Origin of the sequence: Streptococcus sp. HMSC061D10, from assembly GCF_001808865.1 — a bacterium.
Taxonomy (GTDB): Bacteria; Bacillota; Bacilli; order Lactobacillales; family Streptococcaceae; genus Streptococcus.
Genome location: NZ_KV794988.1, coordinates 1 through 55,356, shown reverse-complemented (window position 1 = coordinate 55,356; position 55,356 = coordinate 1). Strand labels below are relative to the sequence as shown.

70 protein-coding genes are annotated in these 55,356 nt (G+C 40.4%); 65 read left to right on the top strand and 5 right to left on the bottom strand.

The features are described 5' to 3' along the window. Nucleotides 1–72 precede the first annotated feature (72 nt). Genes HMPREF2728_RS00550 through sdaAB form a run of 3 tightly spaced genes read right to left on the bottom strand, consistent with a single transcriptional unit; the run spans nucleotide 73 to nucleotide 2,290 of the window. Nucleotides 73–714, bottom strand: a complete 642-nt coding sequence (locus HMPREF2728_RS00550; RefSeq protein ID WP_075226749.1) for an HAD hydrolase-like protein — start codon at nucleotides 712–714, stop codon at nucleotides 73–75. 23 nt (nucleotides 715–737) lie between these two features. After that, entirely contained in the window at nucleotides 738–1,610 is an 873-nt protein-coding gene (sdaAA, locus tag HMPREF2728_RS00545; protein ID WP_075226748.1) for an L-serine ammonia-lyase, iron-sulfur-dependent, subunit alpha, read from the bottom strand. A gap of 8 nt (nucleotides 1,611–1,618) precedes the next feature. Then, nucleotides 1,619–2,290 carry an L-serine ammonia-lyase, iron-sulfur-dependent subunit beta gene (sdaAB, locus tag HMPREF2728_RS00540; RefSeq protein ID WP_001191178.1) on the bottom strand — a complete coding sequence of 224 codons (672 nt, stop codon included), beginning with the start codon at nucleotides 2,288–2,290 and terminating at the stop codon, nucleotides 1,619–1,621. Between the two features lie 241 nt (nucleotides 2,291–2,531). Between sdaAB and HMPREF2728_RS00535 the strand changes: the two genes are divergently transcribed. Further along, nucleotides 2,532–3,158: an aggregation-promoting factor gene (locus HMPREF2728_RS00535; RefSeq protein WP_075226747.1), complete on the top strand. Its 627-nt coding sequence runs from the start codon at nucleotides 2,532–2,534 to the stop codon at nucleotides 3,156–3,158. A 51-nt stretch (nucleotides 3,159–3,209) separates the two neighbouring features. Here the strand turns inward: HMPREF2728_RS00535 and HMPREF2728_RS00530 are convergent, their stop codons facing one another. Beyond that, on the bottom strand, nucleotides 3,210–4,073 hold the full coding sequence (locus HMPREF2728_RS00530) for a helix-turn-helix domain-containing protein (RefSeq protein ID WP_075226746.1): 864 nt from the start codon (nucleotides 4,071–4,073) through the stop codon (nucleotides 3,210–3,212). A 562-nt stretch (nucleotides 4,074–4,635) separates the two neighbouring features. Here HMPREF2728_RS00530 and HMPREF2728_RS10895 point away from each other — a divergent pair. From HMPREF2728_RS10895 to gap, 62 genes are all read left to right on the top strand, one after another. Beyond that, entirely contained in the window at nucleotides 4,636–4,851 is a 216-nt protein-coding gene (locus HMPREF2728_RS10895) for a hypothetical protein (protein ID WP_070458855.1), read from the top strand. Nucleotides 4,852–5,274: 423 nt separating this feature from the next. Then, on the top strand, nucleotides 5,275–6,396 hold the full coding sequence (mnmA, locus tag HMPREF2728_RS00520) for a tRNA 2-thiouridine(34) synthase MnmA (protein WP_075226745.1): 1,122 nt from the start codon (nucleotides 5,275–5,277) through the stop codon (nucleotides 6,394–6,396). A gap of 19 nt (nucleotides 6,397–6,415) precedes the next feature. Then, on the top strand, nucleotides 6,416–7,027 hold the full coding sequence (locus HMPREF2728_RS00515; RefSeq protein ID WP_049526536.1) for a MarC family protein: 612 nt from the start codon (nucleotides 6,416–6,418) through the stop codon (nucleotides 7,025–7,027). A 147-nt stretch (nucleotides 7,028–7,174) separates the two neighbouring features. Further along, nucleotides 7,175–7,630 carry an NUDIX hydrolase gene (locus HMPREF2728_RS00510; RefSeq protein WP_075226744.1) on the top strand — a complete coding sequence of 152 codons (456 nt, stop codon included), beginning with the start codon at nucleotides 7,175–7,177 and terminating at the stop codon, nucleotides 7,628–7,630. Nucleotides 7,631–7,638: 8 nt separating this feature from the next. Beyond that, nucleotides 7,639–8,070, top strand: a complete 432-nt coding sequence (locus HMPREF2728_RS00505; RefSeq protein ID WP_075226743.1) for an NUDIX hydrolase — start codon at nucleotides 7,639–7,641, stop codon at nucleotides 8,068–8,070. After that, a complete protein-coding gene (gene mnmG, locus HMPREF2728_RS00500) occupies nucleotides 8,060–9,976 on the top strand; it encodes a tRNA uridine-5-carboxymethylaminomethyl(34) synthesis enzyme MnmG (RefSeq protein ID WP_075226742.1) in 1,917 nt (638 codons plus the stop codon). The genes HMPREF2728_RS00505 and mnmG overlap by 11 nt, the downstream gene beginning before the upstream one ends. 89 nt (nucleotides 9,977–10,065) lie before the next feature. Further along, a complete protein-coding gene (locus HMPREF2728_RS10890; protein ID WP_261674094.1) occupies nucleotides 10,066–10,200 on the top strand; it encodes a hypothetical protein in 135 nt (44 codons plus the stop codon). A gap of 44 nt (nucleotides 10,201–10,244) precedes the next feature. After that, on the top strand, nucleotides 10,245–11,798 hold the full coding sequence (locus tag HMPREF2728_RS00495) for a damage-inducible protein CinA (RefSeq protein WP_075226741.1): 1,554 nt from the start codon (nucleotides 10,245–10,247) through the stop codon (nucleotides 11,796–11,798). A gap of 119 nt (nucleotides 11,799–11,917) precedes the next feature. Further along, nucleotides 11,918–14,125 (top strand): anaerobic ribonucleoside-triphosphate reductase, encoded by a 2,208-nt coding sequence (gene nrdD, locus HMPREF2728_RS00490; RefSeq protein ID WP_075226740.1) that lies wholly within the window; start codon nucleotides 11,918–11,920, stop codon nucleotides 14,123–14,125. Nucleotides 14,126–14,136: 11 nt separating this feature from the next. After that, a complete protein-coding gene (locus tag HMPREF2728_RS10470; RefSeq protein ID WP_000521609.1) occupies nucleotides 14,137–14,277 on the top strand; it encodes a hypothetical protein in 141 nt (46 codons plus the stop codon). Nucleotides 14,278–14,314: 37 nt separating this feature from the next. Continuing rightward, entirely contained in the window at nucleotides 14,315–14,815 is a 501-nt protein-coding gene (locus HMPREF2728_RS00485; RefSeq protein ID WP_075226739.1) for a GNAT family N-acetyltransferase, read from the top strand. Nucleotides 14,816–14,819: 4 nt separating this feature from the next. Then, complete coding sequence (gene nrdG / locus HMPREF2728_RS00480; protein WP_075226738.1) at nucleotides 14,820–15,416, top strand: anaerobic ribonucleoside-triphosphate reductase activating protein; 597 nt, start codon at nucleotides 14,820–14,822, stop codon at nucleotides 15,414–15,416. Next, nucleotides 15,413–16,036: a uridine kinase family protein gene (locus HMPREF2728_RS00475; RefSeq protein ID WP_075226737.1), complete on the top strand. Its 624-nt coding sequence runs from the start codon at nucleotides 15,413–15,415 to the stop codon at nucleotides 16,034–16,036. The genes nrdG and HMPREF2728_RS00475 overlap by 4 nt, the downstream gene beginning before the upstream one ends. A 264-nt stretch (nucleotides 16,037–16,300) precedes the next feature. Continuing rightward, complete coding sequence (gene rpsJ / locus HMPREF2728_RS00470) at nucleotides 16,301–16,609, top strand: 30S ribosomal protein S10 (protein ID WP_001284513.1); 309 nt, start codon at nucleotides 16,301–16,303, stop codon at nucleotides 16,607–16,609. Between the two features lie 82 nt (nucleotides 16,610–16,691). Continuing rightward, nucleotides 16,692–17,318 carry a 50S ribosomal protein L3 gene (rplC, locus tag HMPREF2728_RS00465; RefSeq protein ID WP_000160197.1) on the top strand — a complete coding sequence of 209 codons (627 nt, stop codon included), beginning with the start codon at nucleotides 16,692–16,694 and terminating at the stop codon, nucleotides 17,316–17,318. Nucleotides 17,319–17,342: 24 nt separating this feature from the next. Beyond that, nucleotides 17,343–17,966 carry a 50S ribosomal protein L4 gene (rplD, locus tag HMPREF2728_RS00460; protein ID WP_000024549.1) on the top strand — a complete coding sequence of 208 codons (624 nt, stop codon included), beginning with the start codon at nucleotides 17,343–17,345 and terminating at the stop codon, nucleotides 17,964–17,966. Beyond that, nucleotides 17,966–18,262 (top strand): 50S ribosomal protein L23, encoded by a 297-nt coding sequence (locus HMPREF2728_RS00455; RefSeq protein ID WP_001055347.1) that lies wholly within the window; start codon nucleotides 17,966–17,968, stop codon nucleotides 18,260–18,262. Before rplD ends, HMPREF2728_RS00455 begins: the two co-directional genes overlap by 1 nt. A gap of 17 nt (nucleotides 18,263–18,279) precedes the next feature. After that, complete coding sequence (rplB, locus tag HMPREF2728_RS00450; protein WP_000512914.1) at nucleotides 18,280–19,113, top strand: 50S ribosomal protein L2; 834 nt, start codon at nucleotides 18,280–18,282, stop codon at nucleotides 19,111–19,113. 104 nt (nucleotides 19,114–19,217) lie between these two features. Then, nucleotides 19,218–19,499, top strand: a complete 282-nt coding sequence (gene rpsS / locus HMPREF2728_RS00445) for a 30S ribosomal protein S19 (RefSeq protein ID WP_000533766.1) — start codon at nucleotides 19,218–19,220, stop codon at nucleotides 19,497–19,499. A gap of 11 nt (nucleotides 19,500–19,510) precedes the next feature. Further along, entirely contained in the window at nucleotides 19,511–19,855 is a 345-nt protein-coding gene (gene rplV, locus HMPREF2728_RS00440; RefSeq protein ID WP_000818137.1) for a 50S ribosomal protein L22, read from the top strand. A 12-nt stretch (nucleotides 19,856–19,867) separates the two neighbouring features. Then, nucleotides 19,868–20,521: a 30S ribosomal protein S3 gene (rpsC, locus tag HMPREF2728_RS00435; protein ID WP_000529936.1), complete on the top strand. Its 654-nt coding sequence runs from the start codon at nucleotides 19,868–19,870 to the stop codon at nucleotides 20,519–20,521. 3 nt (nucleotides 20,522–20,524) lie between these two features. Then, a complete protein-coding gene (rplP, locus tag HMPREF2728_RS00430) occupies nucleotides 20,525–20,938 on the top strand; it encodes a 50S ribosomal protein L16 (protein WP_000960948.1) in 414 nt (137 codons plus the stop codon). 9 nt (nucleotides 20,939–20,947) lie between these two features. After that, complete coding sequence (rpmC, locus tag HMPREF2728_RS00425; RefSeq protein WP_000772918.1) at nucleotides 20,948–21,154, top strand: 50S ribosomal protein L29; 207 nt, start codon at nucleotides 20,948–20,950, stop codon at nucleotides 21,152–21,154. A 24-nt stretch (nucleotides 21,155–21,178) separates the two neighbouring features. Continuing rightward, the gene (gene rpsQ, locus HMPREF2728_RS00420) at nucleotides 21,179–21,439 is read left to right on the top strand and encodes a 30S ribosomal protein S17 (protein WP_000440801.1); all 261 of its coding nucleotides are present in this window, start codon (nucleotides 21,179–21,181) and stop codon (nucleotides 21,437–21,439) included. Between the two features lie 25 nt (nucleotides 21,440–21,464). Next, nucleotides 21,465–21,833 (top strand): 50S ribosomal protein L14, encoded by a 369-nt coding sequence (rplN, locus tag HMPREF2728_RS00415; protein ID WP_000616548.1) that lies wholly within the window; start codon nucleotides 21,465–21,467, stop codon nucleotides 21,831–21,833. 83 nt (nucleotides 21,834–21,916) lie between these two features. Continuing rightward, nucleotides 21,917–22,222, top strand: a complete 306-nt coding sequence (gene rplX / locus HMPREF2728_RS00410; protein WP_000497691.1) for a 50S ribosomal protein L24 — start codon at nucleotides 21,917–21,919, stop codon at nucleotides 22,220–22,222. Nucleotides 22,223–22,245: 23 nt separating this feature from the next. After that, nucleotides 22,246–22,788, top strand: coding sequence for a 50S ribosomal protein L5 (gene rplE / locus HMPREF2728_RS00405; RefSeq protein ID WP_000013542.1), 543 nt, complete (start codon nucleotides 22,246–22,248; stop codon nucleotides 22,786–22,788). 17 nt (nucleotides 22,789–22,805) lie between these two features. Further along, a complete protein-coding gene (locus tag HMPREF2728_RS00400; protein ID WP_001085699.1) occupies nucleotides 22,806–22,991 on the top strand; it encodes a type Z 30S ribosomal protein S14 in 186 nt (61 codons plus the stop codon). Between the two features lie 211 nt (nucleotides 22,992–23,202). Then, entirely contained in the window at nucleotides 23,203–23,601 is a 399-nt protein-coding gene (gene rpsH / locus HMPREF2728_RS00395) for a 30S ribosomal protein S8 (protein ID WP_000245504.1), read from the top strand. A 188-nt stretch (nucleotides 23,602–23,789) separates the two neighbouring features. Beyond that, the gene (gene rplF, locus HMPREF2728_RS00390; RefSeq protein WP_000086625.1) at nucleotides 23,790–24,326 is read left to right on the top strand and encodes a 50S ribosomal protein L6; all 537 of its coding nucleotides are present in this window, start codon (nucleotides 23,790–23,792) and stop codon (nucleotides 24,324–24,326) included. An 83-nt stretch (nucleotides 24,327–24,409) separates the two neighbouring features. Continuing rightward, nucleotides 24,410–24,766, top strand: a complete 357-nt coding sequence (gene rplR / locus HMPREF2728_RS00385; RefSeq protein ID WP_000624044.1) for a 50S ribosomal protein L18 — start codon at nucleotides 24,410–24,412, stop codon at nucleotides 24,764–24,766. Between the two features lie 17 nt (nucleotides 24,767–24,783). Continuing rightward, nucleotides 24,784–25,278 (top strand): 30S ribosomal protein S5, encoded by a 495-nt coding sequence (gene rpsE / locus HMPREF2728_RS00380; RefSeq protein WP_000874203.1) that lies wholly within the window; start codon nucleotides 24,784–24,786, stop codon nucleotides 25,276–25,278. Between the two features lie 13 nt (nucleotides 25,279–25,291). Further along, on the top strand, nucleotides 25,292–25,474 hold the full coding sequence (gene rpmD / locus HMPREF2728_RS00375) for a 50S ribosomal protein L30 (RefSeq protein WP_000057241.1): 183 nt from the start codon (nucleotides 25,292–25,294) through the stop codon (nucleotides 25,472–25,474). Nucleotides 25,475–25,620: 146 nt separating this feature from the next. Further along, the gene (gene rplO, locus HMPREF2728_RS00370; protein ID WP_000766079.1) at nucleotides 25,621–26,061 is read left to right on the top strand and encodes a 50S ribosomal protein L15; all 441 of its coding nucleotides are present in this window, start codon (nucleotides 25,621–25,623) and stop codon (nucleotides 26,059–26,061) included. A gap of 12 nt (nucleotides 26,062–26,073) precedes the next feature. Continuing rightward, entirely contained in the window at nucleotides 26,074–27,384 is a 1,311-nt protein-coding gene (secY, locus tag HMPREF2728_RS00365; protein ID WP_000465391.1) for a preprotein translocase subunit SecY, read from the top strand. A gap of 155 nt (nucleotides 27,385–27,539) precedes the next feature. Then, entirely contained in the window at nucleotides 27,540–28,178 is a 639-nt protein-coding gene (locus tag HMPREF2728_RS00360; RefSeq protein ID WP_075226736.1) for an adenylate kinase, read from the top strand. Between the two features lie 117 nt (nucleotides 28,179–28,295). Beyond that, nucleotides 28,296–28,514 (top strand): translation initiation factor IF-1, encoded by a 219-nt coding sequence (gene infA / locus HMPREF2728_RS00355; RefSeq protein ID WP_001029883.1) that lies wholly within the window; start codon nucleotides 28,296–28,298, stop codon nucleotides 28,512–28,514. A gap of 24 nt (nucleotides 28,515–28,538) precedes the next feature. Then, nucleotides 28,539–28,655, top strand: a complete 117-nt coding sequence (rpmJ, locus tag HMPREF2728_RS10180) for a 50S ribosomal protein L36 (RefSeq protein WP_001808836.1) — start codon at nucleotides 28,539–28,541, stop codon at nucleotides 28,653–28,655. A 17-nt stretch (nucleotides 28,656–28,672) separates the two neighbouring features. After that, nucleotides 28,673–29,038: a 30S ribosomal protein S13 gene (gene rpsM, locus HMPREF2728_RS00350; protein ID WP_000090783.1), complete on the top strand. Its 366-nt coding sequence runs from the start codon at nucleotides 28,673–28,675 to the stop codon at nucleotides 29,036–29,038. 17 nt (nucleotides 29,039–29,055) lie between these two features. Then, nucleotides 29,056–29,439, top strand: coding sequence for a 30S ribosomal protein S11 (rpsK, locus tag HMPREF2728_RS00345; RefSeq protein WP_001118385.1), 384 nt, complete (start codon nucleotides 29,056–29,058; stop codon nucleotides 29,437–29,439). Between the two features lie 42 nt (nucleotides 29,440–29,481). Continuing rightward, nucleotides 29,482–30,417 (top strand): DNA-directed RNA polymerase subunit alpha, encoded by a 936-nt coding sequence (locus HMPREF2728_RS00340; protein ID WP_000568996.1) that lies wholly within the window; start codon nucleotides 29,482–29,484, stop codon nucleotides 30,415–30,417. Nucleotides 30,418–30,428: 11 nt separating this feature from the next. Continuing rightward, complete coding sequence (gene rplQ / locus HMPREF2728_RS00335; protein ID WP_000331493.1) at nucleotides 30,429–30,815, top strand: 50S ribosomal protein L17; 387 nt, start codon at nucleotides 30,429–30,431, stop codon at nucleotides 30,813–30,815. Nucleotides 30,816–31,279: 464 nt separating this feature from the next. After that, the gene (locus tag HMPREF2728_RS00330) at nucleotides 31,280–31,546 is read left to right on the top strand and encodes an ACT domain-containing protein (protein WP_000644115.1); all 267 of its coding nucleotides are present in this window, start codon (nucleotides 31,280–31,282) and stop codon (nucleotides 31,544–31,546) included. A gap of 9 nt (nucleotides 31,547–31,555) precedes the next feature. Further along, nucleotides 31,556–32,893 (top strand): PFL family protein, encoded by a 1,338-nt coding sequence (locus tag HMPREF2728_RS00325; RefSeq protein WP_075226735.1) that lies wholly within the window; start codon nucleotides 31,556–31,558, stop codon nucleotides 32,891–32,893. 320 nt (nucleotides 32,894–33,213) lie between these two features. Continuing rightward, complete coding sequence (gene rnpA / locus HMPREF2728_RS00320) at nucleotides 33,214–33,585, top strand: ribonuclease P protein component (protein ID WP_000745628.1); 372 nt, start codon at nucleotides 33,214–33,216, stop codon at nucleotides 33,583–33,585. Beyond that, the gene (locus HMPREF2728_RS00315) at nucleotides 33,560–34,387 is read left to right on the top strand and encodes a YidC/Oxa1 family membrane protein insertase (RefSeq protein ID WP_186822177.1); all 828 of its coding nucleotides are present in this window, start codon (nucleotides 33,560–33,562) and stop codon (nucleotides 34,385–34,387) included. Before rnpA ends, HMPREF2728_RS00315 begins: the two co-directional genes overlap by 26 nt. Before the next feature lie 14 nt (nucleotides 34,388–34,401). Further along, a complete protein-coding gene (gene jag, locus HMPREF2728_RS00310; protein ID WP_049548843.1) occupies nucleotides 34,402–35,367 on the top strand; it encodes an RNA-binding cell elongation regulator Jag/EloR in 966 nt (321 codons plus the stop codon). A gap of 53 nt (nucleotides 35,368–35,420) precedes the next feature. Continuing rightward, entirely contained in the window at nucleotides 35,421–36,044 is a 624-nt protein-coding gene (locus HMPREF2728_RS00305; RefSeq protein ID WP_075226733.1) for a ribonuclease P, read from the top strand. A 130-nt stretch (nucleotides 36,045–36,174) separates the two neighbouring features. Continuing rightward, nucleotides 36,175–37,632, top strand: a complete 1,458-nt coding sequence (locus tag HMPREF2728_RS00300) for a PTS ascorbate transporter subunit IIC (RefSeq protein WP_075226732.1) — start codon at nucleotides 36,175–36,177, stop codon at nucleotides 37,630–37,632. Nucleotides 37,633–37,655: 23 nt separating this feature from the next. Continuing rightward, nucleotides 37,656–37,937: a PTS sugar transporter subunit IIB gene (locus HMPREF2728_RS00295; RefSeq protein ID WP_000241466.1), complete on the top strand. Its 282-nt coding sequence runs from the start codon at nucleotides 37,656–37,658 to the stop codon at nucleotides 37,935–37,937. A 76-nt stretch (nucleotides 37,938–38,013) separates the two neighbouring features. Continuing rightward, nucleotides 38,014–38,499, top strand: a complete 486-nt coding sequence (locus tag HMPREF2728_RS00290; protein WP_061863925.1) for a PTS sugar transporter subunit IIA — start codon at nucleotides 38,014–38,016, stop codon at nucleotides 38,497–38,499. 16 nt (nucleotides 38,500–38,515) lie between these two features. Continuing rightward, nucleotides 38,516–39,181 carry a 3-keto-L-gulonate-6-phosphate decarboxylase UlaD gene (locus HMPREF2728_RS00285; protein WP_075226731.1) on the top strand — a complete coding sequence of 222 codons (666 nt, stop codon included), beginning with the start codon at nucleotides 38,516–38,518 and terminating at the stop codon, nucleotides 39,179–39,181. Nucleotides 39,182–39,184: 3 nt separating this feature from the next. Beyond that, on the top strand, nucleotides 39,185–40,048 hold the full coding sequence (locus tag HMPREF2728_RS00280) for an L-ribulose-5-phosphate 3-epimerase (RefSeq protein WP_075226730.1): 864 nt from the start codon (nucleotides 39,185–39,187) through the stop codon (nucleotides 40,046–40,048). Between the two features lies 1 nt (nucleotide 40,049). Next, nucleotides 40,050–40,757, top strand: a complete 708-nt coding sequence (locus HMPREF2728_RS00275; RefSeq protein WP_075226729.1) for an L-ribulose-5-phosphate 4-epimerase — start codon at nucleotides 40,050–40,052, stop codon at nucleotides 40,755–40,757. Between the two features lie 166 nt (nucleotides 40,758–40,923). Continuing rightward, nucleotides 40,924–42,597 carry a BglG family transcription antiterminator gene (locus tag HMPREF2728_RS00270; protein ID WP_075226728.1) on the top strand — a complete coding sequence of 558 codons (1,674 nt, stop codon included), beginning with the start codon at nucleotides 40,924–40,926 and terminating at the stop codon, nucleotides 42,595–42,597. A gap of 116 nt (nucleotides 42,598–42,713) precedes the next feature. Then, complete coding sequence (ulaG, locus tag HMPREF2728_RS00265; RefSeq protein WP_006153413.1) at nucleotides 42,714–43,805, top strand: L-ascorbate 6-phosphate lactonase; 1,092 nt, start codon at nucleotides 42,714–42,716, stop codon at nucleotides 43,803–43,805. Between the two features lie 114 nt (nucleotides 43,806–43,919). After that, entirely contained in the window at nucleotides 43,920–45,896 is a 1,977-nt protein-coding gene (gene tkt / locus HMPREF2728_RS00260; RefSeq protein WP_075226727.1) for a transketolase, read from the top strand. A gap of 142 nt (nucleotides 45,897–46,038) precedes the next feature. After that, entirely contained in the window at nucleotides 46,039–46,359 is a 321-nt protein-coding gene (gene yajC, locus HMPREF2728_RS00255; RefSeq protein WP_000509386.1) for a preprotein translocase subunit YajC, read from the top strand. A gap of 48 nt (nucleotides 46,360–46,407) precedes the next feature. After that, nucleotides 46,408–46,863: a low molecular weight protein-tyrosine-phosphatase gene (locus tag HMPREF2728_RS00250; RefSeq protein WP_025171293.1), complete on the top strand. Its 456-nt coding sequence runs from the start codon at nucleotides 46,408–46,410 to the stop codon at nucleotides 46,861–46,863. After that, complete coding sequence (locus HMPREF2728_RS00245) at nucleotides 46,838–47,251, top strand: MORN repeat-containing protein (protein ID WP_075226726.1); 414 nt, start codon at nucleotides 46,838–46,840, stop codon at nucleotides 47,249–47,251. The genes HMPREF2728_RS00250 and HMPREF2728_RS00245 overlap by 26 nt, the downstream gene beginning before the upstream one ends. Nucleotides 47,252–47,551: 300 nt before the next feature. After that, the gene (gene adhE / locus HMPREF2728_RS00240; protein WP_075226725.1) at nucleotides 47,552–50,203 is read left to right on the top strand and encodes a bifunctional acetaldehyde-CoA/alcohol dehydrogenase; all 2,652 of its coding nucleotides are present in this window, start codon (nucleotides 47,552–47,554) and stop codon (nucleotides 50,201–50,203) included. 268 nt (nucleotides 50,204–50,471) lie between these two features. After that, nucleotides 50,472–51,482, top strand: a complete 1,011-nt coding sequence (gene gap / locus HMPREF2728_RS00235) for a type I glyceraldehyde-3-phosphate dehydrogenase (RefSeq protein ID WP_045762475.1) — start codon at nucleotides 50,472–50,474, stop codon at nucleotides 51,480–51,482. Nucleotides 51,483–51,556: 74 nt separating this feature from the next. On the opposite strand, the gene HMPREF2728_RS00230 is transcribed toward gap, so the two are convergent. Further along, a complete protein-coding gene (locus tag HMPREF2728_RS00230) occupies nucleotides 51,557–52,432 on the bottom strand; it encodes an RluA family pseudouridine synthase (RefSeq protein ID WP_148130234.1) in 876 nt (291 codons plus the stop codon). A gap of 88 nt (nucleotides 52,433–52,520) precedes the next feature. Here HMPREF2728_RS00230 and pbp2a point away from each other — a divergent pair, with 88 nt between their 5' ends. Then, the gene (gene pbp2a / locus HMPREF2728_RS00225; RefSeq protein WP_075226724.1) at nucleotides 52,521–54,746 is read left to right on the top strand and encodes a penicillin-binding protein PBP2A; all 2,226 of its coding nucleotides are present in this window, start codon (nucleotides 52,521–52,523) and stop codon (nucleotides 54,744–54,746) included. 172 nt (nucleotides 54,747–54,918) lie between these two features. After that, on the top strand, nucleotides 54,919–55,356 hold a 438-nt coding region (locus tag HMPREF2728_RS00220; protein WP_075226723.1), incomplete at its 3' end, for a sigma-70 RNA polymerase sigma factor region 4 domain-containing protein.

Here is a 55,356-nt window from a genome sequence, read left to right as displayed (position 1 = left end):
GAATGTCATTCTCCTCATTAAAGATCAGACAAAAAGCTCCCAAACCTAACTTTTAGGCTGGGAGTCTTTTGTTTAACGTTTTAATTGTAGATGGTGTAAAATGTCTGTTGGGTGGTGAGCAATCCAGTCAGGATTATAGCCCATGAGGTCTCTCTCCTCACCAAATCCCCAGGTTACCGCTAGTTTTTTAATGCCAGTTTCTTGGGCACCAATCATATCAAACTTGGTATCTCCGATAATAACAACCGTTTCGGACGCTAGATGATGAGTTTCCAGAGCCTGACGAATAACATCTGCCTTGTGTAGGGCCTGAGGGCTTGAACCATAAATGCCATCAAAAAAGTGGTCAATCCCAAAATTGCTAGTCATGTCAACTGCGGTTGGTGTATTCTTCGTAGTAGTGATATAAAGAGGATAATGTTCAGCTAGTTCTACGAGTAAATCTTTGATATGTGGAAAGAGTTGGGCTTCGTACACACCTTTTTCCTTATAATAAGAACGATAGAGCTGGATTGCTTCCTCTATCTGCTCAGCCGGCAAACAACTAGCAAAGCTGGTTTCTAGTGGGGGTCCCATAAAACCTCGAATGGTTTTTGCACCAGGACTAGAAACTCCAAGTTGGTCAAAGGTATAGGTGAAACCATTGTGAATTCCGATAGAACTATCCACAAGTGTTCCATCTAAATCGAAAAAAATAGCGGAAATTGATGACATATACTCTCCTAGTTATTTTGAAATTATTCGCCGAAGATTTCTTTTTGAAGGCGACGACCTGTAGGTGTGGCAGCGAGCCCCCCTTCAGCAGTTTCACGAAAGGCAGTTGGGAGGCTAGATCCTACTTGATACATGGCGTCAATGACCTCATCAACTGGAATTTTTGATTCGATACCAGCCAGAGCCATATCGGCTGCGATGAAGGCGAAGCTTGCTCCCATGGCATTCCGCTTGACACAAGGAACTTCAACCAAACCTGCAACGGGGTCACAGATTAGGCCGAGCATATTTTTGATAACGAAGGCGATAGCCTGGCTCGCTTGATAAGGCGTTCCGCCTGCAGCTAGAGTTAGGGCAGCGGCACTCATGGCTGAAGCTGAACCGACTTCGGCCTGGCAGCCACCTTCGGCTCCCGAGATAGAAGCGTTGTTAGCAATCACGAGTCCAAAAGCACCTGCAGCGAATAAGAAGTCTAGTTGTTGTTCATGAGTTAAATCCAACTTTTCAATAGCAGCAGTGAGAACTGCGGGAAGACAACCTGCGCTACCTGCGGTCGGTGTCGCACAAACAAGACCCATCTTGGCATTGTGCTCATTAACGGCAATGGCGTTACGGGCGGCAGACAAGACAGTGATGTCTGATAGGGTCTTTCCTTTTTTGATGTAGTGGTCAAGCTTGGCAGCATCTCCACCTGTTAAGCCACTACGAGATTTCTTCTCGCTAAGTCCGAGTTCTACAGAAGCCTTCATGACTTCAAGGTTGCGCTCCATGAGAAGGATGACTTCTTCGCGCTCGCGTCCAGTCAATTCAAACTCAGTCCTAATCATGAGTTCAGCAACATTGCTTTGAAAATCAAGTTCGGCTTGTTTGACTAATTCTTTGATAGAGTAAAACATATTTTCTCCTATTGAAAGAAATTGACATTGTGCAGATGAGGAATTTTGCGAATTTCTTCGATAGATTCATCACAGTTGCGACTATCAACTTCGATAATCATAATGGCTTTCTCGCCAGCTTTTTCGCGAGTTACATTCATCTGAGCGATATTGATGTCAAAGCGAGAGAGGGCCTCTGTTACGTGAGCAATCATACCTGGAACATCCTGATGAACGATGATGATGGTAGGAGTGTTCATGTTGAGGGATACCGCAAAACCATTGAGCTCTGTCACTTGGATATTACCACCTCCGATTGAAATTCCTGTTACACTGATGGTCTTGTGCTCATTCTTAACAGTGATTTTCGTAGTGTTTGGGTGAGGGGCATTACTGTCTTTCTGGATAGTCCAGACTATTTTGATGCCACGCTTGTGGGCGATTTCTAAACTATTTGGAATTTCTGGATCATCTGTGTCCATTCCCAGAATTCCAGCGACAAGGGCTAGGTCAGTTCCGTGTCCTCGATAGGTTTTTGCAAAAGAATTAAAAAGCTGGAACTCAACCTCGGTTGGAGTATCGTCAAAGATAGAAGAGACGATTTTACCGATACGAACAGCTCCTGCCGTGTGACTACTAGATGGGCCAATCATGACTGGTCCAATGATATCAAAGACAGATTGAAAACGAAGTGATTGCATCTGTTTCCCCTTAAAAAGATTCTTAACTCTATTATATCAAAGATTAGATGCAAGCGCTCAATTCCATGATAAAATATCTAAAATCCCCATAAAGCCTCTAAAATCAAGCCTTTTGTAACAAAAAGAGGCTAATTAAGTGAAATAAAACATCGTCTTGTAACATTTCTACATAAAACCGTCAAGAAACAGTAATAATAGTAGGGTATGATGGAAATATAAGAAAGAAGGAGAATCTTTTAATATGAAATCAACAACTAACAAAATTAAAACAGGACTTGTAGGAGTAGCAGCAGCGCTTGCTTTCCTTGCACCATCACTTGCTTTTGCACAAGAAACAACAACTTACACAGTAAAATCAGGTGACACTCTATCAGGAATCGCTGAAAAATACAATACAACTGTTGAAAAATTGGCAGAAAAAAATAAGATTAAAGATATTCATTTGATCTATGTAGACCAAGTATTGGTTATTGATGGTGAAGCACCAGCAACTTCAACTACTTCAGCTGCGACAGCAGAAGCTCCAGTAGCAGCACCTGTAGCTTCTGAAGCAACAACTTATGAAGCGCCAGCAGCAAGTGTAACTGTTGCAGAAGAAACCGTTGCTACAACAGAAACTTCAGCATCAACTTCAACCGTCAGCGGATCTGAAGCAGAAGCTAAAGAATGGATCGCTCAAAAAGAATCAGGCGGTAGCTACACAGCTACAAACGGACGTTACATCGGACGTTACCAATTGACAGATTCATACTTGAACGGTGACTACTCAGCGGAAAACCAAGAACGTGTAGCAGATGCTTACGTTGCAGGACGTTACGGTTCATGGGCAGCTGCTAAGAACTTCTGGCTTAACAACGGTTGGTACTAAGAACTAACTAGCAGAATAAGATGCAAAAGTCGAGGGATTTCCTCGACTTTTTTATATTTCCTTTGCTTGATAACAGGTCTCTACTTCCTTTCTGAGGTGAGATAGCATTGAGGTTTCATCAGTTAACTCCAGAAGGGAGAAGCCCTTTTGAATCAGATGATCATTACTAGTACAAATACCTATTCGAACATGGGCAATAGCCAAAATATCGTATCTTTTCTTTTTCTTAGCATCCTCTAGTAAGGTGTAGCAGATTTGTTGACAGGTATTTTTATCTTGATTGTACAAGTAAATGGTGGACAGATTGAGTAGGATTGCCATTCGTAATTCATATAAATGCCGATAGTTTTTATATTCTTCCAAGCGCTGCAAGATTTGTTCAGTGATCAGATGGAGGTGTTCAATGGGAAAGCTGAAAAGGATGGTATTGAGGATTTTTAGGTCACTTTCATACCATGTATCTTGTTTTTCAATTTTTTCCCAAAGCTTTTTGACCGTTTGTTCCACTTGGATTGAAAGCTGTCCTGTTCCATGTTGACGGATATAAATAACAACTTCCAGCATATCTCTGATTTCCTCTATAGGGAGATCGTGATGGACCTTGAGATAGTCTTGGCATGTTTCAAATAAGTTGACTAGACTACTGGTACCAAAGATGGAACTCGTATTGAGATAGGTTTGCATGATTTCTGTCCGCTGGCTCGGTTTATAGAGATGGCAGATGTATTCAAACTCTTCAAAACTCATATTGATTTGACGGAGAAGAAACTCCATGTTTTCATATTTGGGAGTTGCCTTGCCACTTTCAAACTTGGAAAGGCTGGTTCTTGAAAGGACATTTCCACAGACCTCTTCTTGTGTCAATCCTTTTGACTCACGTATTTCTTTATATACTTTCCCGAAATCATAGCGCATGATTTCCTCCTTTTCGTGAAAAAAGTTAACAATAAATAGAATTCTATTAAACATATTGTATCATAAGAATATAGAAAACAAAGTGGATATCATGAGAAGAAAATAAGAAAGGCGATTTTTCCCATAGTAGGTAGAATCTAAAAAATAAATTATGACTCATTTAAAATTTTATATCAAATCCGTTCTTTGTTCATTGGTATTTTTTATCCTTTTAATTCTTTTTATTAAAAATATATATTACCCTGCTCTAAAGATAACTATTGAAGTTATTCTGACGTTTTCGATAGGTAGTCTTTGTTATGCCATTTTTTGTAAAACAAATCGTGCTGCTTTTCTGCCAATTTCGGTTGTTTTATTTTTGTTGACTCTCTATTTGCTGGGTGTATAGTGTTTTAGTAGGAACTTTGTCAGTTTGCATTTTTCTCTTGGAGAAATTATAACGATTGAAATTTTAGTGGCATTAAGTGTAGTAAATTTGCTGTCAAGATTTTTTTAAAAAAAGAGAAGTCAATAGATTTGCTAGTGGATTATTAAAATGAAAGGTAAAATTGGGATATTTAAAATGAAACATTTTTTTGCAGGAATTGGTGAAGGTCATTTTTTGTTATTTTTATTATATCTAAGCATGTCTACTAGTCCAATTATTGGACTAGTGATTGGACATACTAAAATAAATCTAATAAATTCTATTATTATAGCTCTTAGTACGATATGGGCATTAATTTTGGTATTATCAAGAGTGTATAGAAAATATTTTTATAGAGACGATGATGACTAAAGTTTTTATCAATAAAACCAGAGGTTGGTAGATTATCAGCCTCTTTCTTGTCTTCTCCAACCAAGCATGTTATAATGAAAACTGCTCAAACGACCTTCAATCGTGAAGCACACACGACCTTCAATCGTGAACTAGTCATTTCGTTTATCTTTTATTACGTCGTTAACTCGAAATGAGATGCAAGCTGAGCTTGTCTGATTTATAACCTCAATCAGTCTCCCAGACTGATTGAGCGAACTCAAGTTATGCCTGCGACTCGTTGCCTATCATATTTTCATTTTAAGATGATAGGCTAAAATGGTCTCCCAGACCATTTTACTACTAAAAGCAAACGAAATGACTATACTCAAAGAAATTCTGTTGAAAGTCATAGTAAATAGAATTTTGAGGGGTATAAATAAACGAATAGATGGGAGAACTACCATGAGTGATAACTCTAAAACACGTGTTGTCGTGGGGATGAGTGGTGGTGTTGATTCGTCGGTGACGGCTCTTTTGCTCAAAGAGCAGGGTTACGATGTGATCGGTATCTTCATGAAGAACTGGGATGACACAGATGAAAACGGCGTCTGTACGGCGACCGAAGATTACAAGGATGTGGCTGCGGTGGCAGACCAGATTGGCATTCCTTACTACTCTGTCAATTTTGAAAAAGAGTACTGGGACCGCGTTTTTGAGTATTTCCTAGCGGAATACAGAGCAGGACGCACGCCAAATCCAGACGTTATGTGTAACAAGGAAATCAAGTTTAAGGCCTTTTTGGACTATGCCATGACCTTGGGAGCAGACTATGTAGCGACTGGGCACTATGCCCGTGTGGCGCGTGATGAGGATGGCATCGTTCACATGCTTCGTGGCGTGGACAATGGCAAGGATCAGACCTATTTCCTCAGCCAACTTTCACAAGAACAACTCCAAAAGACTATGTTCCCTTTGGGACATTTGGAAAAACCTGAAGTTCGCAGACTAGCAGAAGAAGCAGGCCTTGCAACTGCTAAGAAGAAAGACTCAACAGGGATTTGCTTTATCGGAGAAAAGAACTTTAAAGAATTTCTCAGCAACTACTTACCAGCTCAGCCTGGTCGAATGATGACTGTGGATGGTCGCGATATGGGTGAGCATGCTGGTCTGATGTACTATACGATCGGTCAGCGTGGTGGGCTGGGTATCGGTGGGCAACACGGTGGTGACAATGCACCTTGGTTTGTTGTCGGCAAAGATTTGAGCCAGAACATTCTCTATGTAGGCCAAGGATTCTACCATGACTCGCTTATGTCAACTAGCTTAGAAGCCAGTCAAGTCCACTTTACTCGTGAGATGCCAGAGGAGTTTACGCTAGAATGTACGGCTAAATTCCGCTACCGTCAGCCTGATTCTAAGGTGACCGTCCATGTCAAAGGAGATAAGGCTGAAGTCATCTTTGCAGAACCTCAGCGCGCCATTACACCAGGACAAGCCGTTGTTTTCTATGATGGTCAGGAATGTTTGGGCGGCGGTATTATTGACCAAGCGTATAAAGACGGAAAAGTTTGTCAGTATGTCTAACTGGAGTTAAGTAAAAATGATGAGTTCTCAATTTTTTTATGCATTTATGGCATTTTTCGCTATAATGAACCCAATTTCAAATCTTCCTGCTTACATGGCTTTAGTAGCAGATGATAGTCAAAAAATTTCACGAAAAATTGCTTTTAGGAGTCTTTTGATTGCCTTTGTTATTGTAACTGTTTTTATCTTTTCAGGAGATTTCATTTTTAAAGTATTTGGAATTACAATTGTTTCTTTCAGAATTGCTGGTGGAATATTAGTGGCCGTTATCGGTTATCATATGATTAATGGTAATCATTCACCCAGCTATAAAGGAATGGAGCAGCAAGCAGTAAATTCAGATCCAATGTCTATTGCTATTTCTCCTCTTGCAATGCCACTTTTTGCAGGACCAGGTACAATTACAACTGCTTTAAGTCTGGCTAATGGAGGTTTGCAGAATCAACTGATGACCGTAGTTGCTTTTGCTCTACTATGTGTCATCACTTATCTCCTGTTAAGAAGTGCAAAACAAATTGCAGGCTTCTTGGGAGAAAATTTGATGAAAATTATAACAAAAATGATGGGACTTTTACTATTCTCGATAGGAATACAGATGATTATCGTCAGTGTGCAGACCTTGCTCAAATAGTGATTTGCATTGACAAAACGATTTGATTTGATAAAATAACTTTAACAATAGTCATGATGGTCAAAGCTCATGGATATTGCAGGCTTTTTGTTCTGCACTTCTTACGAGTTTTGACTGTTTTTGTGTCGTTTAAAGGAAAGGGCAAAAATGACTCAACAAGACTTTCGGACAAAGGTGGGAAACACTGTTTTTGGTGTTCGGGCTACAGCCTTGATTGTCCAAAATCACAAGCTTCTAGTTACCAAAGATAAGGACAAGTATTACACTATTGGTGGTGCGATTCAAGTCAATGAGAGAACGGAAGATGCGGTAGTCCGTGAAGTGAGGGAAGAACTGGGTGTCAAAGCTCAAGCTGGACAACTAGCTTTCGTGGTTGAAAATCGTTTTGAAGAAGACGACGTTAATTACCACAATATCGAGTTTCATTATTTGGTGAACTTGCTTGAGGATGCCCCATTGACCATGCAGGAAGATGAGAAAACACAACCCTGCGCGTGGATTGACTTGGATCAGCTCCAGAATATTCAGCTAGTTCCGGCATTTTTAAAAACCGCCTTACCAGATTGGGACGGGCAACTAAGACACATTCATCTTGAGGAATAGGAGAGAAAATGATGGTTAAGCTTATTGCCCATGTGCTTGTTCATAGTGGTGGTGATTATTTGCTCATTCAGCGTTCGGAAATTAAAAGAGGACAACCCAACGTTTATCCAACTTACTGGGATATTCCTGGTGGTGGGGTTGAAAAGGGAGAACTTCCACGAGATGGAGCTCTTAGAGAATGTGTTGAAGAAGCGGGAGTTAGGCTAGACAGCGGTTCGCTCAAACTTCTTCACGAAGATAGTCAACTGGATACCTCTAAGAATACTGTCTTTACTCGCTTAGTTTATAAAGCAGAGTGGGTTGGGGAGAAGCCAATTATCAGATTGGATCCTGAAGAGCATACGCACTTTAAATGGGTTACTATGGCTCAAGCTCTAGAGGAGGAGAAGATAGTTCCTTATTTGCGAGAAATTTTTGAAAGGTTAAGAAATGACTTATAATTTTATAGAAGATTACGATATTATAGTTATCGGTGCGGGACACGCTGGGGTGGAGGCATCTCTAGCTGCCAGCCGTATGGGCTGCAAGGTCTTGCTTGCGACCATCAACATTGAAATGTTGGCTTTCATGCCATGTAATCCCTCTATCGGTGGTTCTGCCAAGGGAATTGTTGTGCGTGAAGTCGACGCCCTCGGTGGAGAAATGGCTAAGACCATTGACAAGACTTACATCCAGATGAAGATGCTTAACACTGGGAAAGGTCCAGCAGTTCGAGCTCTTCGTGCGCAGGCTGACAAGGAGCTTTACTCTAAGGAAATGCGCAAAACGGTTGAAAATCAAGAAAATCTAACCCTTCGTCAGACCATGATTGATGAGATTTTAGTTGAAGACGGCAAAGTTGTCGGTGTGCGTACAGCGACCCATCAAGAGTATGCTGCCAAGGCTGTTATTGTGACCACAGGGACAGCCCTCCGTGGGGAAATCATCATCGGAGACCTCAAGTACTCGTCAGGTCCTAACCACAGCCTAGCTTCTATTAACCTTGCTGACAATCTCAAGGAACTTGGACTTGAAATCGGTCGTTTCAAGACAGGGACGCCTCCACGTGTCAAGGCTTCCTCTATCAACTACGATGTGACAGAGATTCAGCCAGGAGACGAAGCGCCTAATCACTTCTCATATACTTCACGTGACGAAGATTATGTCAAGGACCAAGTTCCATGCTGGTTGACCTACACAAATGGTACTAGTCATGAGATTATCCAAAACAACCTCCACCGTGCGCCTATGTTTACAGGTGTGGTCAAGGGAGTGGGGCCTCGTTACTGTCCATCGATTGAGGATAAAATTGTGCGTTTTGCGGACAAGGAACGCCACCAACTCTTCCTTGAACCAGAAGGGCGTAATACAGAAGAAGTATATGTCCAAGGTCTCTCAACCAGCCTTCCTGAGGATGTGCAACGTGACTTGGTACATTCCATCAAAGGTTTGGAAAATGCAGAGATGATGCGAACTGGTTATGCTATCGAGTACGACATGGTCTTGCCTCATCAATTGCGTGCAACTCTGGAAACCAAGAAAATCTCAGGACTTTTCACAGCTGGTCAAACAAATGGTACATCAGGATATGAAGAAGCTGCTGGTCAAGGGATTATTGCTGGTATCAATGCGGCTCTGAAAATCCAAGGCAAGCCTGAATTGATTTTGAAACGAAGCGATGGTTATATCGGGGTGATGATTGACGACTTGGTAACAAAGGGTACCATTGAACCCTACCGTCTCTTGACCAGTCGTGCTGAGTACCGTCTCATCCTCCGTCATGACAATGCGGATATGCGTTTAACTGAGATGGGGCGCGAGATTGGGCTTGTTGACGATGAACGCTGGGCTCGCTTTGAAATCAAGAAAAATCAATTTGACAATGAGATGAAGCGCCTAGACAGCATCAAACTCAAGCCGGTCAAGGAAACTAACGCCAAGGTCGAAGCGATGGGATTCAAACCATTGACTGATGCAGTCACTGCCAAGGAGTTCCTCCGTCGTCCAGAAGTCTCTTACCAAGATGTGGTTGCCTTCATCGGACCTGCTGCTGAAGAATTGGATGACAAAATTATCGAATTGATTGAAACGGAAATCAAGTACGAAGGATACATCTCAAAAGCCATGGATCAGGTTGCTAAGATGAAACGCATGGAAGAAAAACGGATTCCAGCCAACATCGACTGGGATGATATTGACTCCATTGCGACAGAGGCTCGCCAGAAGTTCAAACTCATTAATCCAGAAACCATCGGTCAAGCCAGCCGTATTTCTGGAGTTAACCCAGCAGATATCTCCATTCTGATGGTGTATCTGGAAGGTAAAAATCGAAGTATTTCAAAAAATTTAGAAAAAAAGGCTGACTAAAGACAAAGTGCTGAATTCTCTTTTGGGAATTCAGCTTTTTTGATAGAATCGTCCTCTATTTTCGAATAAAGAGAAAAGGAGGAATGATTATGCTGACGGTAGAAGAAAAAATTTTTTTAGACCACTATAAAAATGCTTCCTATCATCGTTTTTATGAGATTGAGCGCTTCACTAGTCTCTGTCAAAAGTTAGACAAATGGCCACCACAGGCTGACAAGTTCTAGACTTTTTGATATACTAGAACAAATTAAAACATAGGAGAGAATGAATGAACGTATATGGCAGATTAGAAGAGGAACCAACTCCATCTTGGACGGGAATTCAGGATGATTTAGTTGGGAGAGAGGAGCGCTTCGAGGATGAACCAAGTTCATTTGCTCCCTTACCATTATTTAAGATCCTAATCTGGAGCACTCTAGTTGTACTTGTATCTGTAGTTCTTCCTTTTTTGCTAGGACTAACTAGCCCAGAGCAGGCACAAGATTTTTATATGGGATGGGCGATGCACCAGGGTGGAGATATATACACAGACTATTTTGGAACGAGTGGTCTTCTCTATTACTTTTTACAGTATCTAAGCAAGGGTAGTATTTTGTTTGCAGCCTTTACTTGGCTTGCTCTAGTGGGTGCTGGGATTTTTCTTTTCCGTTCAACTTATACATTGACGGAGGAGAACAAGCAGTCGCAACAAGTATTGACTATCTTTTATCTTCTTGCTGGAGGACTTAGCTTTGGCGGTGGTTATGCCACCATTTTGGCCCTTCCATTCCTGTTTTACGCTCTCAGTTTAGTAACAAGGTATTTGGTAGAGTATAATCATGACAAAGGTTTCGTGCGTATTGGGATTAGCCTGGCTCTAGCATTTTTCTTTGCCCCTCTAGTCACGGCTCTATATGCTCTGGTCTTGTTCTTTGCTTTGTTAGCCTTTAATATCGGGCGTGGTCGCTTGATTCATGGACTCTATCAATTCTTTGCAGCTGGTCTTGGGTTCTCACTTTTCTTTTATCCAATTGGTTACTATACGGCTTATAATGGGAGTTTCGGGAATGCTATTAGTCAAATTCTCTATCCAGTAGATAGTTTGAAGTTTATGTCCAATCCGTCCTTACTGGACAACCTCCTTTTTTATGGATTGTTAACAATTGGTCTTGGAGGATTAAGATTCGTATTTACAGGGCTTTTCCAGTCTAAGCCAAGCAAGCAATATGTCTTATCTATTTTTGCTTCAGTAGCTATCTTATTGTTACTAGGATTGGAAATTTTCTCTACAGAACCGATTTACGGTAGTCGTCTAGCTACTTTTCTTCCGTTCTTGTCCATTCTTCTATTGACTCACATTCGAACTGGGGAATTAGAAGGAGCCAATCGCCGTAGAAGACATCGAGAAGTACCCTCAATATGGGCAATATTTCTTCAGGGTAATGTCTATTTGCCCGTGTTAGCTTTAGCCTACCTATTTTTGGCTCCTCTGGTCGCCCGTTATGTTCTTCACTCAGAACAATATCAAGAACGAACTCGTATAGAAACTACGGTTAAAGGACAAACACAGGTAACTGATCGTATTTATATATGGGATGATCTTACTAATGGTTATAAGATTAGTGAACGTTTAGCAGCTAGTCAGTTGCTATCACCAAAATTATATACTGGCCTTGATGCAAATCGTAGCAAACTTGTCAATGATTTACGTGATAATCAGCCTAAAGTGATTGTGGTCAATACCAAAACAGCTCTCTGGACGGAAGTAGAACAGCTTCTAGCAGAAAGTTATCAACCAGTTCAAAGTGAATTCAAAGACTTTAAACTGTACAAATTAAAATAAAAATTATCAATATCTTGTGTGATTTTTTAAAAAAATTATTTTTTTACACAAGATATTGATTTTTATTTTTATAGTGATATAATACTTTAAGAAAGAAAATTTAAGAAAAGAGCCTGGATATGATTGTATTGGAAGAGAAAACAAACCCTGATCCAACCTTATTCGTCGAAAAGCGTGACGGTAGACGCGTCATTTTTGATGTAGATAAGATTGACAAAGCCTTGCACAAGGCTGCGGAAAAAGTCATGGATGTAACCCCCTTGGTCGAAAAGCGTCTTAATACTCTAGTTGAACGTATTGTAGAAGAGATTCATAGTCGCTTTCCTCAAGGTGTAAAAATCTATGAAATCCAAAATATCGTAGAACATGAGTTATTGGAAGCTAAAGAATATGCCTTGGCAGAGGAATATATCACTTACCGAACTCAAAGGGATTTTGAGCGCTCAAAAGCAACAGATATCAACTTCAGTATCCATAAACTTCTCAACAAAGACCAGGCAGTTGTCAATGAGAATGCTAATAAAGATAGTGATGTTTTTAATACCCAGCGTGATTTGACGGCAGGAATTGTTGGAAAATCAATCGGTCTTCAAATGCTTCCTAAGCATGTGGCTAATGCCCACCAAAAAGGGGATATCCACTATCACGATTTGGACTATAGCCCTTACACCCCGATGACCAACTGCTGTCTGATTGATTTCAAGGGCATGTTGGAAAATGGTTTTAAGATTGGGAATGCTGAAGTAGAGAGTCCTAAGTCTATTCAGACTGCGACTGCTCAGATATCGCAAATCATCGCCAACGTTGCATCAAGTCAGTATGGAGGCTGTTCAGCAGACCGTATTGATGAAGTCTTGGCTCCTTATGCAGAAAAAAATTACCAAAAACACCTCAAAGATGCAGAGGAATGGGTTCTACCTGATAAACGCGAAGAATACGCCTGGAAGAAAACCCAAAAAGACATCTATGATGCCATGCAATCATTGGAGTATGAAATCAATACCCTCTTCACTTCAAATGGGCAAACACCCTTTACTTCCCTTGGTTTCGGTCTAGGAACCAGTCGTTTTGAACGCGAAATTCAAAAGGCAATTTTAAACATTCGTATCAAGGGGCTTGGTTCAGAACATCGTACAGCTATCTTCCCTAAATTGATCTTTACTCTTAAAAGAGGACTTAATCTGGAGGAAGGTTCACCTAACTACGATATCAAGCAGTTAGCACTTGAATGCGCAACTAAACGCATGTATCCAGATGTTTTGTCTTACGATAAGATTATCGAATTGACAGGCTCCTTCAAGGTTCCGATGGGATGCCGTTCTTTCCTCCAAGGTTGGAAGGATGAAAATGGAGTAGAAGTCAATTCTGGTCGTATGAACCTAGGTGTGGTAACGGTCAATCTTCCTCGTATCGCCCTCGAGTCTGAAGGCGACCTGAACAAGTTCTGGGAAATCTTCAATGAGCGGATGAATATCGCAGAAGATGCACTGGTCTATCGTGTAGAGCGGACCAAGGAAGCCACTCCAGCTAATGCGCCTATCCTTTATCAATACGGTGCTTTTGGCCGCCGCCTTGGTAAGGAAGAAAGTGTTGACGAGCTCTTTAAGAATCGCCGTGCTACTGTTTCGCTTGGCTACATTGGACTTTATGAAGTAGCGACAGTCTTCTTTGGCAACAATTGGGAAACCAATCCAGAAGCTAAAGAATTCACCCTTGATATCATTCGAGATATGAAACATCGAGTAGAAGAGTGGTCAGACCAATACGGTTACCACTTCTCAATCTACTCAACACCATCTGAAAGTTTAACAGACCGCTTCTGTCGCCTGGATACAGAGAAATTCGGTTCTATTCCAGATATAACGGATAAAGAGTACTACACAAATTCCTTCCATTATGATGTCCGTAAAAATCCAACTCCTTTTGAAAAATTGGATTTCGAGAAGGTTTATCCAGAAGCGGGAGCATCAGGTGGCTTTATCCACTACTGTGAGTATCCTGTTCTTCAACAAAATCCAAAGGCCTTGGAAGCTGTTTGGGACTATGCTTATGATCGTGTAGGTTATCTAGGGACTAATACTCCGATTGATCGTTGCTACAAGTGTGATTTCGAAGGAGATTTTGATCCAACCGAGAGAGGTTTTGCCTGCCCTAACTGTGGCAATAGTGATCCTAAAACAGTAGATGTTGTTAAACGGACCTGTGGCTATCTTGGAAATCCGCAAGCGCGTCCGATGGTTAATGGACGCCACAAGGAAATTGCTGCGCGTGTCAAACATATGAACGGTTCAACTATTAAAACAGCAGGACATGAAGTAAGAAATTAGAAAGAGATAGAATGGGAAAATATCAATTAGACGATAAGGGCAAGGCCTTGGTTCAACGGTTCCACGAGAAACATTCAAAAGGTGGAGGCAATAAAAAAGACCGAGTGGCTAGCCTGAGAGAGCAATTTTTAAATAAGAATAAGAAAAAGTGAGAGTCCGCTCTCGCTTTTCTCTTAGTTGGAGGTAAAGATGATATTACGCAGACCAAGATTGGCAGATAAAGAGACAGTTTTAGAGATGATGTCAGAGTTTGAGCAGACTCAATCAGCCCACGACGGTGGCTTTTGGGATGCTGAGGGTTTTTCTTACGAGAATTGGCTAGAAACTAACCTTAATAAAGAAATGGGAATAAACTTGCCTGAAAATCGCGTTCCATCAATTCAGTTCGTATTGTTTGATGAATCAGGTCATGCTTTAGGTTTTTTAAATTTACGATTGAGACTAAATGAGGGACTGCTGAATTATGCAGGGAATATAGGATATTCTATTCGCCCATCTGAAAGAGGTAAAGGTTATGCTAAGGAAGCTCTCCGTCAGGGCTTGCAAATTGCCAAGGAAAAGAACATCCATCGTGCTCTGGTGACTTGTAGCACGGAAAATCCTGCCAGCCGAGCTGTTATCTTAGCTAATGGTGGAGAGTTGGAGGATGTTCGAAATGGAACGGAGCGCTACTGGATAGAGTTGGAGTAGAAGGATGACATGGAATACACCAAAACCAGGCGAGTGGAAGAGTGAAGAACTCAGTCAGGGGCGTATCATTGACTATAAGGCTTTTAACTTTGTCGATGGAGAGGGAGTGCGCAATTCTCTCTATGTAGCAGGCTGTATGTTTCACTGCGAGGGCTGTTATAATGTTGCGACCTGGTCTTTCAATGCAGGAATTCCTTATACGCCAGAGTTAGAAGAACAAATCATGGCAGACTTGGCCCAGCCTTATGTTCAAGGATTGACCTTACTGGGAGGAGAGCCATTCCTCAATACGGGTATTCTCTTACCTCTCGTCAAACGCATTCGTAAGGAATTGCCAGATAAAGATATCTGGTCCTGGACAGGTTATACTTGGGAAGAAATGATGCTGGAGACTCCAGACAAATTGGAACTCTTGTCGCTGATTGACATCCTTGTCGATGGTCGTTATGATCGAACTAAGAGAAATCTTATGCTCCAGTTCCGAGGCTCTTCTAATCAGCGGATTATCGATGTGCAAAAATCTCTGCAAAGTGGAAAAGTAGTTATTTGGGACAAGCTTAATGATGGGAAGCAAAGCTATGAACAGGTGAAGAGAGAATGAAGAAAAAAGACTTAATAGAAAGACTAGTATCAGAAATAGAGTCTGGAAAAGTAAAAACGCTAGGTATCTACGGCCATGGAGCCTCAGGAAAATCAACTTTTGCTCAAGAATTGTTCCAAGTTTTAGATTCTGAAAATGTAAATTTACTAGAGACAGATCCCTATATTACTTCGGAACGACATTTAGTGGTACCTAAAGAGACACCGGACCAAAAGGTGACAGCATGTTTACCAGTAGCGCATGAGCTAGCAAGTTTACAAAGAGATATCCTCGCTTTGCAGGCGGGTATGGATGTCTTGACAATAGCAGAACCTTGGAAGGCTAGTGAGGTCTTATCGGGAGCAAAACCAATTCTGATAGTCGAAGGGATGTCTGTGGGTTTTCTGCCCAAGGAACTCTTTGACAAAACCATTTGTTTCTACACGGATGAGGAGACCGAATTAAAGAGGCGACTAGCTCGAGATACGACTGTGAGAAATCGTGATGCATCCTTTATATTAGCTAGTCAGCAGATGAGACGGGAGCAGTATCTACAATACTATAAAGAAACCGAGTCAAGAGCTGATATCTTGGTAGATCAATCAGATGATAAATTTCAAATTAAAACTAACAATATATAGAAGAAAAGTCAGAAAATCCAGCACTTAAATATGCAAATTCATTAAAATGGAACAAGAAAACAGTTTCATTTAAAAAATTTAAAAAAACCTGTCAAATCCCTTGCAATCGCAGGGGCTTTGTGTTATTCTATTATGGTGCTGTAAATTACAGCTTTAGCTTTGATGCAAGAGGTTGCGACACGCTCGGTTGCATTGCCACGCAACGCGCGTCGGTTTTCTTGTGGAGCTAGCCTATTATCTTAAATAGACGAAAAGGAGAAAAAGATGGCAAACAAAAAAATCCGTATCCGTTTGAAAGCTTACGAACACCGTACGCTTGACACAGCGGCTGCAAAAATCGTAGAATCAGCTACTCGTACAGGTGCACAAGTTGCGGGTCCAATCCCACTTCCAACTGAGCGTAGCCTCTACACAATCATTCGTGCGACTCACAAATACAAAGACTCTCGCGAACAATTTGAAATGCGTACACACAAACGTTTGATCGATATCGTTAACCCAACTCAAAAAACAGTTGACGCTTTGATGAAATTGGATCTTCCAAGTGGTGTAAACGTAGAAATCAAACTTTAATTTAAAGCTTGATAACTTGAGCATAAAAAACGCTCGTTAAAAACTTTTTGAATAAAAAATATAGAAAAGGAACTATTTTCTCATGACAAAAGGAATCTTAGGGAAAAAAGTGGGAATGACTCAAATCTTCACTGAAGCTGGCGAATTGATCCCTGTAACAGTTATTGAAGCAACTCCAAACGTTGTTCTTCAAGTTAAAACTGTTGAAACAGACGGATACAACGCTATCCAAGTTGGTTTCGATGACAAACGCGAAGTATTGAGCAACAAACCTGCTAAAGGACATGTAGCAAAAGCTAACACGGCTCCTAAGCGCTTCATTCGTGAATTCAAAAACGTTGAAGGCTTGGAAGTTGGTGCTGAAATCACAGTTGAAACTTTCGCAGCTGGAGATGTTGTTGACGTAACTGGTACTTCTAAAGGTAAAGGTTTCCAAGGTGTTATCAAACGCCACGGACAATCACGTGGACCTATGGCTCACGGTTCTCGTTACCACCGTCGTCCAGGTTCTATGGGACCTGTTGCACCTAACCGCGTATTCAAAGGTAAAAACCTTGCAGGACGTATGGGTGGCGACCGTGTAACAATTCAAAACCTTGAAGTTGTACAAGTTGTTCCAGAAAAGAACGTTATCCTTATCAAAGGTAACGTACCAGGTGCTAAGAAATCTCTTATCACTATCAAATCAGCAGTTAAAGCTGGTAAATAATAAGGAAAGGGGAATACAGTCAAAATGGCAAATGTAACATTATTCGACCAAACTGGTAAACAAGCGGGCGAAGTTGTTCTTAACGATGCAATCTTTGGTATCGAACCAAACCAATCTGTTGTGTTTGATGTCATCATCAGCCAACGTGCTAGCCTTCGTCAAGGAACTCACGCTGTTAAAAACCGTTCAGCCGTTTCAGGTGGCGGACGCAAACCATGGCGTCAAAAAGGAACTGGACGTGCTCGTCAAGGTTCTATCCGCTCTCCACAATGGCGTGGTGGTGGAATTGTCTTCGGACCAACTCCACGTAGCTATGCGTACAAACTTCCTCAAAAAGTTCGTCGCCTTGCACTAAAATCTGTTTACTCAGAAAAAGTTGCTGAAAACAAATTTGTAGCCGTTGATTCTCTTGAATTTACAGCTCCAAAAACTGCTGAATTTGCAAAAGTTCTTGCAGCTTTGAGCATCGATTCTAAAGTCCTTGTTATTCTTGAAGAAGGAAACGAATTCGCAGCTCTTTCAGCTCGTAACCTTCCAAACGTGAAAGTTGCGACTGCTACAACTGCAAGTGTTCTTGACATCGCAAATAGTGACAAACTTCTTGTTACTCAAGCAGCTATCTCTAAAATCGAGGAGGTTCTTGCATAATGAATTTGTATGATGTTATCAAAAAACCTGTAATCACTGAAAGCTCAATGGCTCAACTTGAAGCAGGAAAATATGTATTTGAAGTTGACACACGTGCGCACAAACTTTTGATCAAGCAAGCTGTTGAAGCTGCTTTCGAAGGTGTTAAAGTTGCAAATGTTAACACAATCAACGTAAAACCTAAAGCTAAACGTGTTGGACGTTACACTGGTTTTACTAACAAAACTAAAAAAGCTATCATCACACTTACAGCTGATTCAAAAGCAATCGAGTTGTTCGCTGCTGAAGCTGAATAATCTAAGGAGGAAATATCGTGGGAATTCGTGTTTATAAACCAACAACAAACGGTCGCCGTAATATGACTTCTTTGGATTTCGCTGAAATCACAACAAGCACACCAGAAAAAACTTTGCTTGTTGCTTTGAAGAACAAGGCTGGTCGTAACAACAACGGTCGTATCACTGTTCGTCACCAAGGTGGTGGACACAAACGTTTCTACCGTTTGGTTGACTTTAAACGTAACAAAGATAACGTTGAAGCAGTTGTTAAAACTATCGAGTACGATCCAAACCGTTCTGCAAACATCGCTCTTGTGCACTACACTGACGGTGTGAAAGCATACATCATCGCTCCAAAAGGTCTTGAAGTTGGTCAACGTATCGTTTCAGGTCCTGAAGCAGATATCAAAGTAGGTAACGCTCTTCCACTTGCTAACATCCCAGTTGGTACTTTGGTTCACAACATTGAGTTGAAACCAGGTCGTGGTGGTGAATTGGTTCGTGCTGCTGGAGCTTCTGCTCAAGTATTGGGACAAGAAGGTAAATACGTTCTTGTTCGTCTTCAATCAGGCGAAGTTCGTATGATTCTTGGAACTTGTCGTGCTACAGTTGGTGTTGTCGGAAACGAACAACATGGACTTGTAAACCTTGGTAAAGCAGGACGTAGCCGTTGGAAAGGTATCCGCCCAACAGTTCGTGGTTCTGTAATGAACCCTAACGATCACCCACACGGTGGTGGTGAAGGTAAAGCACCAGTTGGTCGTAAAGCACCATCTACTCCATGGGGCAAACCTGCTCTTGGTCTTAAAACTCGTAACAAGAAAGCGAAATCTGACAAACTTATCGTTCGTCGTCGCAACGAGAAATAATTTAAAACTAGTCGCTTAAGCAACTAGGAAATTCCGCCAGCTCGGTAGCGCTCCTTGTGAGCGCAAGCCGCTGTGGTACAAAATTTAAAGGAGAAAATATAAAAATGGGACGCAGTCTTAAAAAAGGACCTTTCGTCGATGAGCATTTGATGAAAAAAGTTGAAGCTCAAGCTAACGACGAAAAGAAAAAAGTTATCAAAACTTGGTCACGTCGTTCAACGATCTTCCCAAGTTTCATTGGTTACACAATCGCAGTTTATGATGGACGTAAACACGTACCTGTTTACATCCAAGAAGACATGGTAGGTCACAAACTTGGTGAATTTGCACCAACTCGTACTTACAAAGGTCACGCCGCAGACGACAAGAAGACACGTAGAAAATAAGGAGAACATAAATGGCAGAAATTACTTCAGCTAAAGCAATGGCTCGCACAGTACGTGTTTCACCTCGTAAATCACGTCTTGTTCTTGACAACATCCGTGGTAAAAGCGTAGCCGATGCAATCGCAATTTTGACATTCACTCCAAACAAAGCTGCTGAAATCATCTTGAAAGTTTTGAACTCAGCTGTAGCTAACGCTGAAAACAACTTTGGTTTGGATAAAGCTAACTTGGTAGTATCTGAAGCATTCGCAAATGAAGGACCAACTATGAAACGTTTCCGTCCACGTGCGAAAGGTTCAGCTTCACCAATCAACAAACGTACAGCTCACATCACTGTAGCTGTTGCAGAAAAATAAGGAGGTAAAATCGTGGGTCAAAAAGTACATCCAATTGGTATGCGTGTCGGCATCATCCGTGATTGGGATGCCAAATGGTATGCTGAAAAAGAATACGCGGATTACCTTCATGAAGATCTTGCAATCCGTAAATTCGTTCAAAAAGAACTTGCTGACGCAGCAGTTTCAACTATTGAAATTGAACGCGCAGTAAACAAAGTTAACGTTTCACTTCACACTGCTAAACCAGGTATGGTTATCGGTAAAGGTGGTGCTAACGTTGATGCACTTCGTGCTAAACTTAACAAATTGACTGGAAAACAAGTACACATCAACATCATCGAAATCAAACAACCTGATTTGGATGCTCACCTTGTTGGTGAAGGAATTGCTCGTCAATTGGAGCAACGTGTTGCTTTCCGTCGTGCACAAAAACAAGCAATCCAACGTGCAATGCGTGCTGGAGCTAAAGGAATCAAAACTCAAGTATCAGGTCGTTTGAACGGTGCAGATATCGCCCGTGCTGAAGGATACTCTGAAGGAACTGTTCCACTTCACACACTTCGTGCAGATATCGATTACGCTTGGGAAGAAGCAGACACTACATACGGTAAACTTGGTGTTAAAGTATGGATCTACCGTGGTGAAGTTCTTCCAGCTCGTAAAAACACTAAAGGAGGTAAATAACCAATGTTAGTACCTAAACGTGTTAAACACCGTCGTGAATTCCGTGGTAAAATGCGCGGTGAAGCTAAAGGTGGAAAAGAAGTAGCATTCGGTGAATACGGTCTTCAAGCTACAACTAGCCACTGGATCACTAACCGCCAAATCGAAGCTGCTCGTATCGCCATGACTCGTTACATGAAACGTGGTGGTAAAGTTTGGATTAAAATCTTCCCACACAAATCATACACAGCTAAAGCTATCGGGGTTCGTATGGGATCTGGTAAAGGGGCACCTGAAGGTTGGGTAGCACCAGTTAAACGTGGTAAAGTAATGTTTGAAGTTGCTGGTGTATCTGAAGAGATCGCTCGCGAAGCGCTTCGTCTTGCTAGCCACAAATTGCCAGTTAAATGTAAATTCGTAAAACGTGAAGCAGAATAAGGAGAAGGCATGAAACTTAATGAAGTAAAAGAATTTGTTAAAGAACTTCGTGGTCTTTCTCAAGAAGAACTCGCGAAGCGCGAAAACGAATTGAAAAAAGAATTGTTTGAACTTCGTTTCCAAGCTGCTACTGGTCAATTAGAACAAACAGCTCGCTTGAAAGAAGTTAAAAAACAAATCGCTCGTATCAAAACAGTTCAATCTGAAGCGAAATAATAGACTAGGGAAGGAGAAATTTCAATGGAACGCAATAATCGTAAAGTTCTTGTTGGACGTGTTGTATCTGACAAAATGGACAAGACAATCACAGTTGTAGTTGAAACAAAACGTAACCACCCAGTCTATGGTAAACGTATTAACTACTCTAAAAAATACAAAGCACATGATGAAAACAATGTTGCCAAAGAAGGCGATATCGTACGTATCATGGAAACTCGTCCGCTTTCAGCTACAAAACGTTTCCGTCTTGTAGAAGTCGTTGAAGAAGCGGTTATCATCTAATCAAACCTGAAAGGAGAAAACTGAAATGATTCAAACAGAAACTCGTTTGAAAGTCGCAGACAACAGCGGTGCACGCGAAATCTTGACTATCAAAGTTCTTGGTGGTTCTAAACGTAAATTTGCGAACATCGGTGATGTTATTGTGGCATCTGTAAAACAAGCTACTCCTGGTGGTGCGGTTAAAAAAGGTGACGTTGTTAAAGCAGTTATCGTTCGTACTAAATCAGGTGCTCGTCGTGCTGATGGTTCATACATCAAATTTGACGAAAATGCAGCAGTTATCATCCGTGAAGATAAAACTCCTCGCGGAACACGTATCTTTGGCCCAGTTGCACGTGAATTGCGTGAAGGTGGCTTCATGAAGATCGTGTCACTTGCTCCAGAAGTACTTTAATTTTCACAGAGCAAAATCAAACAAACACAGTCCCCTGGCTTAGCCAGGGTGCCCATTGGGCGTAAGAATAAAAGGAGAAAAAAATGTTTGTAAAAAAAGGCGACAAAGTTCGCGTAATCGCTGGTAAAGATAAGGGAACAGAAGCTGTTGTCCTTACTGCCCTTCCAAAAGTAAACAAAGTTATCGTTGAAGGTGTTAACATCGTTAAGAAACACCAACGTCCAACTAACGAACTTCCTCAAGGTGGTATCATCGAGAAGGAAGCAGCTATCCACGTATCAAACGTTCAAGTTTTGGACAAAAACGGTGTAGCTGGTCGTGTTGGTTACAAATTTGTAGACGGTAAAAAAGTTCGCTACAACAAAAAATCAGGCGAAGTGCTTGATTAATCACGAAGGAAAGGAGAAGTATAATGGCAAATCGTTTAAAAGAAAAATATCTTAATGAAGTAGTTCCTGCTTTGACAGAACAATTCAACTACTCATCAGTGATGGCTGTGCCTAAAGTAGATAAGATCGTTTTGAACATGGGTGTTGGTGAAGCTGTATCAAACGCTAAAAGCCTTGAAAAAGCTGCTGAAGAATTGGCGCTTATCTCAGGTCAAAAACCACTTATCACTAAAGCTAAAAAATCAATCGCCGGCTTCCGTCTTCGTGAAGGTGTTGCGATCGGTGCAAAAGTTACCCTTCGTGGTGAACGTATGTACGAATTCTTGGATAAATTGGTTTCAGTTTCACTTCCACGTGTACGTGACTTCCACGGTGTTCCTACAAAATCATTTGATGGACGCGGAAACTACACTCTTGGTGTGAAAGAACAATTGATCTTCCCAGAAATCAACTTTGATGACGTTGACAAAACTCGTGGTCTTGACATCGTTATCGTAACTACTGCTAACACTGACGAAGAGTCACGTGCATTGCTTACAGGCCTTGGAATGCCTTTTGCAAAATAATATAGGAGGTATAACTAATGGCTAAAAAATCTATGATTGCTAAGAACAAACGCCCAGCGAAGTTCTCTACTCAAGCATACACTCGCTGTGAACGTTGTGGACGTCCACACTCAGTTTACCGCAAGTTTAAACTTTGCCGTGTTTGCTTCCGTGAATTGGCATATAAAGGTCAAATCCCTGGTGTAACAAAAGCATCTTGGTAATATCATGATACAAAGAGCGTAACAACCCCAGCAAAAATAGGAGATTTGGTGCAGGAGCGATGCTCCAAGACAAATCTATCTTTTTTGCCCAGGTTGTAGCTCGTGTTCAAATGAGATTATCTTGTTTGAATGTGTCAATACTATCTGAGCCCAGCTCAATCATTAACTAGCAAGTGCAACTTGCAAACTACTAGTAAGAGGAGAAAATAAAATGGTTATGACTGACCCAATCGCAGACTTCCTAACTCGTATTCGTAACGCTAACCAAGCAAAACACGAAGTACTTGAAGTACCTGCATCAAACATCAAAAAAGGGATTGCTGAAATCCTTAAACGCGAAGGTTTTGTTAAGAACGTAGAAATCATCGAAGATGACAAACAAGGCATCATCCGTGTATTCCTTAAATACGGACCAAACGGTGAAAAAGTTATCACTAACTTGAAACGTGTTTCTAAACCAGGACTTCGTGTCTATAAAAAACGTGAAGATCTTCCAAAAGTACTTAACGGTCTTGGAATTGCTATCCTTTCAACTTCAGAAGGTTTGCTTACTGATAAAGAAGCTCGCCAAAAGAACGTTGGTGGGGAAGTTATCGCTTACGTTTGGTAATATTTAGCTCTCAATTTCTTTGTGACTCTTCGTTATCGTCTCTTGCCTAACCCAAAGTTATGCCTGCGAGACGATGCCTAGATTCACTTTCAAATTGAAACCTAAACGTTCCTTTAAATCGAGAAATCGATTTAGCCCCCGTGAAAACTGGCCGTCATGGCCTGACAATTTAACAGGAGAATAAAAACATGTCACGTATTGGTAATAAAGTTATCGTGTTGCCTGCTGGTGTTGAAATCACTAACAATGACAACGTTGTAACTGTAAAAGGACCTAAAGGAGAACTTACTCGTGAGTTCTCAAAAGATATTGAAATTCGTGTGGAAGGTACTGAAGTAACTCTTCACCGTCCAAACGATTCAAAAGAAATGAAAACTATCCACGGAACTACTCGTGCTCTTTTGAACAACATGGTTATTGGTGTATCAGAAGGATTCAAGAAACAACTTGAAATGCGTGGGGTTGGTTACCGTGCACAACTTCAAGGATCAAAACTTGTTTTGGCTGTTGGTAAATCACATCCAGACGAAGTTGAAGCTCCAGAAGGAATTACTTTTGAACTTCCAAACCCAACAACAATCGTTGTTAGCGGAATTTCGAAAGAAGTAGTTGGTCAAACAGCTGCTTACGTACGTAGCCTTCGTTCACCAGAACCATACAAAGGTAAAGGTATCCGTTACGTTGGCGAATATGTTCGTCTTAAAGAAGGTAAAACAGGTAAATAATATTGAGTGGTTGATTTTCAGCCACCAATATCATTTCCAACTTTGTGCATAGCACACGATTTAAAACTAAAGAGGTGAAAACTGTGATTTCTAAACCAGATAAAAACAAACTCCGCCAAAAACGCCACCGTCGCGTTCGCGGAAAACTCTCTGGAACTGCTGATCGCCCACGTTTGAACGTATTCCGTTCTAATACAGGCATCTACGCTCAAGTTATTGATGACGTAGCGGGTGTAACGCTCGCAAGTGCTTCAACTCTTGACAAAGAAGTTTCAAAAGGAACAAAAACTGAACAAGCCGTTGCTGTCGGTAAACTCGTTGCAGAACGTGCAAACGCTAAAGGTATTTCAGAAGTGGTGTTCGACCGCGGTGGATATCTATATCACGGACGTGTGAAAGCTTTGGCTGATGCAGCTCGTGAAAACGGATTGAAATTCTAATAGGAGGACACTAGAAAATGGCATTTAAAGACAATGCAGTTGAATTAGAAGAACGCGTAGTTGCTGTTAACCGTGTTACTAAAGTTGTTAAAGGTGGACGTCGTCTTCGTTTTGCAGCTCTTGTAGTCGTTGGTGACCACAATGGTCGCGTAGGATTTGGTACTGGTAAAGCTCAAGAAGTTCCAGAAGCAATCCGCAAAGCAGTAGAAGATGCTAAGAAAAACTTGATCGAAGTTCCTATGGTTGGAACAACAATCCCACACGAAGTTATTTCAGAATTCGGTGGAGCTAAGGTATTGTTGAAACCAGCTGTAGAAGGTTCTGGGGTTGCCGCTGGTGGTGCTGTTCGTGCCGTTATCGAGTTGGCAGGTGTAGCTGATGTTACATCTAAATCTCTTGGCTCAAATACTCCAATCAACATTGTTCGCGCAACTGTTGAAGGTTTGAAACAATTGAAACGCGCTGAAGAAGTTGCTGCCCTTCGTGGTATTTCAGTTTCTGATTTGGCATAAGAAAGGGGATAAAATGGCTCAAATTAAAATTACTTTGACTAAGTCTCCAATCGGACGCATTCCATCACAACGTAAAACTGTTGTAGCACTTGGACTTGGCAAATTGAACAGCTCTGTTATTAAAGAAGATAACGCTGCAATTCGTGGTATGATCACTGCAGTATCTCACTTGGTAACAGTTGAAGAAGTAAACTAATGAAATTTTAGGGGATGTGCAGTATACCATCCCCTAAAACTAGATATAGTCATCTTTGATGACAAAGGTATAGGCGAGTTGATAGGAGAGACAACCTTTTCTCTCTTATCGGCGCTAGCATTTTACAAAAGAGGAGAAAATATATAATGAAACTTCATGAATTGAAACCTGCAGAAGGTTCTCGTAAAACTCGTAACCGTGTTGGTCGTGGTACTTCATCAGGTAACGGTAAAACATCTGGTCGTGGTCAAAAAGGTCAAAAAGCTCGTAGCGGTGGCGGAGTACGTCTTGGTTTTGAAGGTGGACAAACTCCATTGTTCCGTCGTCTTCCAAAACGTGGATTCACTAACATCAACGCTAAAGAATATGCAATTGTTAACCTTGACCAATTGAACGTCTTTGAAGATGGTGCAGAAGTAACTCCAGTTGTTCTTATCGAATCAGGAATTGTTAAAGCTGAAAAATCAGGTATCAAAATTCTTGGTAACGGTGAGTTGACTAAGAAATTGTCTGTAAAAGCAGCTAAATTCTCTAAATCAGCTGAAGAAGCTATCACTGCTAAAGGTGGTTCAGTAGAAGTCATCTAAGAGAGGTGACCTATGTTTTTTAAATTATTGAGAGAAGCCTTCAAAGTCAAGCAAGTTCGATCAAAAATTCTTTTTACAATTTTTATCGTCTTTGTCTTCCGTATCGGGACTAGCATTACGGTTCCATGGGTGAATGCCAACAGCTTGAATGCTTTGAGTGGTCTATCTTTTCTAAATATGTTAAGTTTGGTGTCTGGTAATGCCATGAAAAACTTTTCAGTTTTTGCACTTGGTGTTAGTCCATACATTACTGCTTCTATCGTTGTCCAACTCTTACAAATGGATTTATTACCGAAGTTTGTAGAGTGGGGCAAACAAGGGGAAGTTGGTCGTAGAAAGTTGAACCAGGCAACTCGGTATATTGCCCTTGTTCTTGCATTCGTGCAATCTATCGGAATTACTGCTGGTTTTAATGCTTTATCTGGAGCCAAACTTTTGACTGTTCCTTTAACACCACAAGTTTTCCTTGTGATTGGAGCAATCCTAACAGCGGGTAGTATGATTGTAACTTGGTTGGGAGAGCAAATTACTGATAAGGGTTATGGAAATGGTGTTTCCATGATTATCTTTGCGGGGATTGTTGCTTCAATTCCTGATATGATCAAGGGAATTTATGTTGACTACTTTGTCAATGTACCAAGCAGTCGCTTGACTTCATCCCTCATTTTTGTTGCTATCTTAATTGTAGCAGTCTTATTGATTGTTTACTTTACAACTTATGTTCAACAAGCTGAATATAAGATACCAATTCAGTATACCAAGGTAGCACAAGGAGCACCGTCAAGTTCCTATCTTCCATTGAAGATTAACCCTGCAGGAGTTATTCCAGTTATCTTTGCTAGCTCGATTACTGCAGCACCAGCGGCAATTTTACAATTTGTAAGTGCATCTGGTCTTGATTGGGCCTGGGTACGTAGTGCTCAGGAGTTGCTATCTACAACAGCCCCTACAGGTATCGCTTTGTACGCTCTGTTGATTATCCTCTTTACATTCTTCTATACATTTGTACAGATTAATCCAGAGAAGGCAGCAGAAAATTTGCAAAAGAGCGGTGCTTATATCCACGGTGTCCGTCCTGGTAAAGGGACAGAAGAGTATATGTCAAAACTTCTTCGTCGTCTCGCAACAGTCGGTTCCCTCTTCCTAGGTGTCATTTCTATTTTACCTATTGTAGCTAAGGATTTATTCGGTCTTTCAGAAGTCGTTGCTTTTGGGGGAACAAGTCTTTTGATCATTATCTCAACAGGTATTGAAGGAATTAAACAATTGGAAGGTTATTTATTGAAACGTAAGTATGTTGGTTTCATGAATACAACAGAATAATTGTAATAGAAAAGAAAATTCACTATTGCTCAGAGAGTGGAGTTTAAAAATCAAAGACCTTGTCAGATTTTTATCTCCTCTCTTCTATTTTGTTTTTAAATAGGAGTTGAAATGAATTTTTGCTTCTATTTAAAAACAAAAAAGGAGTTTGAATCATGAATCTTTTGATTATGGGCTTACCTGGTGCAGGTAAGGGTACACAGGCAGCAAAAATTGTTGAACAATTTCATGTTGCTCATATCTCAACAGGTGATATGTTCCGCGCGGCAATGGCTAACCAAACTGAAATGGGTGTCTTAGCTAAGTCTTATATTGATAAAGGCGAGTTAGTTCCAGATGAAGTTACAAACGGAATCGTTAAAGAACGTTTAGCTCAAGATGACATTAAGAAAAAAGGATTCCTCTTAGACGGTTTCCCTCGTACCATTGAACAAGCTCACGCTTTGGATCAAATTTTGGTAGACCTTGGTCTTGAACTTGAGGGTGTAATCAATATTGAAGTAGATCCACCATGTCTACTCGAACGTTTGAGTGGTCGTATCATTCACCGTGAAACTGGCGAAACTTTCCACAAAGTTTTCAATCCACCAGTTGACTACAAAGAAGAAGATTATTACCAACGTGAAGATGACAAACCTGAAACAGTAAAACGTCGTTTGGATGTTAATATTGCCCAAGGTGAACCAATTATTGCCCACTATCGTGCAAAAGGTTTGGTACATGATATCGAAGGTAACCAAGATATCAATGATGTCTTTGCAGATATCGAAAAAGTATTGACAAAATTGAAATAAAAGCGTTTTTCATGCTTGCAAAATGTCTCTACAAATGTTATACTGAGTTAGTCTGACTTATAATTGTTGTCTCTGTGTCTAGAGGCATCAAATCGAAATTTATGGAGGTACTTTTGCGTGGCAAAAGACGATGTGATTGAAGTTGAAGGTAAAGTAGTTGATACTATGCCGAATGCAATGTTTACGGTTGAACTTGAAAATGGACATCAGATTTTAGCAACAGTTTCTGGTAAAATTCGTAAAAACTATATTCGTATTTTAGCGGGAGATCGTGTTACTGTCGAAATGAGTCCATATGACTTGACACGTGGACGTATCACTTACCGCTTTAAATAATCGAAAAACTTGGAGGGATAAGAAATGAAAGTAAGACCATCGGTCAAACCAATTTGCGAATACTGTAAAGTAATTCGTCGTAATGGTCGTGTTATGGTAATTTGCCCAGCAAATCCAAAACACAAACAACGTCAAGGATAAGATAGAAAGGAGAAAACATGGCTCGTATTGCTGGAGTTGACATTCCAAATGACAAACGCGTAGTAATTTCATTGACTTATGTGTACGGTATCGGACTTCCAACATCTAAGAAAATCTTGGCAGCTGCTGGAATTTCAGAAGATGTACGTGTTCGCGATCTTACACCAGATCAAGAAGATGCTATCCGTCGTGAAGTGGATGCAATTAAAGTTGAAGGTGACCTTCGTCGTGAAGTTAACTTGAACATCAAACGTTTGATGGAAATCGGTTCATACCGTGGTATCCGTCACCGTCGTGGACTTCCTGTCCGTGGACAAAACACTAAAAACAACGCTCGCACTCGTAAAGGTAAAGCTGTTGCGATTGCTGGTAAGAAAAAATAATATAGGAGGTAAAAGTCTTGGCTAAACCAACACGTAAACGTCGTGTGAAAAAGAATATCGAATCTGGTATTGCTCATATTCACGCTACATTTAATAACACTATTGTTATGATTACTGATGTGCATGGTAATGCAATTGCTTGGTCATCAGCTGGTGCTCTTGGTTTCAAAGGTTCTCGTAAATCTACACCATTTGCTGCTCAAATGGCTTCTGAAGCTGCTGCTAAATCTGCACAAGAACACGGTCTTAAGTCAGTTGAAGTTACTGTTAAAGGTCCAGGTTCTGGTCGTGAGTCAGCTATTCGTGCTCTTGCTGCCGCTGGTCTTGAAGTAACAGCAATTCGTGATGTGACTCCAGTGCCACACAATGGTGCTCGTCCTCCAAAACGTCGCCGTGTATAATCATAACCTTACACTGCTTTTCGTTTAAGAGGGAGTAACTAAATGATCGAGTTTGAAAAACCAAATATAACAAAAATTGATGAAAATAAAGATTATGGCAAGTTTGTAATCGAACCGCTTGAACGTGGTTACGGTACAACACTTGGTAACTCTCTTCGTCGTGTACTTCTAGCTTCTCTTCCAGGGGCTGCTGTAACATCTATCAATATCGAAGGTGTATTGCATGAATTTGATACAGTTCCGGGTGTTCGCGAAGACGTGATGCAAATCATTCTGAACATCAAAGGTATTGCAGTAAAATCTTACGTTAAAGACGAAAAGATCATTGAACTAGATGTGCAAGGTCCTGCTGAAATTACAGCTGGAGATATCTTGACAGATAGCGACATTGAAATTGTAAATCCAGATCATTATCTCTTTACAATCGGTGAAGGTTCTTCTCTAAAAGCGACAATGACTGTTAACAGTGGTCGTGGATATGTACCTGCTGATGAAAACAAAAAAGATAATGCACCAGTTGGAACACTTGCTGTAGATTCTATTTATACACCAGTTACAAAAGTCAACTATCAAGTTGAACCTGCTCGTGTAGGTAGCAATGATGGTTTCGACAAATTAACCCTTGAAATCTTGACTAATGGAACAATTATTCCAGAAGATGCTTTAGGGCTTTCAGCACGTATCTTGACAGAGCACCTTGATTTGTTTACAAATCTTACAGAGATTGCTAAGTCAGCAGAAGTGATGAAAGAAGCTGATACTGAATCGGACGACCGTATCTTGGAACGTACGATTGAGGAACTTGACTTGTCTGTGCGTTCATATAACTGTTTGAAACGTGCCGGTATTAATACTGTGCATGATTTGACAGAAAAATCTGAAGCAGAGATGATGAAAGTAAGAAATCTTGGACGCAAGAGTTTGGAAGAAGTGAAAGTCAAACTCATTGATTTGGGTCTTGGATTAAAAGATAAATAAAGGAGGAATAAATGGCTTACCGTAAACTAGGACGCACTAGCTCACAACGTAAAGCAATGCTTCGCGATTTGACAACTGACCTTTTGATCAACGAATCAATCGTGACAACAGAAGCTCGTGCTAAAGAAATCCGTAAAACTGTTGAAAAAATGATTACTCTAGGTAAACGTGGTGATTTGCATGCACGTCGTCAAGCAGCTGCTTTCGTACGTAATGAAATCGCATCTGAAAACTATGATGAAGCAACTGATAAGTACACTTCTACTACAGCACTTCAAAAATTGTTCTCAGAAATTGCACCTCGTTATGCTGAGCGTAACGGTGGATACACTCGTATCCTTAAAACTGAACCACGTCGTGGTGATGCAGCGCCAATGGCGATCATCGAATTAGTATAAAATCATCAATTTTGTTGAGTGTTATGATGATGGAGTCTTGTGCTCTTAGTCTAGCTCTGGTCTACCGCTAGGACTTATGTCCTAGCGGGAACACTCATCATAAGATGATAAGGTAGACGCTTGTTTACGAAATTGTTTTTTACTTAAGAACAATTTCGTAAGCAGGCGTTTTTGAGTATTTTAGTAAGAAATATGCTATACTATTGAAAAAGAAAATCAACAATGTTCATTTTCTCAAAAATATTCTATAAAGAGGTTATGTGCCAATAAATTATCAGTTTTAAGTTCTAAACTAGCGACTTGGTAAAAAATATTAGCCTGGTACAAGATCACCTAAGACATTTTTTTAGGGTTTCAACTTGGATAATTATTCACTATTAAGTGATTTAGTTACTCTACCCTCCTTTTTCATTTTATTTTTGTCCAAAATGGATATCGTTCTGTGTTAGAAATGGAGTTTAATCATGAAAGCTATTATTACTGTTGTTGGTAAAGATAAATCTGGAATTGTTGCAGGTGTTGCGACAAAAATTGCTGAATTAGGCTTAAATATTGATGATATCTCACAAACAGTCTTGGACGAATTCTTTACTATGATGGCTGTGGTATCTAGTGATGAAAAACAAGATTTTACACATCTTAGAAACGAATTTGAGGTTTTTGGTCAGACTTTGAATGTCAAAATCAATATTCAAAGTGCAGCTATTTTTGATGCTATGTACAATATCTAGGAGGTATTTATGGATATTAGACAAGTTACCGAAACAATCGCAATGATTGAGGAGCAAAACTTTGACATTAGAACCATTACCATGGGGATTTCCCTTTTGGACTGTATCGATCCAGATATCAATCGTGCTGCGGACAAAATATATGAAAAGATTACTACAAAAGCAGCTAATTTAGTGGCTGTTGGAGATGAAATTGCGTCTGAGTTAGGAATTCCTATTGTGAATAAACGGGTATCAGTTACTCCAATTTCCTTGATTGGTGCTGCTACCGATGCGACGGATTATGTAGTCTTAGCTAAAGCACTGGATAAAGCTGCGAAAAAAATTGGTGTTGACTTCATTGGTGGTTTTTCAGCCTTGGTACAAAAGGGTTATCAAAAAGGTGATGAAATCCTTATCAACTCCATTCCTCGTGCTTTGGCAGAAACGGATAAGGTGTGTTCATCAGTAAATATTGGTTCGACTAAAACGGGTATCAATATGACCGCAGTAGCGGATATGGGACGCATTATCAAGGAAACAGCTTCTTTATCTGATATGGGGGCGGCTAAATTGGTTGTATTTGCCAACGCGGTAGAGGACAATCCTTTTATGGCAGGCGCTTTTCATGGGGTTGGTGAAGCAGATGTCATCATCAATGTCGGTGTTTCTGGTCCAGGTGTTGTTAAACGTGCCTTGGAAAAGGTTCGTGGTCAGAGCTTTGATGTTGTTGCTGAAACTGTTAAAAAAACAGCTTTCAAGATTACCCGTATTGGTCAATTGGTTGGTCAAATGGCTAGTGAGCGCCTCGGAGTTGATTTTGGGATTGTCGATTTGAGTTTAGCTCCAACTCCAGCAGTGGGTGATTCTGTAGCTCGTGTTCTTGAAGAAATGGGGCTAGAGACAGTTGGGACTCATGGAACGACTGCTGCCTTGGCTCTCTTGAATGATCAAGTTAAAAAAGGCGGAGTTATGGCTTGCAACCAAGTTGGTGGATTGTCAGGTGCTTTTATCCCAGTTTCTGAGGACGAGGGGATGATTGCTGCAGTGCAAAACGGCTCCCTTAATTTGGAAAAATTAGAAGCTATGACAGCTATCTGTTCAGTTGGTTTGGATATGATTGCCATTCCTGAGGATACACCTGCAGAAACGATTGCGGCAATGATTGCGGATGAAGCTGCTATCGGAGTCATCAACATGAAAACAACTGCTGTACGTATTATTCCAAAAGGAAAAGAAGGCGACATGATTGAGTTTGGTGGCCTTTTAGGAACAGCTCCAGTCATGAAAGTCAACGGTGCATCGTCTGTTGATTTCATTGCACGTGGAGGACAAATCCCAGCTCCAATCCATAGTTTTAAAAATTAAAAAGAAATTGAATCTGTTTAAGTTGGGTTTAAGGATAGACCTGTATACTACTATTATTAAATAAAGACCTCCTAACTTTATTTAATTAAAATCCTAACTTTTTCATAATAATCTCCTACAAAAGTCACTCCAAAGGGTGACTTTTGTTTTATCTCAAGAGAAAGTAGCATGTTCAAATTTGTAAATTTGTCAAAAAATAATATGATTTAAAGGATAAAACTAGTTTTTTCATTCTGTAAAATGGGCTAAAACCTTGCTATGATTGGCTTTTTGAAAAATTATGGTATAATAGTAGTAGTTTTAATAGATGGAGTTGAATTTTGAAAAAACGCTTTCGTGTAAAAAAAGAGAAAGATTTTAGTGCAATATTTAAAAAAGGGGAGAGTTTTGCTAATCGTAAATTTGTTATTTATCGATTAGAAAATAATGAGCAGCATTTTCGAGTTGGTCTGTCTGTCAGCAAAAAATTGGGAAACGCTGTCATGAGAAATCAGATCAAAAGAAGAATTCGACATATTCTGATTGAACATAAAAATCAGCTGGTTGAAAACGTAGATTTTGTTGTGATTGCTCGAAAAGGTGTTGAAATCTTGGACTACGCGGAAATGGAAAAAAATCTACTTCACGTATTAAAGTTATCAAAGATTTACCAGGAAGGAAATGGGAGTGAAAAAGAAATTACAGTTGACTAGCTTAATGGTGCTTGCTTTATTTGTGATGAGCGCCTGCACGGCTAGTGGTACGACGAGTGAGATTACAGCTGAATCAACAGGTTTTTGGAGTAAATTTGTTTATTTTTTTGCTGAAACTATCCGCTTTTTATCATTTGATACAAGTATTGGTCTGGGGATTATTTTATTTACCCTTTTAATCAGAACCATTCTTTTACCAGTCTTTCAGATACAGATGGTGGCATCTAGAAAGATGCAAGAAGTACAACCACTGGTTAAGGAGTTGCGAGAACGTTATCCGGGACGGGATATGGAGAGCCGTACCAAGCTGGATCAAGAAATGCGTCAGTTGTTCAAGCAACATGGTGTGAAGCAGTCAGCTTCTCTTTGGCCAATCTTAATCCAAATGCCAGTCTTGTTGGCCTTGTTCCAAGCTTTGAGTAGGGTAGAATTTCTAAAAACGGGTTATTTCTTATGGATTAACCTTGGTGGTGTTGATACGACTTTTGTTTTGCCTATTCTGGCAGCTATCTTTACTTTCCTTAGCACCTGGTTATCCAATAAGGCCATGGTTGAGAAAAATGGTGCTATGACAGGAATGATGTATGCAATGCCAGTCATGATTTTCTTCTTTGCCATGTATTCACCAAGTGGGGTTGCCTTATACTGGGCGGTATCCAATGCTTATCAGGTGCTCCAAACCTATCTGCTCAACAATCCATTCAAGATTATTGCAGAGCGTGAGGCAGGAGTACAGGCTAAGAAGGATTTAGAAATCAAGAAGAGAAAAGCTCTCAAGAAAGCACAGAAAAAGAAAAAGTAAGGAGGAATCTTGTAATGGTATTATTTACAGGTTCAACTGTTGAGGAAGCGATCCAAACGGGATTGAAGGAATTGGGGATTCCTAGAATGAAGGCGCATATCAAGGTTGTCTCAAGGGAGAAAAAAGGTTTCTTTGGCCTTTTTGGGAAGAAACCAGCGCAAGTTGATATCGAAGCAATTAGTGAGACAACTGTTGTGAAGGCAAATCAGCAAGCAGTTAAGGGAGTTCCAAAGGAAGTTAATGCTAAGAACGAACCCGTTAAGACTGTTAGTGAGGCAACAGTAGACTTAGGTCATGTTGTTGAAGCAATCAAGAAAATCGAGGAAGAAGGACAAGGGATCTCTGAAGAGGTTAAGGCCGAAATTCTAAAAAATGAGAAAGAGGCTAGTACAATTTTAGAGGAGACTGGTCATATTGCCATTCTAAAAGATTTACTGCCAGAAGAATCTAAAGAGCAGGAAGAGCAGGAAGAAGTCGAGCAGAATGATGATTTAGAAAATCTAGGTTTGAAGATTGAACCGACCTATGATATTGATCAGGTGGTCGAAGAAGTGACCAACTATGTTCAAGGTATTATTGATGATATGGATGTTGAGGGAGCAATTTCAAGTACCTCAAATCGCCGTTCTATCAATATGCAAATTGATACTAATGAACCAGGCCGTATTATCGGTTACCATGGTAAGGTTTTGAAATCTCTCCAGCTTTTAGCGCAAAATTATCTTTATAACCGCTATTCAAGAACCTTCTATATTACCATCAATGTTAATGATTATGTAGAACACCGTGCAGAAGTCTTGCAGAGCTATGCACAGAAATTAGCTACACGTGTCCTAGAAGAGGGGCGTAGTCAGGTGACTGATCCAATGTCTAGCAGCGAACGCAAAATCATCCATCGTATTATTTCACGTATGGAGGGTGTTACTAGTTACTCAGAAGGTGATGAGCCAAATCGTTACGTTGTGGTTGATACAGAATAAAATGGAAAATCAGGGGCACCCTGATTTTTTGCTAGCTAAGGGAGGTTGATCCTATGTTGAATACAATGAGAGAATATCTAGCTTTCTCTGGTTTACAGTATCAAAAACCCGAGAAGGCAGGTCAAGAAGCTGAAAAAATGCTTTATTTGAGGAGCAAGGGGCAGGAAGCCAGAAAGGTCTTTACACACTTAGCCAAGGCTTTTCAAGAAAGACATCCAGAATGGAATCTCCAAGGGACGAGTCAGTGGATGAATCAAGCCCAACGTTTGCGACCGCATTTCTGGGCCTATCTACAGCGTGAGGGAGAAGTGACAGAGCCTATGTTAGCCCTTCGTTTGTATGGAAGCCCTTCTGATTTTGGAGTTTCACTAGAAGTGAGTTTTATTGAGCGTAAGAAGAATGAGCGAACATTAGGCAAACAAGCCAAGGTCCTAGAAGTTCCAGTGGTAGACGGAATTTACTATTTAGTCTACTCAAATGGAGAAAGTCACAAGATGGAGGCTACTGAGGAAAATCGTCAAATTTTAAGAGAAAAATTATCCCATCAGGAAGTCCGCAAAGTTTTAGTTAAATCGGATGTTCCAGTGGCCGAAAATTCATCTGAAGGAGAAATCCTAGAAGCCCTACTGGAATCTTATGAAACAATTCTTCCCTTTTATCTAGCTACGAGAAAATAAGATAAGCCGTAAAATATCATAAATCATACAGTCCAAGAGTGAACAGTCCGCTGTGTAATTCTTGGTCTTTTTGTTTCCGTTTTCACATTATATAATAAACTTACAAAAACAATTCAAAAGGAGAACAATTATGGAAGTCATTTCAAGTGTTCTAAATTGGTTTTCTAGCAATATTTTGCAGAATCCCGCATTTTTCGTAGGTTTATTGGTGTTGATAGGATATGCACTTTTGAAAAAACCTGCTCATGATGTTTTCTCAGGTTTCGTTAAAGCAACAGTAGGCTATATGTTGCTCAACGTGGGTGCTGGTGGTTTGGTTACAACTTTCCGTCCAATCTTGGCAGCCCTTAACTACAAATTCCAAATTGGTGCAGCGGTTATCGACCCTTACTTTGGCCTTGCTGCAGCAAACAACAAAATTGCAGCTGAGTTTCCAGATTTCGTCGGAACTGCAACTACAGCTCTATTGATCGGTTTTGGAGTAAATATCTTGCTTGTAGCTCTACGCAAGATTACGAAAGTAAGAACCCTCTTTATTACTGGTCACATCATGGTACAACAAGCTGCGACTGTATCTCTTATGGTTCTATTCTTAGTCCCACAATTGCGCAATGCTTATGGTACAGCAGCAATCGGTATCATCTGTGGCCTTTACTGGTCAGTTAGTTCAAATATGACTGTTGAGGCAACTCAACGTCTGACTGGTGGTGGCGGATTTGCGATTGGTCACCAACAACAATTTGCAATCTGGTTTGTAGATAAAGTGGCAGGACGCTTTGGTAAGAAAGAAGAAAGTCTAGACAATCTTAAATTGCCTAAGTTTCTCTCAATCTTCCACGATACAGTTGTTGCATCTGCTACCTTGATGCTCGTATTCTTCGGAGCCATTCTGTTAATCTTGGGTCCAGACATTATGTCTAATAAAGAAGTCATCACTTCAGGAACTCTATTCAATCCTGCAAAACAAGATTTCTTTATGTACATTATCCAAACAGCCTTCACCTTCTCAGTTTACTTGTTCGTTTTGATGCAAGGTGTCCGCATGTTCGTATCTGAGTTGACAAATGCCTTCCAAGGTATTTCAAACAAATTGTTGCCAGGTTCATTCCCAGCAGTTGACGTTGCAGCTTCTTATGGATTTGGTTCTCCAAACGCTGTCTTGTCTGGATTTGCCTTTGGTTTGATTGGTCAATTGATTACAATTGTCTTGCTCATCGTCTTTAAAAACCCTGTCCTTATTATTACAGGATTTGTACCAGTGTTCTTTGATAATGCAGCCATCGCGGTCTATGCTGATAAGCGTGGCGGATGGAAAGCAGCCGTTATCCTATCCTTCATCTCAGGTGTCCTTCAAGTTGCCCTAGGAGCTCTATGTGTAGCCCTTCTCGACTTAGCATCTTACGGTGGTTACCATGGAAATATCGACTTTGAATTCCCATGGCTCGGATTTGGCTATATCTTTAAATACCTCGGTATTGTTGGTTATGTACTTGTGTGTCTCTTCTTGCTTGTTATTCCTCAACTTCAATTTGCAAAAGCAAAAGATAAAGAAAAATACTACAACGGTGAAGTTCAAGAAGAAGCTTAGTTTCTAGAAAAGGAGAAAATAAAATGGTTAAAGTATTAGCAGCGTGCGGAAATGGAATGGGTTCATCTATGGTTATCAAGATGAAGGTTGAAAATGCCCTCCGTAAGCTTAATCAAACAGACTTTACAGTTAATTCATGCAGTGTCGGTGAAGCAAAAGGTTTAGCAGCAGGCTATGACATCGTAATCGCTTCTCTTCATTTGATTCAAGAATTGGAAGGTCGGACTAATGGGAAGTTAATCGGGCTTGACAACTTGATGGATGATAAAGAAATCACTGAAAAACTCAGTCAAGCACTACAGTAAAAGGTTGGAGGGGGCTGGACAGAAACTGAGAGTTATCGTTTCTGTCCTTCTCCCTCTTTAAATAAAGGAGGCAGATATGAATTTAAAACAAGCTTTAATTGACAATGACTCGATCCGACTAGGTTTAGAGGCTAACGATTGGAAAGAAGCAGTCAAGGTAGCAGTAGATCCCTTGATTGAAAGTGGAGCAATTTTGCCAGAGTATTATGATGCTATTATCGAATCGACTGAAGAGTATGGCCCTTACTATATCTTAATGCCAGGTATGGCTATGCCCCATGCTAGACCAGAAGCGGGAGTGCAAAGAGATGCTTTTTCATTGATTACCTTACAAAATCCTGTTGTATTTTCAGATGGGAAAGAGGTCTCAGTTTTGTTAGCACTAGCAGCAACAAGCTCAAAAATTCACACAAGTGTAGCCATTCCACAAATCATTGCCTTATTTGAATTAGAAGATTCTATTGCACGTTTACAGGCTTGCCAGACTAAAGAAGATGTTTTGGCGATGATTGAAGAATCTAAAGATAGCCCTTATCTCGAAGGATTGGATTTGGAAAGTTAGAAAGAGGGATAAAGAGATGACAAAAAGAATACCTAATTTACAAGTTGCATTAGACCATTCAGACTTGCAAGGCGCGATTAAAGCAGCTGTTTCTGTTGGTCAGGAAGTAGATATTATCGAAGCTGGAACTGTTTGCTTGCTTCAAGTTGGAAGTGAACTGGTTGAGGTCTTGCGCAGTCTTTTCCCGGATAAAATTATTGTGGCAGACACAAAATGTGCCGATGCTGGTGGAACAGTTGCCAAAAATAATGCCGTTCGTGGAGCAGATTGGATGACTTGTATCTGTTGTGCAACAATCCCTACTATGGAAGCAGCTCTAAAGGCTATCAAGGCTGAACGTGGAGACCAAGGCGAAATCCAGATTGAACTTTATGGCGATTGGACTTTTGAACAAGCTCAGCTTTGGCTAGATGCTGGTATCTCACAAGCTATCTATCACCAATCTCGTGATGCCCTTCTTGCTGGTGAAACTTGGGGTGAAAAAGATCTTAATAAGGTTAAAAAACTCATTGACATGGGCTTCCGTGTGTCTGTAACAGGTGGTCTAGATGTAGATACTCTCAAACTTTTTGAAGGTGTTGATGTCTTTACCTTTATCGCAGGTCGTGGAATTACAGAGGCTGCAGATCCAGCAGGAGCAGCGCGTGCCTTCAAGGATGAAATCAAACGAATTTGGGGGTAAACCATGGCACGTCCAATTGGAATTTATGAAAAGGCAACCCCTACACACTTTTCTTGGCTAGAACGTTTAAATTTTGCCAAGGAGTTAGGCTTTGATTTTGTCGAGATGTCTATTGATGAACGTGACGAGCGTTTAGCAAGACTGGACTGGAGCAAGGAAGAACGCTTGGAAGTTGTCAAAGCGATTTATGAAACTGGAGTTCGTATTCCTTCTATCTGTTTTTCAGGTCATCGTCGCTACCCATTGGGATCAAATGATCCAATTTTAGAGGAAAAATCTCTGGAACTCATGAAAAAATGTATCGAACTAGCCCAAGACTTAGGAGTTCGTACGATTCAACTAGCTGGTTACGACGTTTACTATGAGGAAAAGTCCCCCCAGACACGCCAACGTTTTATCAAAAATTTGAGAAAAGCTTGTGACTGGGCTGAAGAAGCTCAGGTGGTACTTGCTATTGAAATTATGGATGATCCTTTCGTCAATAGCATCGAAAAATACTTGGCTATAGAGAAAGAAATTGACTCTCCATACCTCTTTGTCTATCCAGATATTGGGAATGTGTCTGCATGGCATAATGATGTTTACAGTGAATTTTATCTCGGCCATCATGCCATCGCAGCTCTCCATCTCAAGGATACTTATGCAGTGACAGAAAGTTCAAAGGGCCAGTTCCGAGATGTACCTTTTGGGCAAGGTTGTGTCAAATGGGAAGAAGCTTTCGATATTTTAAAGCAAACCAATTATAATGGTCCTTTCCTAATCGAAATGTGGTCTGAAAATTGTGAAACTGTAGAAGAGACACGCGCAGCCATTCAAGAGGCCCAAGCCTTTCTCTACCCACTTATTAAGAAAGCAGGTCTGATGTAAGATGAATCAAGTAATTAATGATATGCGTAAACGAGTCTGTGATGCCAATCAATCATTGCCAAAACATGGACTTGTTAAATTTACCTGGGGCAATGTATCGGAAGTCAATCGCGAACTCGGTGTCATTGTTATCAAACCATCAGGTGTAGATTATGACGAATTGACACCTGAAAATATGGTGGTAACTGACCTGGATGGCAAGGTTCTAGAAGGAGATTTAAGACCATCTTCTGATCTTCCAACTCATGTGCAGTTATATAAGGCTTGGCCAGAGATTGCTAGTGTGGTCCATACCCATTCGACTGAAGCCGTTGGTTGGGCTCAGGCAGGTCGTGATATTCCTTTCTACGGAACAACCCATGCAGACTACTTCCACGGTTCAATCCCTTGCGCTCGTAGTTTGACTAAGGATGAAGTAGAAGTGGCCTATGAAAAAGATACTGGCCTGGTTATCGTAGAAGAGTTTGAACGTCGTGGTCTCAACCCTGTTGAAGTACCAGGGATTGTCGTACGTAATCACGGTCCATTCACCTGGGGCAAAAACCCAGAGAATGCTGTCTATCACTCTGTTGTACTAGAGGAAGTATCTAAGATGAATCGCTTTACAGAGCAAATCAATCCAAGAGTTGAACCTGCTCCTCGGTACATCCTAGAAAAACACTACCAACGTAAACATGGACCAAATGCTTATTACGGTCAAAAAAAATAAGAAATTGAATTGAAAAGAGGCTAGGACCTTTCGATCCAAGCCTCGCTTTTGTAGTTGTAAGTATCCACTGTTAGGAGTTTACAGCATATAATTGCAAAGTCTGTACGAATGTGATACCATTATAAAGTTGTTTTGGAAGCGATTGACAAATATAGGAGTATGAATTATGGTTTTAGATAAGGCGAGCTGTGACTTGCTTCAATATTTGATGGATCAAGAAACGTCCAAAACGATTATGACGATTTCGAAAGATCTAGCTCAATCTCGAAGAAAAATCTACTATCACATTGATAAAATCAATGATGCTTTGGATGATGAGAATTTGCATATCATCAGTCTGCCTCGGATTGGTATTTACTTGACCGATGAACAAAGAGAAGCTTGTCGTCAATTATTAGACGAAGTTGATTCTTATGATTACATCATGAGTGCCAACGAGCGGATGCAGCTGATGCTCCTTCTGATTGGTATTTCCAAAGAGAGAATCACGCTTGAAAAACTCATGGAATTAACAGAAGTCTCTCGAAATACGGTCCTAAATGATTTAAATACTATTCGTTACCAGCTGACACTAGAGCAGTATCAAGTAACGCTTCAAGTTAGTAAATCTCGAGGTTACTACTTGAGTGCACATCCTCTAAATAAAATCCAGTATCTTCAATCCCTTCTCTATCATATCTTTATGGAAGAAAATCCAGCCTTTGTTGCTATTTTAGAGGAAAAGATCAAGGAACGATTAGACGGTGAGATGCTTCTTTCCGATGAGATCAATCAATTTCTCAAAAAACAGGTTCCGTTGGTTGAGCAAGATTTGGGGAAAAAAATAAACCATCACGAAGTCACATTTATGTTACAGGTTCTTCCCTATCTTCTACTAGGGTGTGATACCGTTACTCGAAATCAAGATAAACATCAAGAAATTGATCAAGAATTTTCATTGATTCGAAAGAGGATAGAATACCAGGTGTCTAAGAAACTAGGAGAACGCTTGTTTGAAACATTTGGAATCTCATTTTCAGAATTAGATAGATCTCTGTTAGCCATTCTTTTGTTATCCTATCGAAAAGATCGAGACATCCATGCAGAAAGTAAAGATTTTCAGCATTTGAGAATGGCTTTAGAAGAGTTTATTTGGTATTTTGAATCCCAAACCAGAATGGAGATTGAACAGAAAGAAGACTTGTTGAGGAATCTCGTGATTCATTGTAAGGCTCTACTATTTAGAAAAAATTATGGGATCTTCTCAAAAAATCCTTTGACTCGGCAGATTCGTTCCAAGTATAGTGAGCTTTTCGTAATTACAAAAAAATGTGCTGAAGTGCTAGAAGAAGCCTGGCAGATTCGATTGACGGATGATGAGATTGCCTATCTGACCATTCACGTTGGAGGATTTTTAAAGTATACTCCATCGATTCAAAACAATACCAAGAAGATTTATATTGTGTGTGATGAAGGAGTTGGCGTTTCTAAACTCTTACTTAAACAATGTCGCTTCTATCTTCCAAACGAACAGATTGGGGCAGTCTTTACCACTGAGCAGTTCAAAAGCGTGGAGGATATTACTCAGGTTGATTTACTTATTACAACAAACGATGAGCTTGAGAGTCGCTTCCCAGTGCTAAAGGTAAACCCTATACTTGAGGCAGAAGATATTTTACGCATAACAGACTTTATGAAAAATAAGGTTCTTCGAAAAGATGGTCGAACCTTCAAGGATAATCTCTCAACAATTATTGCTACCTATATATCTGATAAACACGCTGCATCAAAATTACAAGAAGAAATTCAACTTTTAATCAACCAAGAATTAGTCATCCAAGCTTTTTTAGATGAATCATAAACATCACAGTCCAATGATGAACACAAGCCTGTGTTTTTCTTGGTCTTTTTTAATATATCGGTCGGTGTTATACTAAGTATGAAATAAATACTTGAACAAAATATGGAGGATTTCAAATGCCAAACGTAAAAGAAATTACAAGAGAATCATGGATTTTAGCAACTTTCCCAGAGTGGGGAACATGGTTGAACGAAGAAATCGAAGAAGAAGTCGTTCCTGAAGGCAACTTTGCCATGTGGTGGCTAGGCAACTGTGGTACTTGGATTAAAACACCAGGTGGTGCTAACGTTGTCATGGACCTTTGGTCAAACCGTGGAAAATCAACTAAAAAAGTGAAAGATATGGTTCGCGGACACCAAATGGCAAATATGGCAGGTGTTCGTAAATTGCAACCAAACTTACGTGTTCAGCCAATGGTTATCGATCCATTTGCTATCAATGAACTCGACTACTACTTGGTTTCACACTTCCATAGTGACCATATCGACCCATACACAGCTGCAGCAATTCTCAATAATCCTAAGTTAGAACATGTTAAGTTTATCGGTCCTTATCATTGTGGACGAATCTGGGAAGGATGGGGTGTTCCAAAAGAACGCATCATCGTTGTCAAACCAGGTGATACTATTGAACTAAAAGACATGAAGATTCATGCGGTAGAATCATTTGACCGCACTTGCTTGGTAACGCTGCCAGTGAACGGTGCTGATGAGACAGGTGGCGAACTTGCTGGCTTAGCTGTTACAGATGAAGAAATGGCTCAAAAGGCTGTTAACTATGTCTTTGAAACACCAGGTGGAACCATTTATCATGGTGCGGATTCTCACTTCTCAAACTACTTTGCGAAACATGGTAAAGACTTTAAAATTGATGTTGCTTTGAATAACTATGGTGAAAACCCAGTAGGTATCCAAGATAAAATGACATCTATCGACCTTCTTCGCATGGCAGAAAATCTACGTGCAAAAGTCATTATCCCAGTTCACTATGATATCTGGTCTAACTTCATGGCTTCTACGAATGAAATCCTAGAACTTTGGAAAATGAGAAAAGATCGCTTGCAATACGATTTCCATCCATTTATCTGGGAAGTTGGTGGTAAATACACTTATCCTCAAGACCAACACTTAATAGAATATCATCACCCACGTGGTTTTGATGACTGCTTTGAACAAGACTCAAATATCCAATTCAAAGCCTTGCTTTAATATAAAAATTTTTTCTGGAGGTTATCCGTATGTTGCACGATACGGATAATTTTCATATAATAGTACAAATAGAATATGTGATAGACCTATCACCTCAAAGAGAAAGGAAATTCTATGTCAAATCTATCTGTTAATGCGATTCGTTTTCTAGGTATTGACGCTATCAATAAAGCCAACTCAGGTCACCCAGGGGTAGTCATGGGTGCAGCTCCGATGGCCTACAGTCTTTTTACAAAAAATCTCCGTATCAATCCAGCCCAACCAAACTGGATTAACCGCGACCGTTTTATTCTTTCAGCGGGTCATGGTTCAATGCTCCTCTATGCCCTCCTTCACCTTTCTGGTTTTGAAGATGTGAGTATGGATGAGGTGAAGAACTTCCGTCAATGGGGTTCTAAAACACCAGGTCACCCAGAGTTTGGGCATACAGCAGGAGTTGATGCCACAACAGGTCCTCTAGGACAAGGGATTGCAACTGCGACTGGTTTTGCTCAAGCAGAACGCTTCCTTGCAGCTAAGTACAATCGTGAAGGTTACAACATCTTTGACCACTACACTTACGTTATCTGTGGAGATGGTGACTTGATGGAAGGTGTCTCAAGTGAAGCTGCTTCTTATGCAGGCTTGCAAAAGCTTGACAAGTTGGTTGTTCTTTATGATTCAAATGATATCAACTTGGATGGTGAGACAAAAGATTCTTTCACAGAAAGTGTCCGCGATCGTTACAATGCTTATGATTGGCATACAGCCTTGGTAGAAGATGGAACAGACTTAGAAGCTATTCATGCTGCTATCGAAGAAGCTAAGGCTTCAGGAAAACCATCTTTGATCGAAGTGAAAACTGTTATTGGTTATGGTTCTCCAAACAAACAAGGGACTAATGCCGTACACGGTGCCCCTCTTGGCGCGGATGAAACTGCAGCAACTCGTCAAGCCCTCGGTTGGGACTACGAACCATTTGAAATCCCAGCAGAGGTTTATGCTGATTTCAAAGAAAATGTTGCAGATCGTGGCGCATCAGCCTATGAAGCATGGACAAAACTAGTCGCAGATTACAAAGAAACTCACCCAGAACTTGCTACAGAAGTGGAATCAATCATCGAAGGGCGCGATCCAGTTGAATTGACTCCAGAAGACTTCCCAGCCTTAGAAAATGGCTTCTCTCAAGCGACGCGTAACTCAAGCCAAGATGCCTTGAATGTTGTGGCTGCTAAATTGCCAACTTTCCTTGGTGGATCAGCTGACCTCGCTCATTCAAATATGACTTACATCAAAACTGATGGGCTTCAAGATGATGCAAATCGCTTGAATCGCAACATCCAGTTTGGTGTTCGTGAATTTGCAATGGGTACTGTCTTGAACGGAATGGCTCTTCACGGTGGACTTCGAGTTTACGGAGGAACTTTCTTCGTATTCTCAGATTACCTGAAAGCAGCTGTACGCTTGTCAGCTTTACAAGGTCTTCCAGTTACTTATGTCTTCACTCACGATTCAATCGCAGTTGGTGAAGATGGTCCAACTCATGAGCCAATTGAACACTTGGCAGGTCTTCGTGCTATGCCAAACTTGAATGTCTTCCGTCCTGCTGATGCACGTGAAACACAAGCAGCTTGGTATCAAGCAGTTAAAAGCGAGAAAACTCCGACTGTTCTTGTCTTGACTCGTCAAAACTTGACTGTTGAGGAAGGAACAGACTTTGACAAGGTTGCGAAAGGTGCTTATGTCGTTTATGAAAATGCAGCAGACTTCGACACTATCTTGATTGCGACTGGTTCAGAGGTTAATCTTGCTGTTGCAGCTGCTAAAGAATTGGCAAGTCAAGGTAGCAAGGTGCGCGTGGTCAGCATGCCATCTACAGATGTCTTCGATGCGCAAGATGCAGCCTACAAGGAAGAGATTCTACCAAATGCAGTTCGTCGTCGTGTAGCAGTAGAAATGGGAGCAACTCAAAACTGGTACAAATACGTTGGTCTTGATGGAGCGGTTCTTGGTATTGATACTTTTGGAGCTTCTGCCCCAGCACCAAAAGTTTTAGCAGAATATGGATTTACAGTTGAAAACTTAGTAGAACTTGTAAACAACTTGAAATAATATAGAGGCATATTGCTAAAAAAGTCGAGGTTGGGAATTTTTGTCCCAGCCTCTTTCTTGATAGAAAAGCATGGCCTAATCTTGTAAAAACACTTAAAATTTGTTATAGTAGTTTTATCTGAATTACAAAGGAGAAAAAATAATGGGTGGGAATTTAACATTCTTGATTATGCTTGTTTTGATGTTCGGCTTGATGTTCTTCATGCAACGTTCTCAAAAAAAACAAGCTGAAAAACGTATGGAGAGCCTCAACAAACTTCAAAAAGGCTACGAAGTAATCACTATCGGTGGTCTCTACGGTACAGTCGACGAAGTTGATACTGAAAACAAAACGATTGTACTTGATGTAGACGGAGTATACTTGACTTTTGAATTAGGCGCAATTAGAACAGTTTTGCCAGTCAAAGAAGCTGTCACACCTGAAGGTGCAGTTATCGAAGAAGGCAGTGCTATTGAAGAATAAAACGGGGTGGAATGCATTCCCGTTTTTCTATAAATGAGAGGAACAATGATGAAAAAAGTTGTCTTTGTCTGTCTTGGCAATATTTGTCGTAGTCCTATGGCGGAATTTGTAATGAAATCCCTGACCGATAAATATGAGATTCAAAGTCGTGCGACTTCTTCCTGGGAACACGGTAATCCAATCCACAAAGGAACGCAAGGCATCTTTCGAAGTCATGGCGTTCCTTATGATACTTCAAAAACTTCCCAACAAATTTCTAAAAAAGATTTTGAGTATTTTGACTATATCATTGGGATGGATGAGTCTAATCTCGCTGATTTGCGTCAGATGTGTCCACAAGAACAACAATACAAGATACAGCCTTTTGCATCTGAAAGCGTTCCAGATCCCTGGTATACAGGTGATTTTGAAGAAACTTATGACCGAGTTTTAACTGGTTGCCAGGCTTGGTTAAGTCGCTTAGAAAATGAGAGTGAACATGGAAAATTTAAAACAACTCTATGAAAAATATAGTGTCTATTTAACACGTCCCCGTTTAGAAATTGCGACAGTAATCGTCATTGTTGTCTGTGCAGGTCTCGTATTTCTGACCAATCTTCCAAAACAGGGCGTTCTTAAGCTTGATAACGATGCTATTATTTATGACGGGAGCCTAGTTCGTGGTAAGATGAATGGTCAGGGCACTGTTACCTTCTCAAACGGTGATACCTATACTGGAGAATTTAACAATGGTGCCTTCAATGGTAAAGGTACCTACCAAGCTAAAGCAGGTTGGGTATATGAGGGAGACTTTGTAAATGGCCAAGCTGAAGGAAAAGGAAAACTGACTACCGAACAAGAAGTAGTCTATGAAGGGGACTTCAAACAAGGTTTATTTCAACAAGCACAATAACCTCCTCCTAGAAGGAGGTATTCTTCCAGACCGACAGAAAGCGCTTACATGGAAATAAAAACGGCTTACAAGACTCTTTTACAACTAAGTTTGTGAAAAATAAAACTTTTATGGAATAATTCACAAACTTTAAGTGAAAAAGTGCATGTGTGGGTATATTTGAAATTGTTTTCACAAACAAATAAAAAAAGTTTGTGAAATGTCTATGAAACTGTTTACAAACGTTTAAAAAAGAGTTATAATAAACTTGTGAAAAAATTAACAAAGGACTTACAATCCTTGAAAGCTATGGAGGAAAATATGGCTGATAAAAAAACTGTAACACCAGAAGAAAAGAAACTCGCTGCTGAAAAGCATGTCGATGGTTTGGTGCAAAAAGCTTTAGTTGCCCTTGAAGAAATGCGTAAACTTGACCAAGATCAAGTCGATTATATCGTAGCAAAAGCTTCAGTTGCAGCTCTTGATGCTCACGGAGAATTGGCTTTACATGCCTTTGAAGAAACAGGACGTGGAGTATTTGAAGATAAAGCAACTAAAAACCTATTTGCTTGTGAGCACGTAGTAAACAACATGCGCCACACTAAAACAGTTGGTGTTATCGAAGAAGATGATGTAACAGGATTGACTCTTATCGCTGAACCAGTTGGTGTTGTTTGTGGGATCACTCCAACAACAAACCCTACTTCAACAGCAATCTTTAAAGCGTTGATTTCATTGAAGACTCGTAATCCTATTGTCTTTGCATTCCACCCATCAGCTCAAGAATCATCAGCTCACGCAGCTCAAATCGTGCGTGATGCAGCTATTAAAGCAGGTGCTCCTGAAAACTGTGTACAGTGGATTACTGAACCATCTATGGAAGCAACTAGTGCATTGATGAACCACGAAGGTATTGCAACTATCCTTGCAACAGGTGGTAATGCCATGGTTAAAGCGGCATACTCATGTGGTAAACCAGCTCTTGGGGTAGGTGCCGGAAATGTTCCAGCTTATGTTGAAAAATCAGCTAACATCCGCCAAGCTGCTCACGATATCGTAATGTCTAAATCATTTGACAACGGTATGGTCTGTGCATCTGAACAAGCGGTTATCATTGATAAAGAAATTTACGATGAATTTGTAGCAGAGTTCAAATCTTACCATACTTACTTTGTAAACAAAAAAGAAAAAGCACTTCTTGAAGAGTTCTGCTTCGGCGTGAAAGCAAATAGCAAAAACTGTGCTGGTGCAAAATTGAACGCTGACATCGTTGGTAAACCAGCAACTTGGATTGCAGAACAAGCAGGATTTACTGTTCCAGAAGGAACAAACATTCTTGCTGCAGAATGTAAAGAAGTTGGTGAAAACGAGCCATTGACTCGTGAAAAATTGTCACCAGTTATCGCAGTTTTGAAATCTGAAAGCCGTGAAGATGGTATTGCTAAAGCTCGTCAAATGGTTGAATTTAACGGTCTTGGACACTCAGCTGCCATCCATACTGCTGATGAAGAATTGACTAAAGAATTTGGTAAAGCTGTTAAAGCTATTCGTGTTATCTGTAACTCACCTTCTACTTTCGGTGGTATCGGGGACGTTTATAATGCCTTCTTGCCATCATTGACACTCGGATGTGGTTCTTACGGACGTAACTCAGTTGGGGATAACGTTAGCGCCATTAACCTCTTGAATATCAAAAAAGTCGGAAGACGGAGAAATAACATGCAATGGATGAAACTTCCTTCAAAAACATACTTTGAACGTGATTCAATTCAATACCTTCAAAAATGTCGTGACGTTGAGCGTGTCATGATCGTTACTGACCACGCTATGGTAGAGCTTGGCTTCCTTGATCGTATCATCGAACAGCTTGACCTTCGTCGCAATAAGGTTGTTTACCAAATCTTTGCAGATGTAGAACCAGATCCAGATATCACTACAGTTGAACGTGGTACTGAGATTATGCGCTCTTTCAAACCAGATACAATCATCGCTCTTGGTGGTGGATCACCAATGGATGCTGCTAAAGTTATGTGGCTCTTCTACGAGCAACCAGAAGTGGACTTCCGTGACCTTGTACAAAAATTCATGGATATCCGTAAACGTGCCTTCAAATTCCCATTGCTTGGTAAGAAGACTAAATTCATCGCTATCCCAACTACATCTGGTACAGGATCAGAAGTAACTCCATTTGCCGTTATCTCTGATAAAGCAAACAACCGTAAATACCCAATCGCTGACTATTCATTGACACCAACTGTGGCAATCGTAGACCCTGCTTTGGTATTGACAGTTCCTGGATTTGTAGCTGCTGACACTGGTATGGACGTATTGACTCACGCGACTGAAGCTTATGTATCACAAATGGCTAGCGACTACACTGACGGTCTTGCACTTCAAGCCATCAAGCTTGTATTTGAAAACCTTGAAAGCTCAGTTAAGAACGCAGACTTCCATTCACGTGAGAAAATGCATAACGCTTCAACAATCGCTGGTATGGCCTTTGCCAATGCCTTCCTAGGTATTTCTCACTCAATGGCCCATAAGATTGGTGCGCAATTCCACACAATCCATGGTCGTACAAATGCAATCTTGCTTCCATACGTTATCCGTTACAACGGTACTCGCCCAGCTAAGACAGCTACATGGCCTAAGTACAACTACTACCGTGCAGACGAGAAATATCAAGATATCGCTCGTATGCTTGGACTTCCAGCTTCTACACCAGAAGAAGGGGTTGAATCTTACGCAAAAGCTGTTTACGAACTCGGTGAGCGCGTAGGTATCCAAATGAACTTCAAAGCACAAGGTATTGACGAAAAAGAATGGAAAGAACATTCACGTGAATTGGCCTTCCTTGCTTATGAAGACCAATGTTCACCTGCAAACCCACGTCTTCCAATGGTTGACCATATGCAAGAAATCATCGAAGATGCATACTATGGTTACAAAGAAAGACCAGGACGCCGTAAATAATTGATTATCAGCCAAAACCGAGGGTAAACCTCGGTTTTTTTATGCTTAGAGAATATGTTTTTATTAAGAAATGCATAGAATTGGAGTAGTCTGCAAGGCTAAGTAAAGAAATGAAAATATTGCCAAAGCTTATCAGAAAAACAAGGCCAGCGCTTGCAATTAAACTCAAATAGTTATATAATAGGTATGTTGAAAGGTGATTTGTAGTGATTCAAGTTACTCTTTTCACAATAAAATTTTCATGATTTTCATAAGGAGGAAATCACTAATGGTAGTTAAAGTTGGTATTAACGGTTTCGGACGTATCGGTCGTCTTGCTTTTCGCCGTATCCAAAACGTAGAAGGTGTTGAAGTTACTCGCATCAACGACCTTACAGATCCAGTTATGCTTGCACACTTGTTGAAATATGACACAACTCAAGGTCGTTTCGACGGAACTGTGGAAGTTAAAGAAGGTGGATTTGAAGTTAACGGTAAATTCGTTAAAGTTTCTGCTGAACGTGATCCAGAACAAATTGACTGGGCTAACGATGGTGTAGAAATCGTTCTTGAAGCAACTGGTTTCTTTGCTACTAAAGCAGCTGCTGAAAAACACTTGCACCCAGGTGGAGCTAAAAAAGTTGTTATCACTGCTCCTGGTGGATCAGATGTTAAAACAGTTGTATTTAACACTAACCACGACGTTCTTGACGGTACTGAAACAGTTATCTCAGGTGCTTCATGTACTACAAACTGCTTGGCTCCAATGGCTAAAGCTCTTCAAGACAACTTTGGTGTTGTAGAAGGATTGATGACTACTATCCACGCTTACACTGGTGACCAAATGATCCTTGATGGGCCACACCGTAAAGGTGACCTCCGTCGTGCTCGCGCTGGTGCTGCTAACATCGTACCTAACTCAACTGGTGCTGCTAAAGCTATTGGTCTTGTAATCCCAGAATTGAACGGTAAACTTGACGGAGCTGCACAACGCGTTCCTACACCAACTGGTTCAGTAACTGAATTGGTAGTTGTTCTTGAAAAGAATGTAACTGTTGATGAAGTGAATGCAGCTATGAAAGCAGTAGCCAATGAATCATACGGTTACACAGAAGATCCAATCGTATCTTCAGATGTTGTAGGTATGTCTTACGGTTCATTGTTTGACGCAACTCAAACTAAAGTTCTTGATGTTGACGGTAAACAATTGGTTAAAGTTGTTTCATGGTACGACAACGAAATGTCATACACTGCACAACTTGTACGTACTCTTGAATACTTCGCTAAAATCGCTAAATAATTCTTGAGTCGATAAAAGCAAGGCCAACTGGTCTTGCTTTTTTTGGTATCTATAAGAAAAAATGGATGATAGTGTCATCCATTTTGGTTTAATTCTCTTTCAAATGTGTCTGATAGCGCAGTAAAGCTTAATTTGTTTAAGGTCAGAGGATGGACAAAGGAAAGTTTAAATGCATGAAGCATTAGTCTTTTAGTTTTTGAATGTGGATTGTAGAGAGGGTCTCCAAGGATTGGATGACCGTGGTGAGATAGATGAACTCGAATCTGATGAGTACGTCCTGTTTTTAATCGACAACGAATGAGGCTAGTTTTGTTTTGAAATTGTTTCAATCGAGTTACTTGGGTTTCGGCGTATTGACCATTTTTTTGATCCACAACTCTTTTTCTACGATCGTGACGATCGCGACCGATTTTGTCTCGAAAAACAAGCTCTTTAGTTCCTATTTTTCCCTCAACCAGAGCCCAGTATTCGCGGGAGATTTCTTTTTTCTCCAATAATCGATTGAGGATGGGCAATATAAATGGATTTTTAGCAAATAGTACGAGTCCACTTGTTTCTTTGTCTAGTCTATGAACGACATAGCAAGTCTGGCCTACATAGGCGGTGACATGGTTGAGAAGAGCAATCTCATCTGGTTGATTCCCGTGAGTTTTCATACCTTCAGGTTTGTTAACGATAATCAAATGTTGATCTTGGTAGACTTCTTGGACAAGATTAGAATTCCCCCAAACAATTTCTTTTGTAGGATAATCCTCCTCGTCGAAGATCAGTTGACATTCATCTCCGGCTTTGACAGTTTGATGCCAGTGGACTTCTTCTTGATTGATGAGAATGTGCTTTTTAATTCTCAAGAAATGCCGTATTTTTCTCGGAATGAGTAGTTGTTCTTCCAAGAAGACTTTGACAGTCATTTCAGGAAGAGAGTCAGGAATAACAAAGGTAAATTTCATACAGATATTGTAACAAAAAAAAGATTATTTGGATAGAGAAACTAGCTAAATTCTTGTCATCCTATGGGGAAGATGATAAAATAAACGCATGAAATTAGATACATTATTTGAAAAATTTCTTTCTTTATTTAAGAAAGATGAAGCTGAAATGGAAGAAATAGAAATCGATGAAGTTAATAATGAAGAAAATACCTCGACTAATTTAAGACGGTCAAGAGGTGGGCGAAAGAAAGTTGGGCAAGTCGGACCTATTCGAAAATTTTGGCGTCGCTATCATCTGACCAAAATCTTTCTAATTCTTGGACTAAGTGCAAGCTTGTTTGTTGGGGTTTATCTATTTGCCTTGGCTAAATCGACAAATGTTACAGACTTGCAGAATGCTTTGAAAACAAGAACGGTGATTTTTGATAGAGAAGAGAATGAGGCTGGTGCCTTGTCAGGTCAAAAAGGGACCTATGTTGAACTTTCGGAAATTAGTGAAGATTTGCAGAATGCTGTTATTGCGACAGAAGATAGAAGCTTCTATAAAAATAGTGGAATTAACTATAGTCGCTTTTTCCTAGCTATCCTAACAGCTGGTCGCTCGGGTGGTGGTTCTACAATTACCCAACAGTTAGCGAAAAATGCTTATCTTTCACAAGACCAAACTGTTCAGAGAAAGGCTAAAGAATTCTTTCTTGCTTTAGAATTAACCAAAAAATACAGTAAAAAAGAAATTCTAACCATGTATTTGAACAATGCCTACTTCGGTAATGGAGTTTGGGGTGTTGAGGATGCTAGTAAAAAGTACTTTGGAGTTTCGGCATCGGAATTAACTCTTGATGAAGCTGCCACTTTAGCAGGCATGCTTAAAGGCCCAGAATTGTACAATCCTCTGAATTCCATTGAGCATTCAACTAATCGAAGAGATACTGTCTTACAAAATATGGTGGCTGCCGGCTACCTTGATAAAAATAAGGAAGCAGAAGCAGCAAGTGTTGATATGGCTTCTCAATTGAAAGATAGTTATGAAGGGAAAATATCAGACTACCGTTATCCTTCCTATTTTGATGCAGTTGTTAATGAAGCTATTGAAAAGTATAATCTAACAGAGGAAGAAATCGTTAATAACGGTTATAGAATTTATACGGAGCTAGATCAAAATTACCAAGCAAATATGCAGGTTATCTATCAAAATACTTCGCTCTTTCCGACAGCTGAAGATGGGACACATGCAGAGTCTGGTAGTGTCGCTTTGGAGCCAAAAACGGGTGGAGTTCGAGGAGTTGTTGGTCGAGTGGCAGGGGATGATAAGACAGGTTTCAGGAATTTTAACTATGCAACCCAATCAAAAAGAAGTCCAGGGTCGACTATTAAACCCTTGATAGTGTACACACCAGCGGTTGAAGCGGGTTGGTCTCTTAATAAGGAGTTGGATAATCATACCATGCAATATGGTGATTATAAAGTAGACAACTACGCAGGAATCAAGACATCACGAGAAGTACCCATGTATCAAGCTTTGGCTAAATCTCTAAATTTACCTGCAGTAGCTACTGTTAAAGAACTTGGAATTGATAAAGCCTTTGAAGCGGGTGAAAAGTTTGGTCTCAACATGAGCGATGTAGATCGTGTGCTTGGAGTAGCTTTAGGTGGTGGCGTAGAAACTAACCCTCTTCAGATGGCCCAAGCCTACGCAGTGTTTGCAAATGAAGGACTCATGCCGGATGCTCACTTTATCACCCGTATTGAAAATGCTAGTGGTCAAGTGATTGCTAGTCATAAAAATACTCAAAAACGAGTGGTTGACAAATCGGTAGCTGATAAAATGACCAGTATGATGTTAGGTACTTTTACAAATGGTACAGGGGTCAGCTCGTCTCCAGATGATTATGTCATGGCTGGAAAAACAGGAACAACAGAGGCAGCCTTTAACCCAGAATATACCAGTGATCAATGGGTGATTGGATATACCCCTGATTTAGTGATTAGCCATTGGCTTGGTTTCCCTACTACCGATGAAAATCATTATCTAGCAGGTTCGACTTCGAATGGTGCTGCTCACATTTTTAGAAGTATGGCGGAAACAATCCTACCATATACGCCAGGTAGCACCTTTACAGTTGAAAATGCTTATAAAATGAATGGTATTGCACCAGAAAATACACCTAAACAAACTACAAGTGATACTAGTACGCAGTCGGATGATATATTAGCAGATATTCGTGGACGAGCACAAAATCTGGTCGATGAAGCAGGAAAAGCTATTTCAGATGCTAAGATTAAAGAAAAAGCTCAGACAGTTTGGGATACCATTGTAGATCTGTTTCGCTAATACGTTTATAAGCTAAAAGACAAGGATTCAAATCTTTGTCTTTTTTTAATCTCACTTGTCAGTATTCATACTTCCTGATACACCTTGGACTTGAAAAAACACAAGAAAGAAATCAAAGCCCTTCTTTCCCCCTTTCTCTGCTATACTACAAGCAGAGAAAGGGGGAAAGCAAATGCTTGAAAAGAATTATGCGAAGGTAAAAGGAATTGTTCATAAATGTAGAAAAGATTATTATCTCCACCTGTGGGAGAAAGAGGATTGGGACCAAGAAGGCATGATCTGTCTCCATGAGCTTCTAGAAAAGCATCCAGAACTAGTGGAAGAAGAAAAGAAACTCTACGTCTACTTCAAAACAAAATTTCGCAATCGAATCCTTGATAGTGTCAGAAAACAAGAGAGTCAAAAGCGTCGCCTAGACCGAATGGCCTATGAAGAAGTAGGGGAGATTAGCCATCGCCTACCAGAAGGAGGATTGTGGCTGGATGATTACTACGCCCTTCATGAATTGTTGAATACTTATAGAAGAAAATTACCAGAAGATAAACAAGAAGCCTACGAACGCCTCTGGGCAGACGAACGATTTAAAGGCCGCAAAGCCCTTCTCAGAGAG

Coding starts and splice junctions, on each gene's coding strand:
- rpmD (WP_000057241.1), top strand. CDS start 25,292: ATGGCTCAAATTAAAATTACTTTGACTAAGTCTCCAATCGGACGCATT.
- rplO (WP_000766079.1), top strand. CDS start 25,621: ATGAAACTTCATGAATTGAAACCTGCAGAAGGTTCTCGTAAAACTCGT.
- rplE (WP_000013542.1), top strand. CDS start 22,246: ATGGCAAATCGTTTAAAAGAAAAATATCTTAATGAAGTAGTTCCTGCT.
- yajC (WP_000509386.1), top strand. CDS start 46,039: ATGGGTGGGAATTTAACATTCTTGATTATGCTTGTTTTGATGTTCGGC.
- gap (WP_045762475.1), top strand. CDS start 50,472: ATGGTAGTTAAAGTTGGTATTAACGGTTTCGGACGTATCGGTCGTCTT.
- rplQ (WP_000331493.1), top strand. CDS start 30,429: ATGGCTTACCGTAAACTAGGACGCACTAGCTCACAACGTAAAGCAATG.
- rpmC (WP_000772918.1), top strand. CDS start 20,948: ATGAAACTTAATGAAGTAAAAGAATTTGTTAAAGAACTTCGTGGTCTT.
- HMPREF2728_RS00295 (WP_000241466.1), top strand. CDS start 37,656: ATGGTTAAAGTATTAGCAGCGTGCGGAAATGGAATGGGTTCATCTATG.
- HMPREF2728_RS00250 (WP_025171293.1), top strand. CDS start 46,408: ATGAAAAAAGTTGTCTTTGTCTGTCTTGGCAATATTTGTCGTAGTCCT.
- rpsE (WP_000874203.1), top strand. CDS start 24,784: ATGGCATTTAAAGACAATGCAGTTGAATTAGAAGAACGCGTAGTTGCT.
- adhE (WP_075226725.1), top strand. CDS start 47,552: ATGGCTGATAAAAAAACTGTAACACCAGAAGAAAAGAAACTCGCTGCT.
- tkt (WP_075226727.1), top strand. CDS start 43,920: ATGTCAAATCTATCTGTTAATGCGATTCGTTTTCTAGGTATTGACGCT.
- mnmA (WP_075226745.1), top strand. CDS start 5,275: ATGAGTGATAACTCTAAAACACGTGTTGTCGTGGGGATGAGTGGTGGT.
- rplD (WP_000024549.1), top strand. CDS start 17,343: ATGGCAAATGTAACATTATTCGACCAAACTGGTAAACAAGCGGGCGAA.
- mnmG (WP_075226742.1), top strand. CDS start 8,060: ATGACTTATAATTTTATAGAAGATTACGATATTATAGTTATCGGTGCG.
- HMPREF2728_RS00515 (WP_049526536.1), top strand. CDS start 6,416: ATGAGTTCTCAATTTTTTTATGCATTTATGGCATTTTTCGCTATAATG.
- HMPREF2728_RS00495 (WP_075226741.1), top strand. CDS start 10,245: ATGAACGTATATGGCAGATTAGAAGAGGAACCAACTCCATCTTGGACG.
- rplP (WP_000960948.1), top strand. CDS start 20,525: ATGTTAGTACCTAAACGTGTTAAACACCGTCGTGAATTCCGTGGTAAA.
- HMPREF2728_RS00300 (WP_075226732.1), top strand. CDS start 36,175: ATGGAAGTCATTTCAAGTGTTCTAAATTGGTTTTCTAGCAATATTTTG.
- HMPREF2728_RS00275 (WP_075226729.1), top strand. CDS start 40,050: ATGAATCAAGTAATTAATGATATGCGTAAACGAGTCTGTGATGCCAAT.
- ulaG (WP_006153413.1), top strand. CDS start 42,714: ATGCCAAACGTAAAAGAAATTACAAGAGAATCATGGATTTTAGCAACT.
- sdaAB (WP_001191178.1), bottom strand. CDS start 2,290: ATGCAATCACTTCGTTTTCAATCTGTCTTTGATATCATTGGACCAGTC.
- rpsS (WP_000533766.1), top strand. CDS start 19,218: ATGGGACGCAGTCTTAAAAAAGGACCTTTCGTCGATGAGCATTTGATG.
- rplF (WP_000086625.1), top strand. CDS start 23,790: ATGTCACGTATTGGTAATAAAGTTATCGTGTTGCCTGCTGGTGTTGAA.
- rpsQ (WP_000440801.1), top strand. CDS start 21,179: ATGGAACGCAATAATCGTAAAGTTCTTGTTGGACGTGTTGTATCTGAC.
- sdaAA (WP_075226748.1), bottom strand. CDS start 1,610: ATGTTTTACTCTATCAAAGAATTAGTCAAACAAGCCGAACTTGATTTT.
- HMPREF2728_RS00280 (WP_075226730.1), top strand. CDS start 39,185: ATGGCACGTCCAATTGGAATTTATGAAAAGGCAACCCCTACACACTTT.
- HMPREF2728_RS00455 (WP_001055347.1), top strand. CDS start 17,966: ATGAATTTGTATGATGTTATCAAAAAACCTGTAATCACTGAAAGCTCA.
- HMPREF2728_RS00245 (WP_075226726.1), top strand. CDS start 46,838: ATGGAAAATTTAAAACAACTCTATGAAAAATATAGTGTCTATTTAACA.
- rplN (WP_000616548.1), top strand. CDS start 21,465: ATGATTCAAACAGAAACTCGTTTGAAAGTCGCAGACAACAGCGGTGCA.
- HMPREF2728_RS00400 (WP_001085699.1), top strand. CDS start 22,806: ATGGCTAAAAAATCTATGATTGCTAAGAACAAACGCCCAGCGAAGTTC.
- HMPREF2728_RS00550 (WP_075226749.1), bottom strand. CDS start 714: ATGTCATCAATTTCCGCTATTTTTTTCGATTTAGATGGAACACTTGTG.
- HMPREF2728_RS00270 (WP_075226728.1), top strand. CDS start 40,924: ATGGTTTTAGATAAGGCGAGCTGTGACTTGCTTCAATATTTGATGGAT.
- nrdD (WP_075226740.1), top strand. CDS start 11,918: ATGATTGTATTGGAAGAGAAAACAAACCCTGATCCAACCTTATTCGTC.
- rplX (WP_000497691.1), top strand. CDS start 21,917: ATGTTTGTAAAAAAAGGCGACAAAGTTCGCGTAATCGCTGGTAAAGAT.
- HMPREF2728_RS00285 (WP_075226731.1), top strand. CDS start 38,516: ATGACAAAAAGAATACCTAATTTACAAGTTGCATTAGACCATTCAGAC.
- HMPREF2728_RS00340 (WP_000568996.1), top strand. CDS start 29,482: ATGATCGAGTTTGAAAAACCAAATATAACAAAAATTGATGAAAATAAA.
- HMPREF2728_RS00505 (WP_075226743.1), top strand. CDS start 7,639: ATGATGGTTAAGCTTATTGCCCATGTGCTTGTTCATAGTGGTGGTGAT.
- HMPREF2728_RS00360 (WP_075226736.1), top strand. CDS start 27,540: ATGAATCTTTTGATTATGGGCTTACCTGGTGCAGGTAAGGGTACACAG.
- rpsJ (WP_001284513.1), top strand. CDS start 16,301: ATGGCAAACAAAAAAATCCGTATCCGTTTGAAAGCTTACGAACACCGT.
- HMPREF2728_RS00230 (WP_148130234.1), bottom strand. CDS start 52,432: ATGAAATTTACCTTTGTTATTCCTGACTCTCTTCCTGAAATGACTGTC.
- HMPREF2728_RS00305 (WP_075226733.1), top strand. CDS start 35,421: ATGTTGAATACAATGAGAGAATATCTAGCTTTCTCTGGTTTACAGTAT.
- HMPREF2728_RS00530 (WP_075226746.1), bottom strand. CDS start 4,073: ATGCGCTATGATTTCGGGAAAGTATATAAAGAAATACGTGAGTCAAAA.
- secY (WP_000465391.1), top strand. CDS start 26,074: ATGTTTTTTAAATTATTGAGAGAAGCCTTCAAAGTCAAGCAAGTTCGA.
- rpmJ (WP_001808836.1), top strand. CDS start 28,539: ATGAAAGTAAGACCATCGGTCAAACCAATTTGCGAATACTGTAAAGTA.
- HMPREF2728_RS00475 (WP_075226737.1), top strand. CDS start 15,413: ATGAAGAAAAAAGACTTAATAGAAAGACTAGTATCAGAAATAGAGTCT.
- HMPREF2728_RS10890 (WP_261674094.1), top strand. CDS start 10,066: ATGCTGACGGTAGAAGAAAAAATTTTTTTAGACCACTATAAAAATGCT.
- HMPREF2728_RS00510 (WP_075226744.1), top strand. CDS start 7,175: ATGACTCAACAAGACTTTCGGACAAAGGTGGGAAACACTGTTTTTGGT.
- rpsM (WP_000090783.1), top strand. CDS start 28,673: ATGGCTCGTATTGCTGGAGTTGACATTCCAAATGACAAACGCGTAGTA.
- nrdG (WP_075226738.1), top strand. CDS start 14,820: ATGACATGGAATACACCAAAACCAGGCGAGTGGAAGAGTGAAGAACTC.
- HMPREF2728_RS00325 (WP_075226735.1), top strand. CDS start 31,556: ATGGATATTAGACAAGTTACCGAAACAATCGCAATGATTGAGGAGCAA.
- HMPREF2728_RS00485 (WP_075226739.1), top strand. CDS start 14,315: ATGATATTACGCAGACCAAGATTGGCAGATAAAGAGACAGTTTTAGAG.
- HMPREF2728_RS00290 (WP_061863925.1), top strand. CDS start 38,014: ATGAATTTAAAACAAGCTTTAATTGACAATGACTCGATCCGACTAGGT.
- rplV (WP_000818137.1), top strand. CDS start 19,511: ATGGCAGAAATTACTTCAGCTAAAGCAATGGCTCGCACAGTACGTGTT.
- HMPREF2728_RS00330 (WP_000644115.1), top strand. CDS start 31,280: ATGAAAGCTATTATTACTGTTGTTGGTAAAGATAAATCTGGAATTGTT.
- jag (WP_049548843.1), top strand. CDS start 34,402: ATGGTATTATTTACAGGTTCAACTGTTGAGGAAGCGATCCAAACGGGA.
- rpsH (WP_000245504.1), top strand. CDS start 23,203: ATGGTTATGACTGACCCAATCGCAGACTTCCTAACTCGTATTCGTAAC.
- HMPREF2728_RS10895 (WP_070458855.1), top strand. CDS start 4,636: ATGAAACATTTTTTTGCAGGAATTGGTGAAGGTCATTTTTTGTTATTT.
- pbp2a (WP_075226724.1), top strand. CDS start 52,521: ATGAAATTAGATACATTATTTGAAAAATTTCTTTCTTTATTTAAGAAA.
- HMPREF2728_RS00535 (WP_075226747.1), top strand. CDS start 2,532: ATGAAATCAACAACTAACAAAATTAAAACAGGACTTGTAGGAGTAGCA.
- HMPREF2728_RS10470 (WP_000521609.1), top strand. CDS start 14,137: ATGGGAAAATATCAATTAGACGATAAGGGCAAGGCCTTGGTTCAACGG.
- rplC (WP_000160197.1), top strand. CDS start 16,692: ATGACAAAAGGAATCTTAGGGAAAAAAGTGGGAATGACTCAAATCTTC.